General features: G+C 61.9%; 50 protein-coding genes and 4 pseudogenes (1 of these 54 running past the window's edge). 11 read left to right on the top strand and 43 right to left on the bottom strand.

Translation table 11 applies throughout. The features are described 5' to 3' along the window. On the top strand, nucleotides 1-1,255 hold the 3' portion of the coding sequence (locus tag NKI58_RS18400) for a mechanosensitive ion channel family protein (protein ID WP_352622866.1). It extends 263 nt beyond the left edge of the window; 1,255 of the gene's 1,518 nt are visible here — the last part of the coding sequence; the start codon falls outside the window, past its left edge; it ends in the stop codon at nucleotides 1,253-1,255. Nucleotides 1,256-1,281: 26 nt separating this feature from the next. Beyond that, a pseudogene (locus NKI58_RS35570) lies at nucleotides 1,282-2,007 on the top strand (pirin family protein). Between the two features lie 67 nt (nucleotides 2,008-2,074). On the opposite strand, the gene NKI58_RS18385 reads toward NKI58_RS35570, so the two are convergent. The 26 genes and pseudogenes from NKI58_RS18385 to bglB form a co-directional block, all read right to left on the bottom strand. Then, complete coding sequence (locus tag NKI58_RS18385; RefSeq protein ID WP_352592508.1) at nucleotides 2,075-2,506, bottom strand: DUF1810 domain-containing protein; 432 nt, start codon at nucleotides 2,504-2,506, stop codon at nucleotides 2,075-2,077. A gap of 41 nt (nucleotides 2,507-2,547) precedes the next feature. Beyond that, nucleotides 2,548-2,829: a GNAT family N-acetyltransferase gene (locus NKI58_RS18380; RefSeq protein WP_023674211.1), complete on the bottom strand. Its 282-nt coding sequence runs from the start codon at nucleotides 2,827-2,829 to the stop codon at nucleotides 2,548-2,550. A gap of 54 nt (nucleotides 2,830-2,883) precedes the next feature. After that, the gene (locus NKI58_RS18375; RefSeq protein WP_352786837.1) at nucleotides 2,884-3,282 is read right to left on the bottom strand and encodes a sensor histidine kinase; all 399 of its coding nucleotides are present in this window, start codon (nucleotides 3,280-3,282) and stop codon (nucleotides 2,884-2,886) included. Nucleotides 3,283-3,323: 41 nt separating this feature from the next. Beyond that, nucleotides 3,324-3,614, bottom strand: coding sequence for a hypothetical protein (locus NKI58_RS18370; protein WP_352786836.1), 291 nt, complete (start codon nucleotides 3,612-3,614; stop codon nucleotides 3,324-3,326). Nucleotides 3,615-3,742: 128 nt separating this feature from the next. Then, nucleotides 3,743-4,180, bottom strand: a complete 438-nt coding sequence (locus tag NKI58_RS18365) for a CBS domain-containing protein (RefSeq protein WP_352592502.1) — start codon at nucleotides 4,178-4,180, stop codon at nucleotides 3,743-3,745. 137 nt (nucleotides 4,181-4,317) lie between these two features. Further along, nucleotides 4,318-4,839, bottom strand: coding sequence for a carboxymuconolactone decarboxylase family protein (locus NKI58_RS18360; protein WP_352592499.1), 522 nt, complete (start codon nucleotides 4,837-4,839; stop codon nucleotides 4,318-4,320). 266 nt (nucleotides 4,840-5,105) lie between these two features. After that, entirely contained in the window at nucleotides 5,106-5,753 is a 648-nt protein-coding gene (locus NKI58_RS18355; protein WP_352455792.1) for an HD domain-containing protein, read from the bottom strand. A gap of 51 nt (nucleotides 5,754-5,804) precedes the next feature. After that, nucleotides 5,805-6,206 carry a cupin domain-containing protein gene (locus NKI58_RS18350; RefSeq protein ID WP_352455791.1) on the bottom strand — a complete coding sequence of 134 codons (402 nt, stop codon included), beginning with the start codon at nucleotides 6,204-6,206 and terminating at the stop codon, nucleotides 5,805-5,807. A 46-nt stretch (nucleotides 6,207-6,252) separates the two neighbouring features. Further along, nucleotides 6,253-7,011 carry an SDR family oxidoreductase gene (locus NKI58_RS18345; RefSeq protein WP_023674205.1) on the bottom strand — a complete coding sequence of 253 codons (759 nt, stop codon included), beginning with the start codon at nucleotides 7,009-7,011 and terminating at the stop codon, nucleotides 6,253-6,255. 67 nt (nucleotides 7,012-7,078) lie between these two features. Continuing rightward, entirely contained in the window at nucleotides 7,079-7,870 is a 792-nt protein-coding gene (locus tag NKI58_RS18340; protein ID WP_352592496.1) for an alpha/beta fold hydrolase, read from the bottom strand. Between the two features lie 436 nt (nucleotides 7,871-8,306). Then, nucleotides 8,307-9,067: pseudogene (locus NKI58_RS18335) on the bottom strand (glucose 1-dehydrogenase). Between the two features lie 91 nt (nucleotides 9,068-9,158). Continuing rightward, on the bottom strand, nucleotides 9,159-9,521 hold the full coding sequence (locus NKI58_RS18330; protein ID WP_352592493.1) for a hypothetical protein: 363 nt from the start codon (nucleotides 9,519-9,521) through the stop codon (nucleotides 9,159-9,161). A 50-nt stretch (nucleotides 9,522-9,571) separates the two neighbouring features. After that, nucleotides 9,572-10,552, bottom strand: a complete 981-nt coding sequence (locus tag NKI58_RS18325; protein WP_502897380.1) for an alpha/beta fold hydrolase — start codon at nucleotides 10,550-10,552, stop codon at nucleotides 9,572-9,574. Nucleotides 10,553-11,112: 560 nt separating this feature from the next. After that, the gene (locus tag NKI58_RS18320; protein WP_031211078.1) at nucleotides 11,113-11,796 is read right to left on the bottom strand and encodes a response regulator transcription factor; all 684 of its coding nucleotides are present in this window, start codon (nucleotides 11,794-11,796) and stop codon (nucleotides 11,113-11,115) included. After that, nucleotides 11,786-12,175: a response regulator gene (locus NKI58_RS18315; protein ID WP_023716983.1), complete on the bottom strand. Its 390-nt coding sequence runs from the start codon at nucleotides 12,173-12,175 to the stop codon at nucleotides 11,786-11,788. The genes NKI58_RS18320 and NKI58_RS18315 overlap by 11 nt, the downstream gene beginning before the upstream one ends. Before the next feature lie 2 nt (nucleotides 12,176-12,177). After that, nucleotides 12,178-12,819: a response regulator transcription factor gene (locus tag NKI58_RS18310; RefSeq protein ID WP_352622879.1), complete on the bottom strand. Its 642-nt coding sequence runs from the start codon at nucleotides 12,817-12,819 to the stop codon at nucleotides 12,178-12,180. Continuing rightward, nucleotides 12,819-15,653: a sensor histidine kinase gene (locus tag NKI58_RS18305; protein WP_352592675.1), complete on the bottom strand. Its 2,835-nt coding sequence runs from the start codon at nucleotides 15,651-15,653 to the stop codon at nucleotides 12,819-12,821. Before NKI58_RS18305 ends, NKI58_RS18310 begins: the two co-directional genes overlap by 1 nt. Before the next feature lie 374 nt (nucleotides 15,654-16,027). Continuing rightward, nucleotides 16,028-19,156 (bottom strand): PAS domain-containing protein, encoded by a 3,129-nt coding sequence (locus NKI58_RS18300; protein ID WP_352592487.1) that lies wholly within the window; start codon nucleotides 19,154-19,156, stop codon nucleotides 16,028-16,030. A gap of 307 nt (nucleotides 19,157-19,463) precedes the next feature. Further along, nucleotides 19,464-20,162 (bottom strand): MFS transporter, encoded by a 699-nt coding sequence (locus NKI58_RS18295; RefSeq protein WP_352592484.1) that lies wholly within the window; start codon nucleotides 20,160-20,162, stop codon nucleotides 19,464-19,466. A 248-nt stretch (nucleotides 20,163-20,410) separates the two neighbouring features. After that, a complete protein-coding gene (locus tag NKI58_RS18290) occupies nucleotides 20,411-21,499 on the bottom strand; it encodes an ABC transporter ATP-binding protein (protein ID WP_352592481.1) in 1,089 nt (362 codons plus the stop codon). Nucleotides 21,500-21,506: 7 nt separating this feature from the next. Continuing rightward, entirely contained in the window at nucleotides 21,507-22,559 is a 1,053-nt protein-coding gene (locus NKI58_RS18285; RefSeq protein WP_023674192.1) for a carbohydrate ABC transporter permease, read from the bottom strand. After that, a complete protein-coding gene (locus NKI58_RS18280; protein ID WP_502896943.1) occupies nucleotides 22,556-23,578 on the bottom strand; it encodes a carbohydrate ABC transporter permease in 1,023 nt (340 codons plus the stop codon). Before NKI58_RS18280 ends, NKI58_RS18285 begins: the two co-directional genes overlap by 4 nt. Beyond that, nucleotides 23,575-24,843, bottom strand: a complete 1,269-nt coding sequence (locus NKI58_RS18275; protein WP_352786834.1) for an ABC transporter substrate-binding protein — start codon at nucleotides 24,841-24,843, stop codon at nucleotides 23,575-23,577. Before NKI58_RS18275 ends, NKI58_RS18280 begins: the two co-directional genes overlap by 4 nt. 89 nt (nucleotides 24,844-24,932) lie before the next feature. Beyond that, entirely contained in the window at nucleotides 24,933-27,452 is a 2,520-nt protein-coding gene (locus tag NKI58_RS18270; RefSeq protein ID WP_502898829.1) for a hypothetical protein, read from the bottom strand. After that, nucleotides 27,449-28,282: a 5-dehydro-4-deoxy-D-glucuronate isomerase gene (gene kduI / locus NKI58_RS18265; protein WP_051406061.1), complete on the bottom strand. Its 834-nt coding sequence runs from the start codon at nucleotides 28,280-28,282 to the stop codon at nucleotides 27,449-27,451. Before kduI ends, NKI58_RS18270 begins: the two co-directional genes overlap by 4 nt. Beyond that, nucleotides 28,279-29,379 (bottom strand): beta-galactosidase BglB, encoded by a 1,101-nt coding sequence (gene bglB / locus NKI58_RS18260; protein ID WP_352592475.1) that lies wholly within the window; start codon nucleotides 29,377-29,379, stop codon nucleotides 28,279-28,281. Before bglB ends, kduI begins: the two co-directional genes overlap by 4 nt. A gap of 111 nt (nucleotides 29,380-29,490) precedes the next feature. Here bglB and NKI58_RS18255 point away from each other — a divergent pair, with 111 nt between their 5' ends. Then, a complete protein-coding gene (locus NKI58_RS18255) occupies nucleotides 29,491-30,558 on the top strand; it encodes a LacI family DNA-binding transcriptional regulator (protein ID WP_352455781.1) in 1,068 nt (355 codons plus the stop codon). Here the strand turns inward: NKI58_RS18255 and NKI58_RS18250 are convergent. Next, complete coding sequence (locus tag NKI58_RS18250; RefSeq protein ID WP_023674185.1) at nucleotides 30,543-31,025, bottom strand: flavin reductase family protein; 483 nt, start codon at nucleotides 31,023-31,025, stop codon at nucleotides 30,543-30,545. The two genes, NKI58_RS18255 and NKI58_RS18250, sit on opposite strands and share 16 nt — an antisense overlap. Further along, entirely contained in the window at nucleotides 31,025-32,182 is a 1,158-nt protein-coding gene (locus NKI58_RS18245) for an LLM class flavin-dependent oxidoreductase (protein WP_352592472.1), read from the bottom strand. Before NKI58_RS18245 ends, NKI58_RS18250 begins: the two co-directional genes overlap by 1 nt. 225 nt (nucleotides 32,183-32,407) lie before the next feature. Between NKI58_RS18245 and NKI58_RS18240 the strand changes: the two genes are divergently transcribed. Both NKI58_RS18240 and NKI58_RS18235 read left to right on the top strand, forming a co-directional pair. After that, the gene (locus tag NKI58_RS18240) at nucleotides 32,408-33,064 is read left to right on the top strand and encodes a GntR family transcriptional regulator (protein ID WP_352592469.1); all 657 of its coding nucleotides are present in this window, start codon (nucleotides 32,408-32,410) and stop codon (nucleotides 33,062-33,064) included. 60 nt (nucleotides 33,065-33,124) lie between these two features. Beyond that, nucleotides 33,125-34,198, top strand: a complete 1,074-nt coding sequence (locus tag NKI58_RS18235) for a Gfo/Idh/MocA family protein (RefSeq protein WP_502896945.1) — start codon at nucleotides 33,125-33,127, stop codon at nucleotides 34,196-34,198. Nucleotides 34,199-34,226: 28 nt separating this feature from the next. On the opposite strand, the gene NKI58_RS18230 is transcribed toward NKI58_RS18235, so the two are convergent. The 13 genes from NKI58_RS18230 to NKI58_RS18170 form a co-directional block, all read right to left on the bottom strand. Then, nucleotides 34,227-35,285, bottom strand: coding sequence for an ABC transporter ATP-binding protein (locus NKI58_RS18230; protein WP_352592463.1), 1,059 nt, complete (start codon nucleotides 35,283-35,285; stop codon nucleotides 34,227-34,229). 40 nt (nucleotides 35,286-35,325) lie between these two features. Then, entirely contained in the window at nucleotides 35,326-36,147 is an 822-nt protein-coding gene (locus NKI58_RS18225) for a carbohydrate ABC transporter permease (RefSeq protein WP_023674179.1), read from the bottom strand. After that, a complete protein-coding gene (locus NKI58_RS18220; protein ID WP_352592669.1) occupies nucleotides 36,148-37,050 on the bottom strand; it encodes a carbohydrate ABC transporter permease in 903 nt (300 codons plus the stop codon). Between the two features lie 35 nt (nucleotides 37,051-37,085). Then, nucleotides 37,086-38,423 carry an extracellular solute-binding protein gene (locus tag NKI58_RS18215; protein WP_023674177.1) on the bottom strand — a complete coding sequence of 446 codons (1,338 nt, stop codon included), beginning with the start codon at nucleotides 38,421-38,423 and terminating at the stop codon, nucleotides 37,086-37,088. Nucleotides 38,424-38,484: 61 nt separating this feature from the next. After that, the gene (locus tag NKI58_RS18210) at nucleotides 38,485-39,144 is read right to left on the bottom strand and encodes a GntR family transcriptional regulator (RefSeq protein WP_023674176.1); all 660 of its coding nucleotides are present in this window, start codon (nucleotides 39,142-39,144) and stop codon (nucleotides 38,485-38,487) included. Between the two features lie 39 nt (nucleotides 39,145-39,183). After that, nucleotides 39,184-40,068 carry a dihydrodipicolinate synthase family protein gene (locus NKI58_RS18205; protein ID WP_352592460.1) on the bottom strand — a complete coding sequence of 295 codons (885 nt, stop codon included), beginning with the start codon at nucleotides 40,066-40,068 and terminating at the stop codon, nucleotides 39,184-39,186. A gap of 204 nt (nucleotides 40,069-40,272) precedes the next feature. Beyond that, entirely contained in the window at nucleotides 40,273-42,069 is a 1,797-nt protein-coding gene (locus NKI58_RS18200) for an ABC transporter ATP-binding protein (RefSeq protein ID WP_352592458.1), read from the bottom strand. Then, a complete protein-coding gene (locus NKI58_RS18195; protein ID WP_352592455.1) occupies nucleotides 42,066-43,010 on the bottom strand; it encodes an acetamidase/formamidase family protein in 945 nt (314 codons plus the stop codon). The genes NKI58_RS18200 and NKI58_RS18195 overlap by 4 nt, the downstream gene beginning before the upstream one ends. Then, on the bottom strand, nucleotides 43,000-44,643 hold the full coding sequence (locus tag NKI58_RS18190) for an ABC transporter substrate-binding protein (protein ID WP_352622875.1): 1,644 nt from the start codon (nucleotides 44,641-44,643) through the stop codon (nucleotides 43,000-43,002). The genes NKI58_RS18195 and NKI58_RS18190 overlap by 11 nt, the downstream gene beginning before the upstream one ends. A 32-nt stretch (nucleotides 44,644-44,675) precedes the next feature. Beyond that, nucleotides 44,676-45,596, bottom strand: a complete 921-nt coding sequence (locus tag NKI58_RS18185) for an ABC transporter permease (RefSeq protein ID WP_352592449.1) — start codon at nucleotides 45,594-45,596, stop codon at nucleotides 44,676-44,678. Then, entirely contained in the window at nucleotides 45,593-46,459 is an 867-nt protein-coding gene (locus tag NKI58_RS18180) for an ABC transporter permease (RefSeq protein ID WP_198023515.1), read from the bottom strand. Before NKI58_RS18180 ends, NKI58_RS18185 begins: the two co-directional genes overlap by 4 nt. Before the next feature lie 19 nt (nucleotides 46,460-46,478). Then, nucleotides 46,479-47,081 (bottom strand): ANTAR domain-containing response regulator, encoded by a 603-nt coding sequence (locus NKI58_RS18175; protein WP_352455770.1) that lies wholly within the window; start codon nucleotides 47,079-47,081, stop codon nucleotides 46,479-46,481. Further along, a complete protein-coding gene (locus NKI58_RS18170; RefSeq protein ID WP_352592444.1) occupies nucleotides 47,078-48,205 on the bottom strand; it encodes a transporter substrate-binding protein in 1,128 nt (375 codons plus the stop codon). Before NKI58_RS18170 ends, NKI58_RS18175 begins: the two co-directional genes overlap by 4 nt. Nucleotides 48,206-48,726: 521 nt before the next feature. On the opposite strand from NKI58_RS18170, the gene NKI58_RS18165 reads away from it, so the two are divergent. The 3 genes and pseudogenes from NKI58_RS18165 to NKI58_RS18155 form a co-directional block, all read left to right on the top strand. Then, nucleotides 48,727-49,842, top strand: a complete 1,116-nt coding sequence (locus NKI58_RS18165) for a hypothetical protein (protein WP_352592441.1) — start codon at nucleotides 48,727-48,729, stop codon at nucleotides 49,840-49,842. Nucleotides 49,843-50,135: 293 nt separating this feature from the next. Next, nucleotides 50,136-51,893, top strand: a complete 1,758-nt coding sequence (locus NKI58_RS18160) for an adenylate/guanylate cyclase domain-containing protein (RefSeq protein WP_352786832.1) — start codon at nucleotides 50,136-50,138, stop codon at nucleotides 51,891-51,893. Nucleotides 51,894-52,288: 395 nt separating this feature from the next. Continuing rightward, nucleotides 52,289-53,065: pseudogene (locus tag NKI58_RS18155) on the top strand (adenylate/guanylate cyclase domain-containing protein); the annotation flags it as partial. Nucleotides 53,066-53,437: 372 nt separating this feature from the next. On the opposite strand, the gene NKI58_RS18150 reads toward NKI58_RS18155, so the two are convergent. Together NKI58_RS18150 and NKI58_RS18145 are read right to left on the bottom strand one after the other, a co-directional pair. Beyond that, nucleotides 53,438-54,664, bottom strand: a complete 1,227-nt coding sequence (locus NKI58_RS18150) for a pilus assembly protein TadG-related protein (protein ID WP_352786831.1) — start codon at nucleotides 54,662-54,664, stop codon at nucleotides 53,438-53,440. Between the two features lie 401 nt (nucleotides 54,665-55,065). Beyond that, nucleotides 55,066-55,638, bottom strand: coding sequence for a DUF1003 domain-containing protein (locus NKI58_RS18145; protein WP_352643567.1), 573 nt, complete (start codon nucleotides 55,636-55,638; stop codon nucleotides 55,066-55,068). A 286-nt stretch (nucleotides 55,639-55,924) separates the two neighbouring features. Between NKI58_RS18145 and NKI58_RS18140 the strand changes: the two genes are divergently transcribed. From NKI58_RS18140 to NKI58_RS18130, 3 genes and pseudogenes are all read left to right on the top strand, one after another. Beyond that, a complete protein-coding gene (locus tag NKI58_RS18140; RefSeq protein ID WP_352625708.1) occupies nucleotides 55,925-56,263 on the top strand; it encodes a cupin domain-containing protein in 339 nt (112 codons plus the stop codon). A 436-nt stretch (nucleotides 56,264-56,699) separates the two neighbouring features. Next, on the top strand, nucleotides 56,700-57,134 hold the full coding sequence (locus NKI58_RS18135; protein WP_352625709.1) for an SAM-dependent methyltransferase: 435 nt from the start codon (nucleotides 56,700-56,702) through the stop codon (nucleotides 57,132-57,134). Next, nucleotides 57,062-57,526, top strand: a pseudogene (locus NKI58_RS18130) (hypothetical protein); the annotation flags it as partial. The gene NKI58_RS18135 and the pseudogene NKI58_RS18130, both read left to right, overlap by 73 nt. Nucleotides 57,527-57,671 lie beyond the last annotated feature (145 nt).

Here is a 57,671-nt window from a genome sequence, read left to right as displayed (position 1 = left end):
ATTTGTCCGTATCTATCTCGTCTTCGAGCGAAAGCCGCGCGAGGCACGTCTCCTGCAGGACGTCGTGGTCGGTGTCGTCTACGCTGGAATGTTCCTGTCGATCCTGGCGTTTGTCTTTGCAGTGCCGGTCGGAACGCTCATTGCCACGTCGGGCGTGTTTGCCGTCATCCTGGGACTGGCGCTCCAGAATACGCTTGGTGACGTATTTTCGGCGATCGCGCTTAACCTCGGCCGCCCTTACGTGCTTGGAAACTGGATCATTCTAGGCGACGGAACCGAAGGCCGCGTTGTCGAGACCAACTGGCGGTCGACCCAACTTCTGACCCCGACCCACAATGTCGTGGCGCTGCCAAACAGCCTTCTCGCCAAGATCGGGGTAACAAATCTAAGCGGTCCGGACGAGAGCCATGGACTTGCCGTAACCGTCAAGGTGGCGCCAACGAAGACGCCGGCGATCATCGTAGAGCTCATGCGCACTGTCTTGCTGAGCTGCAATTCAATCCTCCAGGAGCCTTCGCCTTCGGTCACCATCAGAAGCCTGGATGCCGCAGCTATCGAGATCGAGTTGTTTTTTCGCGTCGCAAGTATCGACCAGCGAAGTGCCGCTCGGAACGAAATCTTCGATCTCATTTATCGCCATTCAAAGTCGACCGGCATGCTGCTGGCGGAGCCATTTTCGGGCTCGATTGCCATGACCAACCGGCCGGGCCACGAGATGGCGGCCTCCCATGGCTTCACCCCGATCGAACTCATCAATTCCATACCGGTATTCTCGGCGCTAACGGATACCGAGCAGGAGTCGCTCGCCAAAGCGGCCTCGGTTCGCACCTACCATAAGGGCGAAATCATCGCACGACAGGGAGAGATGCTGCCGTCGCTTATGATCGTACGGACGGGAGTCATCGTCCGGCAAATTGGCGAGGGCGATGATCAACTGCAGGAGATCGGCCGGCTTGCACCTGGCGATTTCTTCGGCGAGACCGGCTTGCTCGCCGGCATTGGCGAGATGTCAAGTTTGCGGGCAATGACCCCCATCACGGTTTACGAGATAGACCAGGAAAACTTTGCGCCGCTGCTGCACGACAGGCCCGAAATGGCCGAAGATCTTGCCGCGATCCTGTCGATGAGGGTGTCGGCTCTTAATGAAAGCGGCATCGCCGGACAGCACCACGCGGGCTCCAAATTCGCGCTCCTCAAAGCCATTCAGACAGTCTTTCGCGCCGCTCCGTTCAAGCGCGTTCGAGCACCTGGCTGATAAGGCATGCAGAAGGACAGAGATCCATGACCATCCGCCAAAGCGATATCACAGGCATCGATACACTCATCCAGCCGGCTATCCGTGATTTTGCGGACGGACTGAAGATAAGGCGCGTATTGCCGTCCTCGAATCGCCTGATGATCGGGCCCTTCATCCTGTTCGACCATTTCGGCCCCGCTATGTTCGACGCAGGTCACGGTTTCGATATGGGACCGCATCCGCAGATCGGCGTTGCGGCCGTGACCTACCTGATCGATGGCGAGATCGTCCATCGCGACAATTTGGGTAAAGTGCAGACCATCCGTCCTGGCGAGGCCAACTGGATGACGGCCGGGTCGGGCATCGTTCATTCCGAGCGCACGCCACCGGACGTTCTCCGACATGGTCTATGCCGAAATTGTGCTCACGAGCGGTGCGCGCTACCAGGTGAAACCCGAACACCGTGAGCGTGCGATCTACATCGTCGCCGGTGAGGTTGGAATTGTCGGCCAGCTCGGTACGTTTCATGAGCCGAATTAGTAGCTCTGGCGCGCGGCGTTGAGATTGTGCTCCAGGCGCCTGCCTTCCATGCGGCGAGACTGATGCTGATAGGAGGTGAGCCCCTGGCCGAGCCACGTCATATCTATTGTAACTTCGTCTCCTCTTCAGCCGAACGGATCGAGCAGGCAAAGGCGGATTGGCGCGAACGCCGCTTCCCCGGCGTGCCGGGAGAGCACGAGCTCATGCCTCTGCCGGATGGCAGCATGTGAGGGATAAGGCAGCGGATGGTGACCTCAGCGCCGCGACAGCTTGACGCCGGGTGGCGCAGGCAGACCACTACGACATCAAGTAGAGATCGTTCATCGTTTCCTCATCGAGCAAACCGTCGAACCAGACGTCGAAGATTGTCTCGAGGAGGAACTCGTCGTTGCTTGCTTCGGAAAACAGCGTCAGGGACGCGTGCAACTTCTTCGCATCAACGTCACCGAAGACAGCGCGAGCGCTTAGGCCGGAGAGCCGCTGCAGGGTGCCAACGCATTCCCGATAACGGCCTCCAAGGATCGGAAATGACAGATAGGCGCTGGCTTCGTCGAGCGATGTGATTGCATATGGCTCAGGCGCAGTACCGCTTCGCCTGGTGGCCAACCTTGGGAAGATGAACTCCATATAGGGAGTGCACATCATCCCTCGACGTAGAATGGCCAGCGCGTCGTCGTAGACCGGATCCTGTGCGCTGACGAACCTCTGCAAATCATACTCGTCAGGCATTTGGATAGATCCTTGGGAAACCCTCAACATTGGTGCCCTGACTAGCCGTCGACGACATCTGCATAGTCCGGGTGCTTGGCGAAAAAGCGGCTCATGAAGGGACATTTCAAGATCGCTTTACGGCCGGTTTTGCGGAGCAGTTCGAAGGTCCCTTGGGCCAATCGCGACGCGATCCCTTGTCCGGAAAATTCCGACGGGACTTCGGTGTGTATCAGCGCGACCTGCCCGCCCTCGAGCCGATAGTAGGCCGCCGCAAACATATCGCCGGCGATCGGCAACTCGAAACGGTGCTGTTGGACGTTTTCAACGACTTGTGCATCCATCTCTATCTCTCGATTGTATGTCACGTCTGTCACCGGGGGGAGATTGGCCGGCCGCTATCGCACCGCAGGCAACCGCAGAGTGACGGTCGTGCCTGCCCCGAGCGTGCTCTGAAGGTCGATGCTTCCGCCTGACTGCTCGACAAAGCGCTTCACCATCGGCAAACCGACGCCGCCGAGGCCTTCGCTTTTGGTGGTGAAGAACGGATCGAAGGCGCAGACCATTGTCTCGCTGGTCATCCCGATACCGTTATCCGCGACACGGATATCTACCTGACCGGCGGTAGAGCTTTCAGAGGCCAAGCCGGCATCGATCGAGATGAAACCGCCGTCAGGCATTGCATCGCGCGCGTTGAACAGAAGGTTCAGAACCGCATTTTGCAACCCAAAGCGATCGCATCTCACCAAAGGCAGGTCGGACCCAACCCGAAGCTCAAGACCGAAATTGGCATCCAAGGCGCTCCGCACGAGGGTTTCGATCTCAGCCAGGCAAGCATCTACGTTTGTGTATTCGATTTCCGCGTGTCTCGAGCCAGGCTGATGGTTTGCCGGACAAGGTCCCCAGCCCGTTCCAAAGCCGTTTTGGCGCCGGCAATTACAGGCCCAAGCGCCGGAGTCGCTTGGATGCTCGGATCGCGGGCCAGGTGGTTCAACGCCGACGAGGCGACCTGAATGAGATTGCCGAGGTCATGGACGATGCCGGCCGTCGACATTTGCACGGACATACCACTTCCAAGACCATCGGGCGGGCCGTCGAAGACATCTTCTTTTATGTCCGGACGAAACATTTCATAACCCCGTTGGCTCAGTCGACACCCATTTGCTTCAATACGCTATAATTTACGGCATTTATTGTCAATTATATCTAAGACGCCTCCGATACATACTTCTGTATATCCAAACGATAGACCAAGCTCTATTGATAGCCGATCCCGCTGATGTAGTTGGCAAGCAGCCGTTCCTGCAGTTCCTCTTGTTTGAAAAGCGCCTTCATCGCATCACGGATATCGAGGACGCCTAGCGGTTTCGAGTCAGCCCCTAGCACCGGCACATTCTGAAGGCCTTGCGCGGCCATGGTCTGCCAGACTGAATGAAGGTCGTCATCGGGACCACAGGACACGATGGACGTGCTCATCAATGCCGCAATCGGCGCTTCTGTTGGCCCTGAATTCGCCAGATGGCGGACAAGGTCGGACTTGCTCAGCACGCCTGCCGCCTCCCCACTGCCGTGGCACACCACGACCAGGCCTATTGCGGGCCCGGAAAGTGAGAGTGCTGCACTGCGGAGTGGAGCGTCGACATCAATCACCATGAGACGGGCCGATATTACTGGATGCAGACTGTCAATGCGCATGACGCCCTCCTGAGAGCGCCTCGCGGCCGCGGCCGGGAGGCTGAGATCGGTTCCAGTGTTGGTCGCCGAGCTCGGCGCCTTCGCCTGGCCGGTCAGAATGGCGCGCAAACAAGCGCCATTCTGACCCGTTCCAAAGATTAGCTCAGTGCTGCTTTGCTCAGGCCAAACTTCGCATCCCCCGAGCCCGGGACGGGTTTGAAGCCGATGTTCAGACGGTTCCAAGAATTGACCGCCATGACAACGAAGGTCAGATCGGAAATTTCCTTCTCGGAAAGCTGTGACCTGACCCGATCGTAGATCTCGTCGGGGACACCCTGCTCGGGCAGCTTGGTCAAGACTTCCGTCCATGCCAGGGCTGCACGCTCGCGAGGAACGAACAAGGTCGAATCCCGCCAGGCTGCCAGGTGGTAAAGGCGCAGTTCGCGCTCGCCATGAATCTTCGCCTGTTTGACGTGCATATCAAGGCAGAAGGTGCACCCGTTCACCTGCGCGGCTCGGACTGCAACAAGGTCGCGGATCGGTTCTTCGATCGACCCCTCTCGCGTCGCACCAAGAAATTCAATAAATTTCTTCAGAAGTTCCGGCGACTGCTCGGCATAACTCGCGCGTTGGGCGACGGCTTTTCCTTTCGGAGCGACCGGTGACGCTGCAATATTCATTACTTATCTCCTTGAGGTGTTTGCAATCCATTGCAGCGTAAGGATGACCGGTGAGACGAACTGTTGCTATCGTGCCGATGATATGTATTGCCACTCGATTGGGTTGGGGCGCCTAAACCGAAGTATAGGAGGTGGAAATTGGCACCTGACCGCTGCCCTCGGCAATTCGCTTTGGCGCAGGCATGCGACGGGCGCACAGCGTTTGGGTCACTTGAAGGGCGAGGCTGAACCGACCGGTGTCGATAGAACCTGGATCGAAACTGCGTTCACTCTTCGAAGGGAGCGTTCATCACAAGATCAACTGCCGAAGTCGCCTTGTAGCCTGAAACAAAGCGCTCGCCGAAGTCCCGGGCAAAGTTGTCGTAGGTGGTTTCCGGCCTGACCTCTGCGATATGGCAAAAGCATCGCGTCATCCGTCGCTTCATTTGGAGGCGTGGAAACTCACCGATGATCTTTGCAATCTCGGCTGACGAAATGAGGCTGTATTGCAAGCCGACGACATCGAGACAGATGCCGGCTGTGCAAAGCGCCACCTCAGCCTCCTTGTAGAGGCCGATTGACGGCGTCGAGTTGAGGGCGACGCTGTCCCAGATCAATTGGGCGCGCCGCTCGTCGAAGCCGCCCTCCCGAACGAAGGTGCGGGCAAGATCGGCGCCTTCCACTTCGAAACGGCGCGGCCCGGCGAAGTCCTCATTGAGCGTGACGTCATGCAACAGGGTTGCAACGGCAACAACCTCCGCGTCGTGCTGGATATTCTGAATCTGTCCGATCCGGGCCGCGAAAAGCCAGGATCGGACCACGTGGTTGAACAGGTAGGGTTCACATCGCTGGCGGGCATGTTCGATCGCTCGGCCAACAAGCGGAGTATCGGGGACCAAAATCCCCGCAAGTGTGCGGATGGCGATCGAATTCATGTCACTGACCGTCCCTTCGCGTACGCCCCGATGGTCCCGGGGGCTACGATTTCATTTCGCGTTCGTCGTAAGTTCCGTCTCGCTGGTGTCGACGACGAAAATAGCAAGCAGACGAGCGCCTTCCGTCTTGCTGGCGTTTTCGCTGACGGCATGACGGTCGCCAGGGAATTCCGAGAAACTCTCGCCGGCGCGATAAGTCTTCACCGGCCCGTCGTTGACCTGGCTTCGGATCGCCCCCTCCAGGACCGTGGCATAGATGAACGCGGATTTGGGATGGGTATGAGCCGGCGACGTACCCCCAGGCGCGTACTCGACGAGCACGGCTTTCATGCTCTTGCCGGGCACGTTTGGAAGAGCCTGGTCGTAGACAAGCTTTACGTTGGCGGCGTCATTGGCCATTGCTGCGGTGACGGAAGCGGAGGTGAGCGCGGCGCAGAGAAGTGTTTTGATCATGTCTGGTCTCCTTGTTGTGCGAATGGCGGGCCTATCCGATGATTACTTACTTCGGTGGTGTGTATCGGCTGAGCCAATCATCGAAACGCACGGCGCCGATGCGCGCGTTCTCGCCGGGCACCAGCGTTCGATCGTCGATTGCCACTTGGCCGTAGTAGAGCGCGCCGGGATCCGGGACGACTTTGCGCGGGTCGTTGGTGGCCTTCAGGAAGCGCTCGACAAGTTCGCTCATGCGGACACGCTCCGGGCCGGCAATTTCGATCATGCCGTTCAACGGCGCGGCAAGCGCGACGTCCGCCATCGCATCGGCAACATTATCAGCCGCCATGGGTTGGAAGTAGGCCGGCGACATATGAATGGTATCCCCGACGGCGCCCGTGTTTGCGATGGCGGCGGTGAATTCGAAGAATTGAGTGGCGTGAACGATGGTGTAGGGAATTCCGGACTCCCTGATCAGCTTTTCCTGAAGCAACTTGCCGCGGAAATAGCCCATGCCCTGCAGCCGGTCGGTACCGACGACCGACAGCGCCACGTGATGACGGACGCCGGCGGCCGTTTCGGCGGCAAAAAGATTACGCCCGGATGCCTCGAAGAACTCCAGGGCAGCCTTTTCCTCGAACGACGGCGAGTTCGCGAGGTCGACGACGACCTGCGCACCGGCAAGCGCGGCCGCCAGACCCTCTCCCGTAACGGTGTTGACGCCCGAATTCGGCGACGCCGCAAGCACGTCGTGTCCTTTGTTTCGCAGTCTCTCCACGGTCTTTGAACCGATCAGCCCGGTTCCGCCGATGACGACGATCTTCATGTCTGGTCTCCTGGTGTTGCGTGTCTATTTTTCGTTGCTCGATCGGATGCTGGGCGTTTCCGGCCTGCTACTGACTGACCGATGCAGCAGCATCCTCGATGAGTGACGTGACCTCGTCGGGATGCGAAACCATGAGCGCATGGGACGCACCCTCGATGACGACGGTCTTTACCGCATGCGCACGCTTGGCCATGAAGCTCATGACGGCTGCCGGGATGTTCCGGTCATCCGAGCCGTAGATCATGTAGGACGGCAGCGTCTTCCATGAGGCGACGCCCGAGGCTTCAGCCAGAGCCGCCTGCGCAACAGGGCGTTGAGTGGCAGCCATCAGCAAAGTCTGCTCTTGCGGAACGTCGGCGGCGAACTGGGCGCGGAACTTGGCCGGCTCGATGAAGAGGTCTTGTCCGCCGTCCGGCAACGCGACTGGAGCAAGCGCGCTCCCCAAGGTGCTGCCGGGAAACATGCTGGACAACGTAAGGCTCGATTCGCCGGTATCGGGCGCGAAACCTGCCACGTAGACCAATGCCTTCACATTGGGATTGCCATTGGCGGCCTCGGTGATGACAGGCCCGCCGTAGGAATGCCCCACCAGCACGACCGGCCCGGAAACCGACCGGACGATGGCTGAGACTGCTTTCGCATCGCTGGCAACGCCGCGGAGCGGATTAGCTGCGGCTATCGCTACATAACCGTCTTTGCTGAGCTTGGTGATGACTGCATCCCAGCTCGACGATTCCGCGAAGGCGCCGTGCACCAGTACGATCGTCGGCTTGGGCTGAGAATTCGCGGCCTGCGCCATCCCGCCGCCCGACGCGGCAAGCGCTGCGGTGAGGGCCAGGACTCGAGTTATGTTTCGCATTTGCTTTCTCCCGTGTGGCCTGTGGTGACCAATGCTCAGGAGAATGCGCCGACGCGGCCCGCCAACCTATTGTGCGGAAGGGTCTGTCATACAATGCCAAGGTGCAGGGTAGGTCACCAGGGAGATCAGGTGCCCTGCAGCATGATTGAGGTATCTATGCGGGGTGTGCATTGGCGGCGGTCGCCGGAACAGACACTGAGGGCGCGCGGCCAGAGAGTTGTGTTTGCAAGACGCCGCTGCCGCCGTGGCGAGAGCCTGGCGCGGTCGATCCGTTGAGCGCTGGTGAGCCGGCCGGATCGAACACGGCGGCAAAGCCTCCTCTCGTCAACGACATAGTTCCTGGCCTTCGGCCCGCATCGCCAAATGCCTTGGTATGGGTCAAACAGCCGGACCGGCGTTATTCGCCAGTCTATTGGCGCGACATCGCAGTCGTGGCTCAGAGCACTGCCATCCCGCCGTCGACCCGCAGATTGATGCCCGTGACGAAACTGCTCGCGTCCGAGGCAAGGAACAGGGCGGCTTTTGCCAGCTCTTCCGGCTGCCCCATCCGGCCCAGGGGTATTGCCTCCGCCATCGCCTTTTCAAACAGCCCGCGCTGCTCAAACGGTATGCCTAGCTTATCGAGAATAGCCGTATCCACCGGACCTGGGCTGAGCACGTTGACCCGGATGCCGCGAGACTTCAGTTCGATCGCCCAAGCGCGCGCAAAGGCATTTATGGCCGCCTTCGAGCCCGCGTAAACAGCATGACCGTCCAGAACCTTCTCGCTGGCCAGCGAGCCTGTGAGGATGATTGCGCCGCCATTCCGCATGATCGGAATCAGCTTCTGGACGCGAAGAAGACGCCTCGCGTATTGACGGCAAATTGCGCATCATATTCTGCCTCGGAGACGTCGGCCGAGTGCGTGATGGTGTTTATGCCGGCGTTCGCCATATAGATGTCGAGCGCCCCGAACCTCTGGCGGATCTGTTGCGCTACCTCGTCATGGTGCGACACGTCGGCCACATTTCCCTGAATGCCCAGCGCGCCTGCCCCGATCTGTGCGACCGCTTCCTCGACCGCCTGCCGCCGGCGGCCGGTAATGACGACTTGCGCGCCCTCGGCCGCAAAGATTTTTGCAGCCGATAGTCCGATCCCGCTGTTTCCGCCGGTGACCACCCCGAGAGTACGCCCATGTCGTTCCTGCCTTCGAAAAATAGTGCCGGTGCTGCTGCGATAGTCGCAACTGCTGGCCAAGAAAATTTCACGCCGAATTGAGACCGCCAAAATGAGCGGCAATCGCAAACGGCTACCGATTGATAAACTCCGGGCGCTTAGCCAGTTTGACGTCTTGCAGAGCGCTTTGGCCTTCAAGGCAGAACAAGCGCGCGGCGGCGACCCCCGACAGCGCGACGTAGTGTCGAACGCCGGCGATCGCCTCCGCGCTGCACAGGCGCAGTTGCCCGAGCGGCAGCCGTGGCGCAGCATATGTTTCGCGCCTCTGCCAGCGCTCCAGCTCGATGGCGCAGTGGTTCGGTTCCACAATCCGGGACATGAGCCGACAGAACCAGCATTCAGGCCACCGCTCGGCTATGCGAGCGCACAAGGTTTGACCTGGCGCGCCACCCGAAATGCGGTTCAGGGCGCGCGAAATATTGCCAAAGGTGGTCATCGGCGGCTCCAAGGAATTGCGGACAACATGCGGTCGTGACTGAGGGCGTGCTATCCTTTGATGAAGGCGAGCAGATCAGCATTGACCTGATCCTGGTGTGTGGCCGTGATCCCGTGGGGCGCGCCGGGGTAATAGATATCCTTTGCGCCTTTGATCAATCGGGCCGACTTGACTGCCGAGTCCTTGACGGGGACGATCTGATCGTCTTCGCCATGCAGGACGAGGGTTGGTACGTCGAACTTCTTGAGGTCCTCGGTAAAATCGGTCTCGGAGAACGCCTTGACGCTTTCGTACGCGTTCACGAGACCCGCCTGCATGCTCCAGAGCCAGAACTGATCCAGAGTCCCCTGGGAAACCTTGGCGTCCGGCCTGTTCGCGCCATAAAACAACGGTGCGAGGTCCCGGTAGTACTGCGAACGATCCTTGACGAGGCCAGCCCTTATGCCGTCGAATACCTCGATTGGCAGACCTTCCGGATTGGCCGGCGTTTTCACCATGATCGGCGGAACAGCGGCGATAAGAACAGCCTTGGCCACCCGCTTCGTCCCGTGCCGTCCGATATAGCGAGCAACCTCGCCTCCTCCGGTGGAATGGCCGACCAGCGTGGCGTCCCGGAGATCCAGCGCCTCGATCACGGCTGCAAGATCGTCCGCATAGCCGTTCATGTCGTTGCCGGACGTGGCCTGGCTCGATCGGCCATGGCCGCGCCGGTCATGCGCAACGACGCGAAAGCCGTTATGGGCAAGAAAGAGCATCTGGCCGTCCCAGGCGTCGGAATTCAGCGGCCAGCCGTGCGAGAACGTGACGACAGGACCCTTGCCCCAATCCTTGTAGTAGATTTCGGTGCCATCCTTGGTCGTGATGGTGCTCATCGTCTTGGTTCCTTTGATTGAGGGGGAAGAGGGAAGGTTTTGTTTTCGGCTCGTTGCCGAAGCAGCGCGGGGCAGTCCGGCGGCAACCGTAGAGATCAGGCCTGCCAACAAGACATCGCGGCGAGATCCGCCGACGGAGAAAAGTCCGTCTTTGTTCATCATGTCCATCCATGTGCTTTGAACATCCTGCTCACCATCACGACCGTCGAGTCGGCCTGTGCGGTCGCGTTCGGGGAGGAGCGAGCGAGGAGCGGTAGAAACGCGACGGTCGTGATGGCTTGCGAGGAACAGGATGCACCGATCCGGGCCGCGAACCTACTCTACGGAAGCATCTGTCATACGATGCCAAAGTGCAGGGCAGGCACGCCGAAGATAGGGCCGGGCTAAGGCAAGCTCTTATAGACACACGTCAATTTAGGCTTGGGTAGCGGCGCGGGGACCGACGCGGCACGGCCGGCGTCAGTTGCTGTTGCATGAAATGTTGCGAGTTTGTCGGTCAGACTGGCGCTGCCAAAGAGCGCCGCTCAGTGGTAACCGATGTTTGGCGCGGGCCTTGCCGCGAAACACCCAACAGGACCACCGATGTACATCAGGATCACCCGCAGCAGCACGAGCGTACCAACAGGCAGGAAGGCCTGGGCGCGCTGAGAAAGCACCTGAAATGGCCGGGCGGGCCGGGCGATCCTATTGGATGGGCATGGATCGGCTTGTGCCAAATTCTAGACCTCGCGCATCGGCGCGGGCAGCGTTTCCCACGCCCGGATCAGCTCACCGATGGAAGCGGCTTCCATCTTGCGCATGACATTGCCGCGGTGAAGCTTGACCGTCACTTCACTGATGCCGAGGTCGAAGGCGATCTGCTTGTTGAGGCGTCCGCGCGCCACTTCACGCAGGACCTCGCGCTCGCGCGGCGTCAGCGTCTCGACGCGCTCGATATTGCGCTTGACGATCACGGCATCCGCCCGCCGTTTGGCATCCACCGCAATGCCGGCGATCACAGCGTCAAGCAGCGTCTGATCCCGCACCGGTTTGGTGAGAAAGTCCACGGCGCCGGCCTTCATCGCCTGGACAGTCATCGGGATGTCGCCATGCCCGGTCAGGAAGATGATGGGTTTGGGGTTGCCGTTTTTCGCAAGATGGTGCTGCAGATCGAGACCGCTCGTGCCCGGCATGCGCACGTCGAGGATCAAGCAGCCGGGGCTCTCCAACACGTCGGCGTCAAGCAATTCACGGGTTGAGGTAAAGCACACCGGCAGGAAACCCGCCGACAGGATCAATTCAGACAGCGCCTCCCGAACAGAGGCATCATCATCGACAATAATGACCAGCGGCTGCTCGGCTTCAGCCCTTCGCTGCTGTGATGATGGCGTCGATCTCGGTAAGGGCAATTGGTCAACTCTCATGTTTAGCCTCCGTTTCTGGGTTGCGTAAAGCGTCGCCGATCGCCGCAAGCAGTGCCTGGCCATCGAACGGCTTGCGGAAAAGCCCGCCAATGCCCTTGGCGCGGTGCTGATCCACTATCTCGTGGCGGCCCGTGATCAGGAACACAGGCAGGTCCGGACGCGCCTTCTTGACCAAGTCACGAAGTTCAAAGCCGTCCATGCCGGGCATCCCGATGTCGGTGATAAGCATGTCCAATCCAGACAGGCCGCTGACCAGCAACGCCCCCGCCGACGAGAAGCTGCGGGCCACATACCCGGCGGACTCCAGAAGGTCCTCCAGCGACTCGAGCAGTCTTGGGTCATCGTCGACAATCGCCACGACAGGCCTCCGCTTGCTCACCCTCAGTTACCCCCTGCCCGGCGCGAGTGCGTGATCGGTATTCCCAATCGCTCGGCGATGCGCACTAGGTCGGCGAGCGACGCCGCGACCATCTTCTGCATGACGTTCCTTCTATGAATTTCCAGCGTAACTTCGCTGATCCCCAGTTCAGCGGCGGCCTGCTTGTTGAGCAAGCCGCTGACCACCAGCGGTAGCACCTCACGTTCGCGCGGCGTCAGCTCGAGATAACGTTGCTTCAACACACCCAGCTCGGCGCGCTCCGATCGCTGTACCCGATCCTGGGCAATCGCCGCATGGATTGCGGCCATGAGGTCTGCATCGCTGAAGGGCTTGGTCAGGAAATCCACGGCGCCGTGCTTGATCGCACGCACCGAGGACGGGATATCGCCATGTCCCGTCAGGAAAACGATCGGCGGATGATCGCCCTCGGCAATCTGCCGCTGCAGATCGAGGCCGTTAATATCCGGCAACTCGATATCGAGGATGAGGCAGGCAGGGACGTCCGGCTTGTCAGCGCGGATATAATCGCCCGCCGATCCGAACGCTACGGCACGCATGCCATGTGCGGCCAGCAGCTCACTGAGCGCCTCCCGGATGCGTTCATCGTCATCTACGATGAAGACAATTTGGCCGTCCGTCGTCATCACGCCGCTTTCGCTTCAATCGGCAACGTGAAGATAAACGTCGCTCCACGTGGTTCGTTCTTCTCGACCCATAAACGCCCGCTGTGCGACTCGATGATCGAACGGCAGATCGCCAGTCCCATGCCCATCCCTTGCTCTTTCGTGGTAAAGAACGGTTCGAATATCCGGTCGGGAAACTCGACGCCCCGGCCGCGATCTCTGACTTCGGTCCGGACAACATCCCCGATATGGCGCACGCGGATGCTGATAACTCCGTCATCCGCACCAGAGTCCATCGCCTCCATGCCGTTGCGGATGAGATTGACCAGAACCTGCTGGATTTGGACGCGATCGAACGCGACTAGCGGAATGTCGCTTCCGACATCAACGCTGATGCGAACGCCCCGCCGCATCGCTTCCTCGGTCACGAGGTCGCGTGCCTCTGCGATGACACTGCTGAGCGTCGCATTGGTCCTCGTCTCGGTGGATTGCTTGAACAGCGCGCGAATGCGGCCGACGACGTCCGCCGCCGAATTGGCGTCCCGGATTATGCGCTCGGCCGTAATCTTCGCGCGTTCGACGTTCGGAGGGGCGGCGGACAGCCAACGGTGGCATGCATGGGAATTGGCGACGATCGCGGCCAGCGGCTGATTCACCTCGTGCGCGATCGAAGCGGAAAGCTCGGCGAGACTTGCAGCCTGAGTGGCTTGCGCGAGTTTGTCGGAGGCTTGTCGCAGCGCTTCCTGGGCGCGCACCTCTTCGTCGATGTCGAGGGAAACCCCGTACCATTGCACAACCGCGCCGTCTTCATCACGCCGCGGCTCGACCCTGCACTCCGCCCAGCGATAGCCATCTGTTTCGCGCCAGCGAAACCGCATCGCGGAACCGCCGCCTGTTTCGAAACAGCTCAGCAACGTGCGCAGCACCTCGGGAGCATCTTCGGGATGAACCAGTTCTTGCAGCAATTCCTCGATGCGCGGCTCTCCGAGTGTTTCGAAATTGGCGATGACGGCGCGGAAATGGTCCTGGTATCGCTTGTTGAAGTAGACCGGCCCGCCGGTCGGCATCGCGCTCCAAATGCGGACCGGCACAGCGTCGATCATCTGCTGAAGCTGCAATTCGCTCCGCCGCAGCGCCTCTTCGGCTTGCATCTGATCGTCTATGTCGTGACAGAGGCCGTACCACTGCACGATCAGGCCAGCGTGATCGCGCATCGGCTCTGCCCGGCTCGACATCCAGTGATAGACGCCATCGGCGCGGCGCAGGCGATACCTCATGGAGAAGCGCTCGCCGGTAGCAAGGCAGTGACTGAGCGTATCGCCGAATGCTGCTGCGTCGTCCGGATGGACGGTGGCCGCTATCATCGCCGCCAGCCGGCCGATGCCCTGTTTGTCCAAATCCGTTACGTCAAGGCCGAGAAAGTCGACCATTCGCTTGTTGAAAAAGGTCGGCTCGCCGTCCGGCGTCAGGCGCCAAACGTGGCTCGGAACCATGTCGACAAGCTGCGAGAGCTCCCGCTCCCGGTCGCGTAATGCCTCCTGCGCGCGCACCTCATCGTCGATGTCGATGCTGGCCGTGTACCATTGCACGATCGCCCCACTCTGGTTCCGCAGCGGCTCGGCGCGGCCCTCCCTCCAGCGGTAGACACCGTCAGCGCGACGCAGGCGATACCTTATGGGATAGGGTTCGCCGGTGGCGAGGGAGCGGCTGAGCCATTCTCTCATCCTGGGTCCATCGTCGGGATGGACGGCTGCCGCGACTACGGTCGCCAGGCGGCTCGTGCCCGGCTTGTCCCAGCCCGCGATGTCGTTGAGGCCGATATAGTCTGTCGTGCGCTTGCTGAAGAAGGTTGGTTCGCCGTTGGGCGCCATACGGGCGATGTGAGCGGGGATCATTTCGACCAGCAACGAGAGTTCTCGCTCCCGCTCCCGCAAGGTCTCCACACTTTGGCGCAAAGTGAGCACCGCCGCCTGATGCTGCCTGGAAATGGCGGCCACGACGAGCGCCGAAAATGCCGAGATGGCCAGAAAAAGCTGCAGCATGATCTGGTTGTGCTTCTGGGACTCGGGATCGCCGGCAAATTGGCTGGCGCCGGATATCGTGAATACCGCCGTGATCAGAGCGAGAACGGTCAATGCTACGGCGGCGCCTCGGAACTCAAAGCGCACCGCGGCCCAAAGAAGAGGCGGCATGATGATGTAGGCGAAGGGCAGATAGCCGCTCAAGGAAAGGGCGGCGATACCAAGAAAGATCAGCCCCAGGACGCAAGCTTCCATCCATCGCGCTGCCGAGAGCTGCGCCTTGCCGCGCCAGTTCTGGAACACGACCAGCGCCAGTGGCGCTACGATCAGGACTCCCGTCGCGTCTCCGATCCACCACAGCGGCCAAGCCGTCGCAAAGGTTTGCGATTGTATGCCAAACCACGAAAGCGCCGCACTTCCCACCGTCGCGCTTGCAACTGGCGCAACTCCAGCGGCCAGTGCGACGAATGCGAGAACGTCCCGCAACGTTTCCAGCCGAACTGGGCGCTTGCAGGTCTGGTTCACAAGCCATGCGCCGGCCACCGCTTCAAGAGCGTTGCCGGCAAAGATCAGGAAGGCCGCGGGCAGCGGAGTGTGGAACCACAAGAAGTTGCTGAACAGTTCTGCCAGACAGCCCCCCAGCACCCACCACGGCCAGCTATACCTGGAGGCGAAGACAAGCGTAGCGATGAAAAGCCCGCTCGGAGGCCAAATGGAAATCCCTGTTCCAGGTATGATTGCGAGCGACTGGGCGAAGCCGCAGCCCAGGACATAGGCCGTAATAAAAAGCCCCAGATGCAAGAATTGGGGACGGTGCGACCAGACGCGCGACAACCCGCCTCTTTCAAGATCGCTAATCAGGTTGCCGCGAATCAGGCCCGGTTCATTCGTCGCGAAAGGTCGGCCACTTCCCGGTCCGGATCGGTCCAAGTCATGCGTTAACGCGAGCGTTGCGCTGGAATCGGTCTCGCCAAGTAAGTCGGGCGCTGTCGTCATCGGGTGCCCCTGACGGACAAACAAACTCTGGAGATTGTCGGCGCTTCGTGTGGCACTTGCTCTTGATAGCTGGACTGGGCTGACGGACTCACGTCGCCACCCTAATCCCGCCACGCCCCAACCGCACCTCATGGAAATCCATGCATTGCACGGGGCGGCGGCGCCCCTTCACCGAGAGCCGAAAAAACCAAGCGCTTACTGAGCGCCGCCAGTTATTGCGCAGCTTTCGCTTCAACCGGGAGGGTGAAGATGAATGTCGCCCCACGCGGCACGCTATTCTCCGCCCAAAGGCGTCCGCCGTGAGACTCGATGATCGAACGGGAGATCGCGAGCCCCATGCCCATTCCGTTCCCTTTCGTTGTAAAGAACGGCTCGAATATCTTGTTAGGACGTTCGATACCCGGGCCTCGGTCGCGGACCTCGGTCTGGATCGTGTCCTCTATCCGGCGCACGCGCATTCCGAGAACCTTGTCGCCCGCCGTGGTGTCCATCGCCTCCATGCCGTTGCGAATGAGATTGACCAGGACCTGCTGGATCTGGACGCGATCGAACGCAACCAGCGGAAGGTTGCTTTCGACGTCGATGTCCATCCGAACGCGACGCCGCATGGCTTCCTCGGCCATAAGGTCACGTGCTTCGGCAACGACGCTGGGGATCGGTGTGCTGGTTCTCATTTCAAGCGAAGGTCTGAACAAGGCACGGATGCGGCTGACGACATCCGCCGCCGAGTTGGCATCGCGGATGATACGCTCGGCCGTGATCTTCGCGCGCTCGACGTTCGGGGGCTCGGCGGACAGCCAACGGTGGCATGCGTTGGAGTTGGCGACGATGGCGGCCAGCGGCTGGTTCACCTCATGAGCGATGGATGCGGAGAGTTCGGCAAGGCTCGCCGCCTGGCTCGCACGCGCAAGTCTCTCTTGTGCCAGCCGAAGCTCCTCTTGTGTCCGCATCTCATTTTCGATGTCGAGGCAGATAACGTTCCACTGCACGATGGCGCCTTCAGCGTTGCGCATCGGCGCGGCGCGCGTCTCGACCCAGCGATATTCACCATCGAAGCGCCGCAGACGGTGCCGTCGCGCATACGGCTCGCCTGTGGACAGACAATCGGCATATCTCTCTTTGACACCTGTCAGGTCGTCGGGATGAACACCGGCGTCGAGTGTGCCAGCCAGCCGGGACTTTCCCGCTTCGTCCAATTCCTCAAGATTGTATCCGAGGAATTCGCGGAGCTGCTGGCTGCGATATATCGGTTCGCCATCCGGCGCGGCGCAATCGATCATTGCCGGCAGCGTTTCAACTAGCTGCCAGAGAGCCCGTTCTCTCTCGCGCAGCGCCTCTTCGACGCGCAGCTGATCGTCGATGTCGTGCGTAAGGCCGTACCATTGGACGATGCGTCCACCCTGGTCCCGCAGTGGCTCCGCACGGCCCTCCATCCAACGATAAACGCCATCGGCACGGCGCAGGCGATACTTCATGAAGAATCGCTCGCCGGTGGCAAAGCAGCTGTCGAGTGCTTCCCTCAGGCTGGCTGCATCGTCGGGATGGACGACGGTGGCAATGAAGGCCGCCAGCCGGCTCGTGTCCGGCTTTTCCGCGTCCGCTATGTCCAGGCCGAGAAAATCTATCAGGCGCTTGTTGAAGAAGGTCGGCTCACCGTTGGGAGACAGCCGCCAGAGGTAGCTCGGAACCATGTTGACGAGTTGCGAGAGCTCTCGTTCCCGGTCGTGCAACGCGGCTTGCGTTGTCACCAGGTCATGGATGTCGACGCTCACGCCGTACCATTGGAGAATGCTGCCATCTTCGTCGCGCAGCGGCTCGGCGCGAGTCTCGGTCCAGCGATAGCCGCCGTCGGCCCGCCTCTGGCGATATCTCTGAACGTAAGGCACGCCCGTTGCGAATGAATGGCGGATCGCCTGCCGTGCGGTGTCGATATCGTCTGGATGGATCACGCTCAGCGACGGCGAGCCGTCCGGGGCGGTGATGTCGTGGAGCGTGGCCCCGGTTACATCGGTGAACCGTTTGTTGACGTAGGAAGGCGTCCCTTCCCGTGTCGTACTCCAGATCAAAGCGGGCACGGTGTCGATCAGCTGCTGAAGGCGCCGCTCACTTTTGCGCAACGCCGCCTGCGCGCGCACCTCATCGTCGATGTCGAGAGAAACCCCGTACCACTGCACTACCGTTCCGTCGTCATCGCGTCGCGGCTCGACCCTACACTCAGCCCAGCGATAGGTGCCGTCTTTTTCGCGCCAGCGAAACCGCATCGCGGAGCCGCCGCCAGTTTCGAAACACCTCAACAACGTGCGCTGCACCTCGGGCGCATCTTCGGGATGAATCACCTCGTGCAGCAACGTTTCGATGCCCGGCTCGCCGAGCACATCAAAGTTCGCGATAACGGAGCGGAAATGGTCCTGGTATCGCTTGTTGAAGTAGACCGGCCCGCCGGTCGGCATCACACTCCAGATGCGGACCGGCACCGCGTCGATCATGTGCTGAAGTTGCTGCTCGCTCTGCCGCAACGCCGCTTCGGTGTGCATCTGATCGTCTATGTCGTGACAGAGGCCGTACCACTGGACGATGCGGCCAGCGTCATCGCGCATCGGCTCCGCCCGGCTCGACATCCAGCGATAGACGCCATCGGCACGGCGCAGGCGATAGCGCATCGCGAAGCTCGCACCGGTAGCGAAGCAACCACGGAGTGCATCGCCGAATGCTGCCGCGTCGTCCGGATGAACGGCGGCCTGTATCATCACCGCCAGCCGGCTCATGCCCGGTCGGTCCAGATCCGCTACATCGAGGCCGAGAAAGTCGACCATGCGCCCATTGAAGAAGATCGGCTCGCCGTCGGGATCGAGCCGCCAGATGTGACTCGGGACCATGTCCACGAGCTGCGAGAGTTCCCGCTCCCGGTCACGCAATGCTGACTCGGCCCGCTTCTGGTCCTCAATGTCTATTGTCGTGCCGTACCATTGAACGATGCGCCCCTGGCTATCGCGAAATGGTCGTCCTGAGCTTCGAAACCAGCGATAGACGCCATCGGCGCGCCGCAGGCGATGCTCGGTATCATAGGGATCGCCGGTTTCGAGGCAATGCCGCCATCTGGCGGCTACAGGATCATAATCGTCGGGATGGACGGCTCGACGCCAGCCGAACTCATCGTCGTCTTCGGAAGTGTTGAGACCCTCATGCGTGTTGCCGAGGAACGCCAGGGTGTTTGGGCTGAGATAGGTGAATCTTCCGGCGGCATCGGCTGCCCACGCGTGGCCGGGCATGCTCTCGATGATTTGCAGCGCAAGCGTTGCTTCGGGATCGATTTCGCCAAGTGAGTTGGACGCTGCTGTCATTGGCTTCTCCTGTCGGACAAAAAAGCCTGGGGACGGTCAGCGCTTGATATAGCACTTGTTTTCAATATCTGGACAGGCGAACTCACCGCCTAAATCTAGTTCCGCCATGCCTCGGCTGCATCTCATGGAAATCCATGCATTGCGCGGAGATATCGCCGCTACGGGGGGCCCTAACGATGGCCTCGCGCGAGGAGCGACGCGGATCGATGCATCAACACCTACCACTGGGAATACGAGCCGGACAGGTAAGACGCTCGGCTGCCTCTTCGTCGGCTGCAGAGTGAAGCCGGAAAAACCTCTGCATTCGTCATCCCTGTCTCGTCCGGTTAACACGGCTCATGAGATAATCTGGATGGCTCTCCCGACCAATACATCTGTTCCAAAGTATAGGGCGTGGACGCGGTTTTAGTTCTGCGGAGCGGCTTGGCGGCCGAGCAATTGTTTGGCGACAATGAGACAGAATGAGACAGGGCGCAGCGACCGCGAACAGCAGGACGAGCGCGAAGAAAGCTTCGTCGAACGAGATCGTGGCGACCTGCTTCTCAAGCGCGCGCTGCAGCAGCGGCAGGGCGGCCTTTGTCGCCGCAGTGCTGTCGACACTGTTCGCCAGAGCGTTCGCAGTTGCTTTCAAGCGCTGGTCTACGGCTGGATCTCCATTGACGAGGTGGGACGCCAGTATCGTCCGGTTGTGGACATTCTGGTGATCAATATACGTTTGCAAGAGGGCTGTGCCGGTCAGACCGCCCACCTGCTTGCCGAAGTTGAATAGCCCGATGCCAAACGGCAGCGCATTGGCGGCAAGGCCCTGCAGCGTAACCAGCGTCAGTGCCACGAACAGAAGGCCGAGGCCGAATCCTCGCAGCAGCAGAGCAAGGGTCAGGTCCGGTGATCCGCTACCGCTCGTCGAAGCGGACAGCAGCCACATCGCGCCTGCGAAGAGCAGAATGCCAAATGGCGCAAGCGTGATCGGGCGCATCCCGGTCCTTTGGATGACGAAGCCGGACAACAGAACCTGATCGGTAGTTCGTACTGAACCTCAGCACAGGTCGTATTATCAGTCAGCCGGATTCAGGCGCGCGAACGTGCCGGCGCGAACCTCCGTATTGCCGAAGACCCTGGCAGCAATGATCGCAGAGGGCGCCCTCTTGAAGCGTTCGGTTGTCTTAACGTTCACCTATTTTGACAAGCGCGCAACGCGTTCGCTGTGCGCAGTTGCGACGGTTCATGAAAAGCAACCCGCTATCTTGCCGCCGGCTAACGCGGTGCGACACGCAGCCCGGCGGCATCGAAGAGATGCATGCGCTCCGGCGGCAGAGCGAGGTTGATCGGCGGCCCTTGCGTTTCAACGCCCTGCTGCTTGAGAACGGCGATAAGTTTGCCGTCGCCGGCAATGGTGGCGTGGACAACGGTTTCCGGTCCCAACGCCTCGGCCAGCGTTACCCGCGCTTCCACCGATCCCTTGCTGCCATTCGAAAGTTGGATGTCGTGTGGCCGGATGCCAAGCGTCGCGTCGTCTCCCGGTTTCAGCGCGACCCCGTCGGCGGCGATCGAGGCCGACAGCCCGCCTGGACCTTCGACACGCACCTCGGCGCCGCTTGCCGAACGCACCTTCACCGGCAGCAGGTTCATCCGCGGCGCGCCGATGAAGCCGGCGACGAACAGGTTGGCCGGCGCGTTGTAGAGATCGAGCGGCCGGCCGACCTGTTCGATCCGCCCCGAGCGCATGACCACGATGCGGTCCGCCAGCGTCATCGCCTCGATCTGGTCATGGGTGACGTAGACCATCGTGGTTGCCAGCCGCCGGTGCAGGCCCGCCAGTTCAGCGCGCATGGTGATGCGCAGTTCGGCATCGAGGTTGGACAGCGGTTCATCGAGCAGAAAGGCGGTCGGATTGCGCACCACCGCACGGCCGATCGCCACGCGCTGCTTCTGGCCGCCCGACAATTGACCGGGCCGGCGGTCTAGATAGGGAGCAATTTCCAGCATGCGCGTCGCTTCCGTGATCCGCGCGTCGATCTCGGCCTTCGGCATACGAATGTTTTCAAGCCCGAAGGCGAGGTTCTGGCGCACGCTCATGTGCGGGTAGAGCGCGTAAGACTGGAACACCATCGCCAGACCGCGTTGCGCGGCCGAAACGTTGGTGACGTCGACCCCGTCGATCTCGACCTTGCCGTCGGTCGGCCGATCGAGCCCGGCAATCAACCGCAGCAGCGTGGACTTGCCGCAACCCGACGGGCCGACGAGGACCAGCATCTCGCCGTCACCGACGTCGAGGTTGATACCGTGCAAGATCTTCATCTTGCCGTAAGCGCGATCAATGTTGGTCAGCGTTATCCGTCCCATGACATCCTCACTTCAGCCCGGTGCCGGCAATGCCGGAAGTGATGTAACGCTGCAGGAAGACGAAGACGAGGACGACGGGGATCATCGTCACCACGGTCATCGCCAGGATGTAGTGCCACTGCACGTTTAGCTGGCCGGCATAGGTGTTGAGGCCGACCTGGAGTGTGTAGAGTTCCTTGCGCGACAGCACCACCAGCGGCCACAGAAAGTCGTTCCAGCGCCAGACGACCGAGAAGATCGCCAGCACGGCGAGCGCCGGTGCTGCAAGCGGCAATACGATGCGCCAGTAGATCTGCCATTCGGAAGCGTTGTCCATGCGCGCCGCATCGAGCAGCTCGTCGGGGATAGTCAGCATATATTGGCGCAGCAGGAAGACGCCGGTTGGCGTCGCCACGGTCGGCAAGATCACGCCCCACAGCGAATCGAGCAGTCCGACGGCGCCCACAACCGAATAGAGCGGCACCAGGATGACCGACAGCGGCACCATCAGCGTACCGACGATCACAAGCATCGTCAGATCGCGACCGCGGAACTTGTATTTCGACAAGGCGAAGGCGGCCATCGAATTGGTGAGCAGCGTGATCAGCGTTGCCATTGCCGTCACAAAAACCGAATTGCGCAGATAGCGCAGGAAGTCGAAATGGACGAAGGGCTCGGTGTAATTCTCCGTCGCGAAGCCGATTTCGCGCACCGGCTGCCGGTCGGCGATGTTGACCTTCACGATATCGTTCGGCGCCTGCGGATCCACCATTTGCGCCACGATGCCGATGCGCCGCACCTCGGCCAGCACCTTGGTCGAACCATCCGGCAACTTCACCCTGTAGAGGGTCAGCGGCTTGTCGTAGCCTTCGACCCTCGCGTGTTGGCTGACATAAGGCATTATGGTCGGCGGGAACTCGGCGAGCTGTGCCGGCGTCTTGAATGACGAACCCACCAGCCAGACGGCCGGGCCGAACATGATGACAACGCCGCCGAGCAGCCACAGCCAGCTCACGATATCCGTCCAGTGCCAGCCGCGACCGCCGCGCCGGCGGGTCAGGAATGTCATCACGCCGCTCATTCGCGGGCTCCTTTCCGCTCACCCCGGCGTCCAACCTGCAGCTGAACCAAGGTGAGCACGACCAGCACCAACCCCATCAGGATCGAAGCCGCCGAAGCCAGCCCCGGGTTGCGCAGCAGGGAGGCGAAGCCGATCTCATAGATGTACTGCGTGATATAGAGGGTCGAGGTTCCCGGCCCTCCACCCGTCAGCACATAGACTTCGTCGAAGATCTGCACAGCGCGGATCAGCGCCAGTACGATGACGACAAGCAGATTCGGCATCAGCAGCGGCAGCGTGATGCGCCAGAACACCCGCGCCGGCTTCGTGCCGTCCATCTCGGCCGCTTCGTAAAGGTCGCGCGGGATCGCCTGCAATCCGGCAAGCAAGATCAGCGTATAGAAGCCCATATGTGCCCAAACCGAAACGCTGACCGCGGCGGTGAAAGCCCAGAAACGGTCTGTCAGCCAATTGTGCGGCTCGCCGCCCAGATCATGGACGATCAGGTTGAGCAGGCCCTGGCGCTGCAGGATCCAACGCCAGATCAGGCCGGTGACGACGGGCGACAGCAGCACCGGAAAGAAGAACACCGCGCGCCAGAAGCTGCGCCCGACGATCTCGCGGTTGAGGATCAACGCTGTCGCCATCGACACGACCGTCATCAGCGCCACCTGCACGACGACGAACAGGCCGGTATTGTGCACGGCCTTCCAGAAGAGATCCTCGTGGCAAGTGGCAGTGTCCAGGTAGTTGCCGCAATCGAGCAGGCGCTGATATTGCTCGAGCCCAACATAGGTTCGGTCCTGCAGGAAGTAGGCCGTTCCCGACGTGGCCGAATAGAAAAAGTTGATGATCATCGGCACCAGGACGAAAATGCCGAAGATCGCCATGTTTGGGGCGAGGAAGAACGCGGCCATGCCGCCGGTGCCCGTCGCTCGCTGCCAGAACTTCAGCGGCACGTTGACGATCGACGCCAGCCACACGACCGGCGCCGCGAGGGCGGCGCCAATCCATGCCTTCAGTGTCGCGGCGGCGGTCACTTCGCCTCGGCAACCTTGTCGGCGATATCCTGGTCGATCCTGCCCCAGGCATCGTCGAGGCTGAGCTCGCCGGCCATCACCTGGCTGACGCGCGTCACCAGCGCGGCGAAGTAAGCGTTGGCCCACTTCCACGGCGGCAGCGCATCGGCCGCCGGCAGGGTTTCACCCGCCGCCTTGACGAACTTGTCGAGCGCCGGACCGACGTTCTTGTCGGCCGAGACCCATTTCAGCCCGCCCTTGTCTACGACGCCCTTGTGCGCGGGCAGAAACAGTGTGCGCTCGCTGAACTCTTTTACCACGTCTTCACGGGCTAGATAATCCATGACCTTGGCGACGTCCTTGGGATTCTTCGTGTATTTGATGGCGACCAGCGCCGCGCCGCCCTTCACGCCCGAACAGCCTGCGGTACCGCAAGGCGAGCCGGTCGCCACCCAGTCGAAACTATCGCCGATCTTGGTCGATAGATTGGCGACCTGCCAGCTGCCCGAATAATAAAACGGGATCTGGGCGTTGATGAAGTCGTCGGCGGCCGCGCGATAGGTCGAGCCTGCCGCCGAAACCCAGGTATCCTTCAGCATCAGGCCCTTGGCGGTCCAGTCGACGAGCCCGCCGACGAAAGCCTTGGTGCCGTCGTCCACTTTCGCCGGCATGCCATCGGGGCCGATATAGTTCGCTCCGAAGGAGACATTCGGGCCCGAAATGCGGTGACCGGAACGGTCGATGGCGAAGGCAGCCGGAAGCTGCTGGCTCTTCGCCACCTCGGCGGCGGCGTTGATCCAGTCGTCCCAGGTCGCCTTGTCACCGGGCAGCGGCACGCCGGCCTGTTCGAACAGCGTCTTGTTGGCGAAGCCGCCGGTGAGCGTGAGCTGGGTCATGAAACCCGGGATGGCGTTGGAGCCGTCGGGGCGCATCCAGTCCAGCGTGTCAGCGAAATTGTCCTCCCAATATTTCGGATCGGCCACCAGTGGCCTGAGATCGAGCCAGTGCTGGGCAAGCTCCTTGATGTTTGTGACGCGGGCGATGTCCGGACCCTGGCCGGCTTCGAGCTGGATGGGCAACTGCTCCTGGATCACCTTGTAGGCGACGTTGTCGAGCGTGACGTGGATGTCGGGATTGTCCTTCATGAAGCGGTTCAGAATGTCCTGGATGACATCGCCCTCGACACCGTCCGAATACCACATGATGCGCACGTCGCCGGCAAACGCGCTGGTCGATGCGAGCAGGCTGACCGATAGCGCGGCCAGCAAAGTGCGGGTCTTATTCATGCTTCGTCTCCTCCTTTAGCGGGGCGGCGCCCCGATGGTTCAAGCCTGCTACGCCCTCCTCCTCTTGAGCGTCGCAGCCGATCTCCTCCCTACTCTCTGTGCTTCATGCGCATCGCCTCACCGCGCACGGTCCAGTTGGCCGGATCGAGTGTACGTCCCTCAGCCACGATCCTTGCGTCGGCGAGGAAATGCACCGTGCCGTATTCCGGATCCTCGACGATCAACTCGCCGTCGGGACCCGACCGCACCGACAGGTCCCCAAAAACGGCAGTCCAGGCGTCGAGGGCCGGCCGATTGGCATTCCGGTCACCGAGGCGAATGATCCATGTCGTCCTGCGTCCCGCCGCCCGCAACTCGTTGCCGGCCGTCGGGCCGGCCACTACCTGCGTGAGCGGAACATCCGTCTTCAGCATGACGAAGGCGTCGCCCGATTGCGCGAACGCCCGATCGCCACCCACTTGCACGGCATCGAAGGCACGTACGGGAAACCAGGCGTGCGTGAAGTCGGGCTGTTCATCCGAGCAGGAGAAGCTGACGACGGCGAGGTCGCGGTATTGGTGAAGGCGGGGCAACGTGCCTGAGCCACCCCAATATGATGGTCTGCCATATCCCGACTGCAGCACTTCGCCGGGGTGGTTGATCCAGATCTGCGCATCCGGATTCTTGCCCAGCCGGGCGTGAATGACGGTCTCCTGATAACCCCATTGGTTCCAGCGGTAGCCAGCGGCGCTGCCCATCGCATGGTCGCGCGTCTTGTAGTGGTAGAGCCGCGCGAAGCGATTTTGTCCCTGCGCAAAAGTCCATTCCCACGCCGTATCGTCGGTGAGGGAAGCAATGGCTGCCAACCCGTCCGGAACGCTCAAATCGTGATCCCGCAGGCAGAGTGCCAGCTGCGGCAGCGCGTGAAAGCGCATGCCGTAGCTGCCCTTGCCCCAAAGCATGCGGCAGATGCCGGATAATTCCAGGGAACACGCGGCGCGCAGCGTGTGCTCATAGGAGCGGCCCTGCGCCCCGGTGAGGATGCCGCGATGCGCCGAGCGGGCGACGAGTTCAAGCAGGCGTATGATTGCCTTGCCGGCACGTTCGGCGATGTCCTTGTCCGGGGCCAGCGCGTAGAGCGCGCACAGGCCCTTGAGGTCGATCGGGAAATAAGGCGCCGAGTTGAACTCGGCCATCTCCCATGCCTCGAAATGGTCGAGCCAGGCGCGTACACGCGCTGCTCCAACCGCGGACTGTTCGCGGCCAAGGCGGCCCGACCGCACGAACCGCACATCAGGCAACAGGCCCCCGGCAATATAGGCGGCGGTGTGGAAGAGCAGCGCGTGGTTCTCGGAGAAGTACCACTGCACATCATTGCCGGGCTCGTCCATCCAGTAGCGATAGCCGAGGATGGCGTTGTCGACGCGCGCGCGCAGGCTCGCTTCCAGCCGATCGCCATAGGCCTTGCGGCACCACAGCAGCGGCACCAGGATGAAGTCGGCGCAATCGTGACAATCCTCGATCGCCGGCAGCGTGCCGGAGATCATGGCGTCGGTCTCGGCGCCCTGCTGTCCGATCGCCAGGCGCGCCAGCGCGCGCACCGTATCGGCCTCGGCGTGACCGGCGACCTCGCGCAGGGCTTCATCTATACGCGCGGTAAGCGTTTCCGGCGCATCGCCCTGACGGCGCGTGTGGCATATCTCGACGCCGAAGACACGCGATACGGCATGGTCTGCGACCGTCAGCGCCACCTTGAAATGGCGAAAGTCGGCCGGCAGCTGCTCGGTATCGGCGATCGGCAGCCGCGTCTGGCCCGCCGGCAGATCGAAGGCGAAGCGCACCGGCGTCTCGATCGACATGAAATCGCCTTCGATCTCGATCTCGACTTGCGCGTCGCGCGGCAGGGCCACCCCGGTGACGAGCGCCACCTCGCCGCCGTCATAGGCGGGACGGTCGAAATGCATGTCGTCAAGGGCTGCTTCTATCGCATCGGCAACGCCGCTCTCGACTTCGATCCGCAGTGCCACCGAAGCAGCCGGACCGGATAGATAATCGAGCTGGAAATAGTAGCGGGCGTCGCGCTCGGCGAGATCGTCGAACCACACGCGAATGTCGTTACGGCCGGCCCGCAGCGCGATCTTGAAGTGCTCGGCACTTTCCAGATTGCGGCCGTAGGGCGCCATCCAGCCGGCTTCCTCGCCATTGGCAAAGAGTGTGGCGCCGCCGCATGTGCGCAGCCGCACCAGCGCCTCGCCAGTCGAGGCAGCCTCGATGGTGGTCTCGGCCCAGGTTCCAAGCACCGTCGGCCGGAACCAGAAGCCCGATAGGTCGATGCGCGGCGAGGCGAAGGGCAGCCAGATGCGCTCGGCGCCGAATTCGGCGCTGACCTGTGGTCGCTTGCCGCGTCGTTCCGCTGCGAACTGCGTGCGGCACGGATATTCGTGGGGAATGAAATTCTTGTGCTTGGTCAGGAAGAAGAAGGGATCCATCTCGCCTTGCATGGGCTGGTCGGCCACGTCGTAGCGTTGCTCGGCGATAGACCCGAGCCGCCAATAGACGATTGGCTGCCCCGCCATGAGCGGCCGGCGCAGCGTAAAATCCGTCCGAACGCTTTGCGCGGCCTCGCTCATCGCAAATCCTTCACGGCAACTGGATCGACATCGGTGTAGGCCTGGTTCTCGCCGGTCATGCCCCAGACGAAGGCATAAGGGCCGGTGCCGGCACCCATATGGATAGACCAGGCAGGCGACAGGACGACGTCGCCGTCAGCGACCATCAGGTGGCGCGTCTTGTCTGGCCGGCCCATCAGATGGATTACACGGTCGGCCTCGGCGAGGTCGAAATAGCAATAAGCTTCCATGCGCCGCTCATGCAGATGCGGCGGCATGGTGTTCCACACACTGCCCGGCGCGAGGTCGGTGATCCCCATCAGCAAGAGGCAGGACGGGGCCACTTCGGGATGGATGTACATACGCAGCGTGCGCCTGTTCGCACGGGCCTCCTCGCCGAGCACAAGCGGCCTGGCTTCGCTGCTGACGATGAGACGGTGCGCAATATCGGCGCCAGCCGGCACCGAGTTCATGTAGAAGCGTGCCGGCCTCTCCGGATCGTCGCTCTCCAGCGTCACCTCACGCGCTCCGCGTCCGACATAGACGATGTCGCGGTTAGCCACGTGAAAGCGCCGGCCGTCCACCGCGACCGTGCCATTGCCGCCGAGATTGGCGATGCCCATCTCGCGCGCGTCAAAGAAGAGCGGGGTGCCGACTTCGGCCCCGTCGCCGAATGCCAGCGGGTTGGCCAGCGGCACCGCGCCACCGACGATCATGCGGTCGACATGGGTGTAGACGAATTCGATCGCGCCAGGCCGGAACAAGCCGTCGACGAGGAACTCGGCCCTCAGCCGGTCCGTGTCCATGCCGGCAATATCGCCCGGCGACGCGCCATAGAGCGTCCGCATCATGCCGCCTCCACCTTCGACTGCAGATGACGCGCCCCTTCGGTCAGGCACAGAATGGCCAGCGCCTGCCCGTAGCCCGTCGGATGGATGGGTATATCGCGATAGAACTGCAGGTCGGCGCCCATGCGTGTGCCATAGGACACGTTCGCCACCACACCTTTGTCATCGATGTTGGCTACCACGGCTTCCAAGGCGCGGAGGCCGGCGGCACGGCACTCTGTCGAGCCGATTCCGAGCCGCGCGGCCTTCATCAACCCGTAGCCGAAGCCGGCCGTGGCGGAAATCTCCTCGTAAGATGTCGGGTCGTCGAGCAGAGTGTGCCATGCGCCCGAACCTGCCTGCACCTCGAGCAGGGCGTTGATCTGCGTGTCCAGCACGCCGAGCAGATAGGCCCGGACCGAAGGTGCAATTTCGGCGAACTCCACCAGTTCCAGGATGCCGACGGTAATCCAGGCATTGCCTCTCGCCCAACGCGCGCGGGCGAAATTGTGCCGTCCCGCGAACGTCCAGCCGTGAAACCACAGCCCTGATGCCGGGTCAGCGAGATAACGGGCGTGGACCAGGAATTGCCTTTCTGCTTCCTCGACGAAGCGACGCTGGCCGGCAGCCTGGCCGTAGGATGCGAGGAACAGCGCCACCATGAACAGCGTGTCGTCCCACAATTCGTCGTCGTTGACCCGGTCCGAAACATCATGCTGGAAACCGCCTTCGGGCGTCCGTGGCAAGGCGGTGGCCACCCGCTCGGCCCATTCGCGCAGCACCGGCTCGAAGCGCGGCTGGCGCCGGCGCCGCCACAATTCGCTTAGCGCCAAAAGGGGCGCGGTGGTGTTGACGTTCATCGCAGGGAGACCGGCAGCGATGCGTCGGTCGTACCAGGCCTCGATCGTCTGCAGCAGCCGATCGTCGCCGGTCTGCGCCCACAGCCGAATCAGCCCGTAGAGCCCGACGCCTTGCGGCCATTCCCAGCTGTCGAAGCTGACATAGTCGCCCGGCGTGCCGTCGAGATTCGGCTCATGGAACCGCCCGTCATGACGCAAGCCGGTCATGCCGGCCACAAGGCTGGCAAGCACGGAATTCAGGCGTTCGGCCGATAGCGGCATCACTCCTCCCGTTTCTCCCGCTTCATCGGAACTGTTTCACAGCCATTTTTCTTGCGCAATCTGAAAATTTTTTGCATTAATCGGATGACTTTGCCGGAGGTGACGGAGCGGATGAATATCCAGGGCAAGCGCGGCCGCCCCAGCCGCCGCATTCGACTTGAAGAGATAGCGGCGCGTTGCGGCGTGTCGGTCAGCACCGCCTCCCGTGCGCTGAGCGGCGTCGGCGGCGTGAGGGACGAGCTTCGCACCAGGATCATCGAAACGGCGAAGTCGATGAACTATGCCATTCCCGCCTCGGTTGCCGGCCGCAAGGTCATCCTGGCCGCAAGCAGCGTGGCAATGGTGGACAGTGCCCGCAATCAGTTCACCTACCATGTCCTTGATGGACTCAACGAGCGCGCCCGGTTGCTGGGCGTCGAACTCGTGACCCGGCCGGTTTCGGCGCCCGAGGACGAAATCGCGCTGCTGCGTGAATCCGAGCGCGACGACAGCGTCGCCGGCTGCCTGTTTCTGACGCTGGACGATGACGATGTGCTGACGCTGACAGCCGGATTCGCCAAGCCGATCGTGCTCGTCAACGGCGACGATCCCTCGATGCGCCATTCGAGCGTGACGCCCTGCAATCGCTCTGCCGCCATGCTTGCGGCGCAGCATCTGATCGGCCTCGGCCACCGCCGCATCCTGTTCCTGATGCGGCGTGGCCGGCGCACGATCGAGCGGCGCTACGAAGGTTGGCGCGACGCGCTGATCACAGCCGGAATTGCCGGCTTCGACGACTTCGTGGTTGAGGTGCAGGACTGGCTGCCGGAACTTGCGAGCAGGGCCGTGACCGAGCGCATCGCGGCCCGTGGCCTCGATTTCACCGCCGTGCTGACGGCCGGCGACAGCTTGGCGTTTGGTGCCATCGCCGGCGTCCAGGAGGCCGGATATTCGGTGCCTGGCGATGTGTCCGTGGTCGGTATGGACGACTTGCCGCTCGCTGCCTTCTGCAACCCGCCGCTGACGGCGATGCACATTCCCATGCGCGAGATCGGATCGGCGGCGCTTAGCCTGCTGCTCGACGATATGGCCCATTCGGGGTCGCCGCCGCGTCGCGTCGAACTTGCCTGCAATCTCGTGGTGCGCCAGTCGACGGCACCAGCCCGAAGCGGCGCCGGCGGTCATCAACTGGCCTCTTGAGCGCGCGACTTGCCGCCAGCAAAGAGCAGCGGCAAACCCTCTTGCGTCTGCAGTTCAAGGACACGTCCAAGCAGGATCATATGGTCGCCAGCCGGGAAGCGGTCGGCGACGCTGCATTCGAACCGCGCCAGTGCGCGCGGCAGCAATGGCACGCCGTGCTCGCTCCACGACAGGTCAAGATCGGCAAAGTCCGTCCCCGACTTCGAAAAACGCCAGCACAGATCGATTTGATCTTCCGCCAGCACGTGAATGGCGTAGTGCGCGGAATTGGCGAAGGCTTCGAACCGGCGCGAGTGGCGGCCGATAGACCAGAGCACCAGCGGCGGATCGAGCGACACGGATGAGAAGCTGTTGGCAGTGATTGCGACCGGGCCGTCGGCCGTGCCGGTGGTGACGACCGTGACGCCGGTGGCGAAGCGCCCGAAGGCATTGCGCAAAAGGCGTGGATCGCACACGACATGCTCCATCAGCGACGCTCCCCCGTTCCCAATGGTGTCGCCGGGGTCCGTTCCGGCACACGGCCATAGGCGTGCGGGAGCGAGCATGTCTTGAGCTGGGGCAGCACCTTGGTGCCGAAATGACGCGCCTCGTGGAGATGCGGGTAGCCGGAAAAGATGAAGGCGCGGATCCCCATCTTCATATACGTCTCGATTTCCGACAGAACCTGATCGGCCGAGCCCACGAGCGCCGCGCCGCAACCAGAGCGCGCCCGCCCGACGCCCGTCCACAGATGCGGCTCGACATAGCCTTCGGCATCGGCGATCTGGCGGTTCCTGGCTTGGTGCGATACGCCGAGCGATCGGGCGTCGAGCGCGCGCTCGCGGATCGCCCTGCCCTGCTCGTCGTCCAGCTTCGAAACCAGCTCCCGGGCATATTCCTTTGCCTCGGCCTCGGTATCGCGCACGATCATGTGGACGCGCAGGCCGTAGTCGAGCGTCCGCCCATGGCGCTCGGCGCGTTCGTGGACGGCCTTCATGCGGCCGGCAAGTTCCTCCCTGGTTTCCGGCCACATCAGGTAGACATCGCACTGTTCGGCGCAAAGCTCGAGCGCGTCGGGCGAATAACCGCCGAAATAGAGCAGCGGGCCGCCATTTTGCTGATAGGGCTTCGCTGGCGCCGTCGAGAGTCCTTTGTAGCGATAGACCTCGCCCTCGAAATCGATGCTGTCCCTGGTCCAGGCCTGGCGCAGGATCTGCACAACCTCGCGCGAACGCTGATAACGGTAGGCGCTGTCGGCCGTCTCGCCCGGAAAGTCAGACGAAATGATGTTCACCGTCAGCCGGCCTTCCAGCATGTGATCCAGCGTCGCAATCGTGCGCGCCAGCATGATCGGCTGCATCTCGCCGCAGCGCACAGCGGCGAGCAGATTGATCTTCGAGGTGATCGGCGCGCAGCCGGCTACGAAGCTCAGCGTGTCTTGGCCGACCTGATAGGACGACGGACACAAGATGTTGCGGAAACCTAGTTCCTCGGACGTCTTCACGATCTCGGAGCAATGCGCCCAGCTCGAGCGCAACGCGCCGTGCGGCACACCGAGATAGCGATAGTCGTCCGAGCAGAGTGCGGCGAACCACGAGACTTCGGCTGCATCGAGATCCGGCGAGGTGATTGGGACGATGCTCATTGCCACTCTTCAAAAAAGAAGCCCGGGCCATTCTTCAAAGAGGTCCGGAGCTGCGAATAGGGCTTGCTTAGCATTCGTTTTGGTGTAGATCAATACTGGATCAATTTGAGCCAAACCCGAAACCGGGATGCGATTGGACACCGGATGCATTTGACAAGGGCGGACCCCGGCCACCGATCCAGCCAGATGCGCGGGCCCTTGCCTGTGCACTTGCAGACCAGCGAAATGCTGATCCGCGAAATCGCGGCCGGACGGCTGGCCGACGGGGCGCGGCTGCCGCCCGAGCGCGAGATGGCCGCGAGCCTCGGGATTGCCGTCGGCACGCTCAGGCGGGCGCTGGCAGATTTGACCGAAAAGGGCCTTCTCGACCGCATCCAGGGCTCGGGTAACTATGTGCGGGCGCGCGGCGACCTGCTCGGGGTCTATGCTTTCTTTCGCCTGGAGCGTATCGGCGGCGGCGGCCTGCCGAGCGCCGACGTGCTGTCCGTCGAGCGACTGCGCAAGCCCGCCGACATGCCGCAATTCGGCAGCGCCGGCGAAGCCCACCGTATACGCCGGCTGCGGCGGCTCGACGGCGAGCCGGCCGCGGTCGAGGAGATCTGGCTGGACGTCAGCCGCGCCGAGCGGCTCAAGCGCGAGGATTTGTCGGAATCCCTCTATCTCCACTACCGGCTCGCGCTCGGCTTTTCGATCGTTCGCGCCGAAGACCATGTTGCCGTCGCACCCGCGCCGGACTGGGCCCCGCTCGAATTCAGGCCACCGCCGGGGACGGTCGTGGGGTTCATAGAACGTATCGCCTGGGCTGGCGACGGCGCCAGCGCGGAATATTCCCGCAGCTGGTTCGATCCGGGCGCGGCGCGGTACGTCACGCGTTTCAGATAGGCCGGAGGAAGACGCAGCGTGACCAGATCATCGATCGGCTACGGCATCATCGGCTGCGGCATGATGGGCCGCGAGCATATCCGCAATATCGCTCTGTTGCCCGACGCGCATGTGGCCGCGATCGTCGAGCCGGACCCCGGCATGTTGGCGGCGTCGCTGGCGACGGCGTCGGGCGCGCGATCGGCGGCATCGATCGCCGAACTGCTGGCCATGGATGAGGTGGACTGCGTCTTGATCGCCAGCCCCAACCACCAGCACCTCGGTCAGATGGAGCAGATCGCCGCGCTTCGACCACTGCCGGTACTGGTGGAAAAGCCGCTCTTCACCGAGGGCGCCGACGAGGGGCTGATCGCGGCGTTGAAAGCTCGGCTTCCGCTCGTCTGGGTGGCTATGGAATATCGCTATATGCCCCCCGTCGCCCTATTCGTCGAGCAGGCGCGCCACGCCACCGGCGGCATCCGCATGCTGACGATCCGCGAGCACCGCTTCCCGTTTCTGGCCAAGGTCGGCGACTGGAACCGCTTCAACCGCAACACCGGCGGCACGTTCGTCGAGAAGTGCTGCCACTTCTTCGACCTGATGCGGCTGATCCTCGGATCGGACCCCGTCCGCGTGATGGCGAGCGCTGGACAGGCCGTAAACCATCTCGACGAACGCTATGGCGGTGAGAGGCCGGATATCCTTGACCATGGCTATGTGCTGGTTGATTTCGCGAGCGGCGCGCGCGCCATGCTGGAACTGTGCATGTTTGCCGAGGGCAGCCGCTACCAGGAGGAACTCTGCGCTGTCGGCGGCGACGGAAAGATCGAATGTCTGGTGCCCGGACCAGGCCGTTTCTGGCCGACCCACCTTGGCCCTGCGCCAGTGCCCCAGTTGATCGTTAGTCCGCGCAATCCGCCTGGACCACGACTGCTGGAGATTCCCGTCGACCCCCGGCTGCTCGAGGCAGGCGACCATAACGGTTCGACCTATTTCGAGCACGCCCGCTTCACCGCTGCGGTGCGCGGACAAGGCAAGGTGGAAGTGACCTTGCAAGACGGCTGGTGGGCCGTCGTCATGGGTGTTGCCGCCCAGAGATCGGCCCGCGAAGGCCGCGCCATCGAACTCGCCGGTGAATTCGCGTTGCCGACCTAGGCCGACGACGCATTACCGGACCACCGAGTCAGATGCGCCGACCGGTTGCTGCGTCGAACAGATGCGCACATGCGCGGTCGATCTCGATCCGCACCCCTTCGCCTTGCTTGAGCGCAAGCCTTTCTCGGAAGAGGCAGGAGATTTCTTCACCGGAGCAGTCGACGCTGGCGAAGATTTCCGAGCCTGTCGCCTCGAGAAGCGTGATCGTGCCCGGCACGCCCTGCCCGGTTGCCCGGATATGTTCCGGGCGAATGCCGTAGACGAGTTCGCGTCCTGCGGTATCCGCCGGCTGGGCGCCTTCCGGCAACGGCAGGACCAACCCGCCGGCGCTGCGGAACACGCCCTCCTCGATGCGGCCGGCGATGAAGTTCATGGCGGGCGAGCCGATGAAACCGGCAACGAAGAGGTTGGCCGGATGGTCGTAGAGGTCCAGCGGCGCGCCGATCTGCTCGACCAGGCCGTCATGCAGCACGACGATCTTGTCGGCCATCGTCATGGCCTCGATCTGGTCGTGCGTGACATAGATCGTCGTGGTACCCAGCCGCTGGTGCAGGGCCTTGATCTCGCCGCGCATCTGGACGCGCAATTTGGCATCGAGGTTGGAGAGCGGCTCGTCGAACAGGAAGACCTGTGGGTCGCGTACGATCGCGCGGCCCATGGCGACGCGCTGGCGCTGGCCGCCCGAAAGCTGGCGCGGATAGCGGTCAAGCAGCTTTTCCAGGCCGAGGATGCCGGCTGCCTTCCGGACCCGGCCAACGGTGTCGGCCGGATCGGCTCTCTTGATCTTGAGGGCAAAGCCCATATTGTCGGCCACAGTCATATGCGGATAGAGCGCATAATTCTGGAACACCATGGCGATGTTCCTGTCCCGTGCCCGCAGATTGTTGACCATACGCTCGCCGATGGCGATCTTCCCGCCGGAGATCGTCTCAAGGCCTGCGATCATGCGCAGCAGCGTCGATTTTCCGCATCCCGACGGGCCGACCAGGATGACGAATTCGCCGTCGGCGATGTCGACGCTGACGTCGTGAATGATCTTGGTGGCCCCGAAGGCCTTCTGCACGTTGTTGATTGTTACCGATGCCATTGGATCTTTCCTGGAAAAAGAGTGATGTCAGGACGCGCCCTCAGCCGCCCTTGACGGCGCCGGCGGTCAGCCCCGCGACGATCTGCCTTTGCGCGAACATGGTCAGGATCAGCACCGGCAACGTCACCACCAGCGCCGCCGCGGCGAGCGGCCCCCAGCTGACCTGCTCGTAGGACAGCATGTTGTAGACGGCGACCGGGAGTGTGCGCGTCTCACGGCTGGCGAGCACCACGCCGAAGACGAAATTGTTCCACGAGAAGATCACGGACAGGATGAAGGCGACGACGATGCCCGGCTTGGCGATGGGCAGGGCAACCAGCCGGAAAACCTGCCAGGAGCTGGCGCCGTCGATGTTGGCCGCCTCTTCCAGTTCCATCGGCGTGGTCTCGAAATAGCCGATCATCACCCACACCACGATCGGCACCGTCACCACCAGATGGATGATGATCTGCGGCCACAGCGTGCCGAGTATCCCGATCCATTGGAACAGCAGAAACAGCGGGATGAGATAGGATAGCCCAGGCGTCATGCGGGCGATCATGATGACGACCGCCGATCGTTCAGCCTTGAGCCGTGCGATGCCATAGCCGGCCGGTACGCCGATCAGCAGCGCCAGCAAGGTCGCCGTGCCGGTCACCAGAACCGAATTCCAGAGATAGAGCAGGAAATTGTTCTCCTCGAACACCTTTACATAGTTCGACCAGGCGAAGCGTTCGGGGATCAGGATCGGCGGATAGGCACCGTTGTCGATCTCGAATTTCAGCGACAGCGAGATCATCCAGAGGAAGAACAGGATCGCCGGCGAAACGAAAACCAGGGCAGCGAAAAACAGACCGATCTGGTTGAGCAGCCGTGAACTCATCTATTTGCCCTCCGTATCGATCCACTGCGAGCGTTGGCGCAGCATCAGCAGGACAAACGACAGGGCCACGATGACAATGAAGAACACCACGGCCATGGCCGAGCCGTAGCCGATATCGTAGTAGGAGAAGGCGGTGTTGTAGAGATAGATGTTGATGGTCTCCGACGCCGTTCCCGGCCCGCCCTGGGTCATCGCGTAGATGATGTCGAAGCTCTTCAGCGCATCGATGGTGCGGATGATGACCGCGATCATCAGGAACGGCGCGATCATCGGCAGAGTGAGATAGCGGAATTGCTGCCAGGCATTGGCGCCGTCGATCTCGGCGCTTTCGAAGGGCTCGCGCGGCACCGAGGCCAGCCCGCCAAGCACGATCAGCATGACCAGCGGCGTCCACTGCCAGGTCTCGACCCCAACCAGCGACGGGATGACCGTGTTGGCGTTGAATATCCATTCCTGAGCCGGGATGCCGACCAGCGACAGCAGGTAGTTGAGCACGCCAAGCTGAGGATGGAACATCATTGTCCAAACCAGTGCGACGGCAACGGGTGTCGCCATCATCGGCATGACGAAGACGCCGCGTAGCAAGCCGCGCAGCGGAAACCTGGCATCGAAGATCAGGGCGGCCAGAGTGCCCAGCAGCATCGGCGCTGCAACCGAGAGGAAAGTGTAGGTCAACGTATGAACAAGGGATTCCCAGAAACGTGGGTCGCTGGCCAGGCGGAGATAGTTTTCCATCCCGGCAAAGCTCCGCGACTGGCCGAGCGTCCAGCGATTGACGCTCATCCACAGGGTGAAAGCCCAGGGGAAAACGATGACGGCGCCGACGACGACGAGTGCGGGGACAACGAAAGGCCAGTAGTTGGGAGCCAGCCGGATCGTCTGGCTCCCGTCGATAACCGGCATCGTCACCCCGGTCTGTTCTGGGGTGGTGGCCGACATCAGCCCTGCTCGCTCCTGTCGAGAACCGGCTGGAACTGTTCGGTGGCCTTCTTCAGCTCCGCGGCTGGATCGGCGCCGGCAATCATGTTGGTCAACGCCACGCCATAAATGTCGCGGAATTCCGTGACGGGGATGATGACCGGCAGTGCCAGCCGACTGATATTGCCCGAGCCGACCACGGCATCAAGCCAGCTTGCCGGCATGGTGACGCCTTCACGCACCTTGGGATCCTCCAGCACGGATTTGCGGAACGGAACGCCGGCCCCGGCCTGCAACAGCCGTGCACCCATGGTTGGCGATACCGCCCACTGGCAGAACAGATAGGCAGCCTCCTTCTTCTCGCTGGCGGCGGTAACGCCAATCCCGTCGCCGAAGGTGCCCGAGGCATGCGCCTTGGGACCCTTGGGCATCACGCCGTAACCGACCTTGCCGACCACCCTCGATTTTTCCGGATTTTCCATCGGCGGGGCAAAGCCCACGCCGTCGAGCCACATGCCGATCTTGCCCTGCAGGAAGGCCGACTGTGCTTCGGCCCAGTTGAACCCGGTAACGCCCGGAGGGGCGGACTTGGTCATCAATCTTTGATAGAGCGCGGCCGCCTCGATCGCCTCGGGAGCCTCGGTGCGCAGCTTGCCCTTGTCATCTAGCGGCGTCATGTCGTAGCCGAGCATCAGCGACGTCCACACCGGCGTGTTTGCGTTCTTGAGCCCGCGGGCGACGAAGCCGTATGTATTGGTCGAGGGGTCGGTCAGCGCTTCGGCGGCTGCCACCAGTTGCTCGAAGGTCTCTGGGTATTTGAGGCCCTTGGCCTCGAACAGCTCCTTGTTCCAATACAGGATCCAGTAGTCCACCGAGAACGGTAGCGAGCGCAGCACGCCCTGGCCGTCCTTGGCAAACAGCATGCCGGCTTCGGCGAAGTCGCTTTCGACCAGCGCCGGGTCGGTGAGCGACGGATCGGCGAGATAGCCGGCGATGTCGGCCAGCCAGCCACCCTTCTCGAACTGGCGCTTCTGCACGTGGTAGCTCAGATGCACGACGTCGAAGCTCGGCTTGCCCGAGCTCAACTCGATCACCGTCTTCTGGCGCTGCTGCTGCTCGGGCGTTGCCTCGGCATTGACCTTGATGCCGGTCAGTTCCTCGAACTCGGCGAGATATTTCAGGATGGTGTCGCTGCGCGGGCTTTTCACCAGATTGACGTCAAGCGTCGTCCCGGCAAAGCGTTTCCAGTCAACGCCTGCGGCAAAGCCGGGGCGAAGCCCCACAAGGCCGGCAGCGGTTAGCGCCGCGGTTCCGGCAAGGAGTTGCCTCCTGGTTGGGTTGAACAGATTGGACGACATTTCTTCCTCCCGGTTGCTGTCGTTGTGGATGCGCCGCGAACCGCGGCGCGGCTATATTTCCTCAGATCTGGAGCGCCAGCCGGCGCGCATTGTCGATATGCAGACTGATCGCTTCAACCGCTTTTTGCGGATTGCGGCTCTCCATGGCTTCGATGACCGCCAAATGTTCGCGCATCACCGGCACCACACGACCGTCGATGCGGAAACGCTCCTGGTGGATCAGCCGGATTTTCACCGAGTTGACCAGATAGGCCTTGGCGATAATCTCGTTGCCGAGCGCATTGATGAAGGTGTCGTGCATCGCCCAGTCGATGTTCTGGGCCTTGGCTTCCATTTCCGGCGTCGGCGCCTGCCCGAGAGCTTGAGCCAGCATCTCTTCATGTTCGCGCCGCATGCGGGCAAGTTCGGCATCAGAAGCGCTGGTCGTGAATAGCGCCACTGCCTCGCGTTCCATGAACAACCGAAACTGAAACGCCTCGCGGATCAGATTGATATCGATATGCGCGATCTGCATGCCGCGCTGCGGGATGGTGGTCAGCAATCCCTCGGCCTCGAGGCGCGGGACGATCTCACGAATGGCACCCAGCGGCAGCCCGGTGAAAGCGACCAGTTCGCGCTGTGACACGAACTGCCCCGGCCGCAGATCGCGGGCCAGCAAATGCCGCGTGAAGCTGGCATAGGCCTTCTCCCGGAGAGTGATCGGTTCGCTGCCGTCTTCCACTTCAGCTCGCTTCCTTGTCGGTCAGCCCGGCCTTGTCGGTCAGGCCGCCTCTGTCGCAAACAGCCTGTCGTAGGCAGCGGCAAGCTGCCGCTGTCCCTGCGGATCGATCGCCTCTAGGGGCGGGCGGACCGCCAGCCAGCGCTCGTCGCCGGTCTTGCGCGCGACCATGACCTTCACCGCCGGCGTGACCGGGTATTTGAGCAATTCGAGCACGAAGTCTTCGACGCGTGGGTCGTCGCCCCCGTTTTCGACCATTGCCCGGATTTCGCCGGTAACAAAATTAGCCATGCCGGAAATCGCGCCCTGTCCGCCACGGCGCACGCTTCTCGCCAGATGCCGTTCGTCGCCGATGAGGATCACCAGATCGCCGTGCGCCTCAAGCAGCGCCTCACTGTAGCTCCAGTCCCCGCCGGAATCCTTCACCCCGGCCACCACAGCGGGAAAAGCGGCGCGCAGCCGGCCGATCAGCCCAAGCGGGAGCGGCACCATGGTGACTGAGGGGATGTTATAGAGCAGCACGTCGCGCGCCAGCGGACCGAGTGCGGTGAAGACGGCGGAAAACCATCCGAACAGCCCGTCCTCGCCGACATTCTTGAAGTAGCTCGGCGGAGCGAGCAGAATGTTGCGAACGCCGCGCTGCAAAGCGTGCCGGGCCTGATCGGCGGCATCTTCGGCTGCATCGACCAGCACTCCGGCGACGAGCTGATGTGGCGGAATACCGGCCGCCAGCATGGCCTCGGTGACGATCCGTCGCTCGTCGGTGCCGACCGAGGCTCCTTCGCCGGTGGTGCCGAACAGCGTCGCGCTGCTGCAGCCGGCGCCAAGGCAGGCTCGGGCATGCGCGATCATCGGCGCGAGCGCTATCTGCCCCGACGGGTCGAAGGGTGTGGTCAGGGCAACCGAAAGACCAAAGCGGGAAGCCAATGCGATCTCCGTTGAAATCCATGTGGACGTAGCGTTAGCACGCTAACATGTCAGATGTAAACGGGTGATCTTGCCAACTCGGCATCGCCGAACGGCGCTGCCGCGGCAGCGCCATCGCCGATCATTTTCCGCCGCTCGAACATCACATATGCAGCTGTCCCCGAGCCTCTGCGGGATTGGCTGGACGAGGCAGCCTAAGCTCGGTCAAGTGGCGACGAGGTGGCCGTCGCCAACATCTTCGAGCTTGAGTTTCCGGGGCTCGTCACCGATGCGTCGCACAGCGCTTGGAATTTCGCTGTCCAAACGGGCGAACCTGGCGCGGCGCCGGCCTGGATCGGGAACCGGAACGGCTTCGATCAGCCGCTTTGTGTAAGGATGGCGCGGGTTGGAGAAGATCTGGTCGCGGGTGCCCATCTCGACGATCTGCCCCAGATACATTACCGCCACGCGATCGGAGATGTTCTCGACCACCGCCATGTCGTGCGAGATGAAGAGATATGCGACGCCGAATTCGCGCTGCAGCTCCTTCAGCAATCTTAGCACGCGCGCCTGCACCGACACGTCGAGAGCAGAGACGCTCTCGTCGGCAATGATCAGCTTTGGTCGCAGCGCCAGCGCCCGTGCAATGCAGATTCGCTGGCGCTGCCCGCCGGAGAATTCGTGGGGATAGCGCTCCATCTGGTCAGCGGAGAGGCCGACGCGTTCGAACAGGGCGGCGATCTGGGCATGCCGTTGCTCTCTGTCGCCGAGGCCGTGGATCAGCAGAGGCTCGGCGACGAGATCGCCGACCCGCATGCGCGGGTCGAGGGACGCGAAGGGATCCTGAAAGATCATCTGCACATTGCGGCGGACAGCCTTGCGCTCCTTGCGGCTGAGCGCCGACAGGTCGTGGCCGCCGATTGAAATGCTGCCGGTGAAAGGCACTAGTCCGGCGATCGCCTTGGCCGTCGTCGACTTGCCGCAGCCCGATTCGCCGACCAGCGACAGGGTTTCGTGCGGCGCGATCGAGAAACTCACGCCTTCGACCGCGTGCACCCTGCGGTCAACGCGGCCGAAGAAGCCGCCGTGCAGGTCGAAGCGGACGTGAAGATCGCTGACAGATACAAGCTCGGCCGGCATGTTGGCGGCATCTTGTCGGCCTTCGGCCGTCCGTCCGCCGCCGATACGCGGCACGGCGGCCAGAAGCTCGCGTGTATAGTCGGCCTGCGGGCGATTGAAGATGTCAGCCGCCCTGCCCTGCTCGATCATCCGGCCATCGCGCATGATGATGACGCGGTCCGCCATCTCGGCGACGACGCCCATGTCGTGCGTGATCAGGATGACGCTGGTGCCGTGCTCGCGCTGGAGGTCGCGCAGCAGCTCCAGCACCTCGCCCTGAACCGTAACATCGAGGGCGGTCGTCGGCTCATCGGCGATCAGCACGTCCGGGTTCAGGGCCAGAGCCATGGCAATCATCACGCGCTGGCGCATGCCGCCTGACAGTTCGTGCGGATAGTGCTCGAGCCGCCGTTCGGCATCCGGAATTCGGACTGCCTTCAGCGCCTCGAGCGCCCTCAGCCGCGAGTTGGAGCGCGACAGCGAGGTGTGTGCCTCGATCGCCTCCGTGAGCTGCCGCCCAATGGACAGAACCGGATTGAGCGATGTCATCGGTTCCTGAAAGATCATGGCAATACGGTCGCCGCGGATGCGGCGCATGCCGCTCTCGCTGAGAGCCGCGAGATCCTGATTGCCGAGCCGGATGGAGCCTGATCCGATGCGTGCCGCCGGCTGCGGCAGCAAGCCCATGATGGCCAGCGCCGTCATCGACTTGCCGGAACCGGACTCGCCGGCGATGCAAAGCGTTTCGCCGCGCATCAGGCCGAATGTCAGGTCGGAAACGACGTCGCGCTCGCCCTCCTCGCCGCGCACGGCGACGCTCAGACCTGAGACGCTGAGTACCGGTCTGACAGAGCCACTCTCCGCGGCGGCCTGCCCGGATCGTTTGATGTCCTCCACCTTCATTCAAAGACGCAGCGGGGGAAGTAGAACGAAACCACCCAGTTGGGCATGTCGACGATCTCGCTGATGCGCAGGTCACCGCAAACCGAGACGAGCATATAGGCATCTACCGGATCCATGCCGTAGCGGCCGGAGAGCAGGTCGATCATCTGGGAAACGGCGCTCCTGGCGCCGTCCATCAGATCCGGCCCGATACCGGTTGTCACCTCGTAGCCCTTGGCGTCGAGATGCCGCGACACCGGACCGGGCGTTGTGAAACGCGGCGTCCGCAGCCGTGCATCCTTGACCAGATCGAGCGTCAGCACGGCGTTCATGGGGCTCTCGATCGCCGTGCCGCAGACCTCGCCATCGCCTTGCGCGGCGTGCGTGTCGCCGACCGAGAACAACGCGCCCGCGACCTCCACAGGGAGGTAGAGAACCGTGCCGGCGGCGAGATCACGGATGTCCAGATTGCCGCCCACGCGCCGCGGCGGGACCACCGAATGCAGACCCGGCTCAGCCGGGGCATTGCCGATGGTGCCGGCGAAGGGCTTGAGCGGCACCCGGCCGCTCTTGCCGAACAGCGCCGGTTCGAGCGAGGCGGCGTCGTACTTCCAGATATTCAGTGCCGGTTGAGAGAAGTCATCCGCCAACAGACCGAATCCCGGGATGTTCGCCGTCCAGCCGAAGCCTGACGGCTTGAACGCCTCGATGGTGATTTTCAGGGCATCGCCCGGTTCTGCCCCGTCGACATAGATTGGCCCAGTGACCGGGTTCACCTTGGCAAAGTCGAGCAAAGCAACGTCGTCGACGGTGCTCTCCATCGTCAGCTGCCCGCCGGACGAGTCCAGGCACTGGAACTCGATCGTCGACCCTGGCGCCACCCGTTCGGTCGGGACAAAGGAATTGTCCCAGCCGAAATGATGGTGGCGCCCGTGGATGGTGTAGTCGCAGTTATTGCACATCGGTCACATACACATTGTCGTAGTTGATCGGGATGTGGACCGGGTCGACATAGAGGTTGTCGGCGCCACCCATGCGGGTTGATTTCATGGTGAACCGCTGCTCGTTGAAGACCGGTGCCCAGGGCGCGTCTTCCATGATCTTGCCGTAGATCTCGCTCCACATCTTGGCGCGGTCGCCAGCCTTGGCCGGGTCGACGATGGAGTCGGCTTCGGCCGCCTTGGCGTCGAGCTCCTTGTTGCAATACCACGACCAGTTCCAGCCGCCCGGGACGGCACCAGCGCAGCCGAGGATCGGGCCGTAGAAGTTCGACGGATCGGGGAAGTCGGCGATCCAGGCCATGCCGCCGGACCAGATCATCGGCGCACCGGCCTTGTCGCCGCCGGCGGCGATGACGTTGGCCTGCGCGAGCGATTGGATGCCGGCCTTGATGCCGACCGCCGCCAGATCCTGCTGAATGGCCTGCGCGATGCGCGGGTTGGGATCGGTGTTCATGGCAAACAGCTGCGTGTCAAATCCGTCGGGATGCCCGGCCTCGGCAAGCAAGGCCTTGGCCTTGGCCACGTCATAGGGATAGCCCTTGAATGCCTTGTCATAGCCGGGCATCGACGGCGGCAACGGCTGATTGGCCGGCACCGCACGGTTGTTGATCAGCTGGACGATGCGGTCCTTGTTGATCGCCATGTTGACCGCCTGCCGCACCTTCACGTTGTCGAAGGGCGCCATGGTGGTATTCATGGTGATATAGCCGGTGTGCAACTGGCCGCCCTCGACGACACGGGCCTTCTGCTCGGGATCGGCCATCACCTCCTGGAATTTCGCCGGCGGAATGCCGTCGCCGGGAACGTCGATCTCGCCTTTCTGGAGCCGCAGCAGCGCCACGATCGGCTCCTGGCCGATCTCAAAGGTGATCTTGTCGAGATGCGGCAGACCCTTGTGCCAGTAATCCGGGTTGCGCTCGAAGACCACGCGCTGGCCGAGCGTCCATTCGGCGAGCTTGAAGGCGCCGGTTCCGACCGGATGTTTGCCGAAGTCCGCACCGTATTTTTCGACTTCTTCCTTCGGCACGACATGCGAGAAGTTGATCGCCATGACATGCAGGAAGGTGGCGTCGGGCCGGGTCAGCTCGAACTTGATCGTGTAGGGATCGACGACGGTTATGCCCGCCAGGCTTTCCGCCTTGCCGGCAGCGACGTCGTCATAGCCTTTGATCGAGCCGAAGAAGCCGGCGCCCGGGCTCTGTGTCTTTGGATTGGTGACCCGATCGAGCGAATATTTCACGTCGTCGGCGGTCATCTCGCGGCCATTGTGGAACTTCACTCCGTGGCGCAGCTTGAAGGTGAAGGTCTTGCCGTCGGGCGCAATCTCGTAGCTCTCGGCAAGGTCGGGCCGCAGGTTGGTGGTGCCCGGCTCGTAGTCCATCAGCCCGTCGAACAGGCTCTTGATCATCGACCAGTTCTGCCAGTCATAGCCGATGGCCGGATCGAGCGTGGCGACGTCGTCCTTGTAGGTGATGGTGATCGCGCCGCCCTGCTTGGCATTCGGATCGACGGCGTCTTCGGCGCGTACGCTTGTCATGCCAAGCACCAGCGCAAGCGCCGATGCCGCCACGGTCGATATCAGATATTTTCTCATGTCATGTTCCCTTTCTCTGGTTTTCTTGGTTTTCATCTGAGCTTGATGCGTGGATCGATGAACGGTGCGACAGTGTCGGCCAGGAGATTGCCGAGCACGATGGCAAAGGCCGAAACCAGGGTGACCCCCATGATGATCGGAATATCGATGCGCTGAATGGCCTGCCAGGCTAGCTGGCCGATGCCTGGCCAGCCGAACACGCTTTCGACAACCACGATGCCGCCCATGAAGATGCCGATGTCGATGCCGATCATGGCGATGACCGGCAGGATGGCGTTGGGCAGCGCGTGCCGGAAGATAATGGCGCTGCGTGTAAGACCCTTGGCACGCGCGGTACGCACGTAATCCTGGCGCAGCACGTCGATCATCGACGAGCGCATCATGCGGGCGTACCAGCCGGCACCGAGAATTCCCATGGTCAGCGATGGCAGCACCAGATGACGCCAGGTGCCGTAACCGCCGATCGGGAACCAGCCGAGCCGCACCGCGAACACATAAAGCAGCAGCAGGCCGACGACGAATTGCGGCGCCGAGACGCCGACGAAGGAGGCGACCATCAGCGACTGGTCAGTGGCGGTGCCACGCTTGACGGCGGCGATGAGGCCCATCGTCAGCCCGATCACGACTTCGCAGGCAATTGCGCCGAGCATCAGCAGCAGGCTTGCCGGCAGCCGCGAGACGATAAGCTCCGTGACCTCCGAGCGCTGGATGTAGGAGCGCCCCAGATCGCCGCTGAGCAGACTGATCAGATAGTGCCAGTACTGGACGACGAAGGGCTGATCGAGGCCGAGCTGCCGGCGGATGTTTTCGACCGTCTCGGGCGTGGCGCTGCGGCCGGCGATCTGGCGGACGGGATCGGCGGGCAGCAGATAGAGCAACGCAAAGGTGATCAGGGAGACGCCGAGCAAGATGAGCACGGACTGGACAACGCGGCGGCCGAGATAGGCGATCATGCCCGCCCCCTTTGCGTCGGATCGAGGATGTCGCGCAGCGCATCGCCGACCAGGTTAAAGGCTAGCGCCAGCGCCAGGATCGCCGCACCCGGAAAGAAAACCAGCCAGGGCGCTGCCTGAAAATAGGTTTGGTTTTCGAAGATGATGTTGCCCCAGGAAGCAGTCGGCGGTTGCACGCCGATGCCGAGATAGCTGAGCGTCGCTTCAAGAAGCACCGTCGTCGAGATGCCGAGCGTGCCCCAGACGATGATCGTCGGCAAAAGGTGCGGCAGGATATGACGAAACAGGATGCGCGGGGCGCTTGCGCCGATGGTGCGCTCGGCATCGATGAACTCGCGCTCGGAGAGCGAACTTGTCTCGGTGTAGATGACGCGGGCGGTCTGCACCCAGTTCACCAATGCGATCACCATGGCGACGATCCATAGGCTCGGCTGGAGCACCGCCGCCAGGCAGATGGCGAGCAGCAGCGCCGGGAAAGCCATCATCAAATCGGTGAAACGCATAAGCGCGCTGCCGATCCAGCCGCGGAAATAGCCGGCCGTGATGCCGACCAACGTGCCGATCAGAAGCGCCACGCCATTGGCGACGATGCCGATGATCAGCGACGTGCGCGCGCCGAAAAGGAGACGGGTCAGCAGGTCGCGGCCAAGCAGGTCGGTGCCCAGCCAGAATTGGGCCCCCGGCGGCAGTGGTGCGCCTTCAAGCGTGAGCCCGTCGAACATCTGCTCGTTTGGATCGTAGCCTGTCAGCCACGGTGCAAGAATGGCGCCGGCCAAGACAACGGCAATAATCCCGAGGCCGAGTAAAGCGAGAGGCCGTTTTAGCAGACGTCGCCAGACGCCGGCGCGAGGCTTGGCTGGCATACGCCCGGCGGCCGAAAGCTCAGGCGCGATCGGATTGGTCATCGTCGCCTTCTTCTTGTGTCATCGCCACGATCCTGCGCGCGGCTTCCTCGACACTGATTTGCCAGCTCATCGCCAGCGAGCGGAGCTGCGCATAGGCACGGCCGTCCTCGGCGCCCTTCGACAAGACCTCCACCGCGCGTACGATGGTCTGGCGCTCCGCGACCCGCTGACGAAGCGAGGCAATCTCGCTGGCCAGAAGCTTGCGCGCCTCGAAACTCTGCCTTGCGATCAAAAGCGCGCTATAGACGCCGGCATTGCCGACCGGTTTCAGCAACTGCGCATCGGCCTTGTGCGACAATGCCCATTCGACGCGCCCCGGCGCCTCGGAGCCGATCAGTGCTATTAGCGGCATCGGTGCCTCGCCCGGCTTCCACGGAAATTGTTCGTCAAAGCCGAGATCGACGTCGAAGAAGACGAAGTCCGCCGCCAAGGCTTCGGCCGGCAGTTCCGGCCAAAAGCCAATCGCCTCAAGGCCGATGGCCGACAATTGCCTTGTGATCGCCTGCACGGTCGGATGTGGACGATGCAGGACAAAAGCCCTAGCGCCTCCAAGGTTCGGGATACGCGCCATCTTGCTCACGACACCACCCGCAGGCGTGGCCGCCCGAACGTCTCCGTCCGGTCATAGCGGGAAAGGTAGGGATCGGGTGCCACGCCCTTCGTCAGCGTGACCGTTTTGAACGATGTTCCATCGATACGTCCGATTAGCACCGGCAAGGTAGCATGCTGGGTTTGCGGGTCGATGGCGATGTCGCCCAGTGGCGTTCGAAATGACGTTTCGGTAAAGACCTTGGGAAGGTCCGTCCATTGTGCACCGGGGTTGCGGGTGAGGATCTCGGCGAGCATGCGCACCGAGGCATAAGCCGCCGCCTCGAACGATGAGGCCGGCATGACGGAAGGCACTGGAGCCGCACGGCGATCCGCCCCCGAGATGTCGTGAAAATAGGGCCCAACGGAAAGGTGGCCATCGCCTGCCCCGTTGAGCGCCGGCAATTCGCATTCCGTGAGATTGCAGGACAGGATCGGGCAACGCTCCGGCCTGAAATGCGGGTCGCGCCGGCCAAGCTCCGCATACGCAGCGATGAAGGCATAAGAAGAAGGGCCGATGAGATTATTCAGAATGAAATCAGGTCTCGTCGCCTGTATCTCCGCGATCAGCCGCGCAACATCGACCTCGCCGAGCGGCAGATAGCGTTCGCCCAGCACCTTGCCGCCAGCGTCCGCAATCAGGTCGCGCGCCACGCGGTTGGTCTCCCAACCCCAGATGTAGTTGGAACCGAGCAGGAAGCCGTCGGCGGCGAAACGAGGCACGACATAGGCAAGCAGCGGTACGAGATGCTGATTGGGGCAGGCGTGTGTGTAGACGACATGCTCGTTGGCTTCGAAGCCCTCGTACGGGCAGGCGTACCACAGCGTGCCGCCTGCCCTCTCCAGGATTGGAATGACCTCCTTGCGGCTCCACGAGGTGACGCAGCCAATGATGTGACGCGCGCCGCTGTTGGCGAGAATGTCCGCGCAGCCGCTTGCATAGCGATCGATGTTGCCCTGCGGGTCGCGCTCGATCGGGATGAATTCGAATGGGATAGCGGGATCGGCGTTGACGTCGGCCATGGCGTTCATCGCACCCGCACGGCAGGATTCGGACACCAGCTGGTAGTTGCCGGACCGCGAATAGAGAATGCCGATCTCGATATGCCGTTTCAAGCAATGCCTCAAAATGACAATGCCCCGCAGCCACCGCCGCCAGGCGAGAGCATACGAGGCATTCTTGCCGCCCGGCGGTCAGAGCCGGTATTTGTCCTCACCGTATTACGCCCGCGCTCCCAGTCAAGAGCCGCCACGCGAAACTTTGGCCAGCCGAAACGGTTCGGCGCGGAGCACGCAACTCATGCCGCTGGTCGTGTAGAGTCCGCCAGGAACCAAAATTGCTGATGTCCAGGATGGGGCCGGACAAACCCGGTTCGCTACCATTCAAAGCAACGACTTTAATATCGGTTTACCTGAATCTGCTAGCAGCAATGACGCCGGTTTTTCGTCGGTCAAGCAAAGGGTTCCACCTTGCCGCAGCAATTCAGCACTCCGTTCTGTCACCGGGGCGATCGCAACTGGCCGAGGTTGCACGGCTTCATGGGCGTCGAGTTGGAACGCGCGCCCGATGTTCTCGTGCCTCGCGTCGCCTTGGCCCGAAAGCTCGGTGGATGGGACTTTGGTGGCGGGAGCCGGGCTTGAGCGTCATTCGCGCCTTGCAAGGCGCCGACCTCCCGGCAGTTGCGAACATGTTTCAGCGCGTGCTGTTGAAGGAGAGGACCGAAGCGCCGGCCTCTCTCGTGGAATACATGAAACGGTTTTATCTGGATGCGCCCGGTTGCGCAGACAACCTCCGGTCGCTTGTCCATGTCAACGACGCCGGTCGCGTCTCCGGATTTGTCGGCGTCCACGTCCTGCCGATGACGTTCAACGGCCGACAACTACGCGCGGCCATCTGTAGCTCGCTCATGGTCGAGGACCATGAGCACGACCCGCTGGCCGGCGCCCGCTTGCTGAAAGCTTACCTGGATGGTCCGCAGGACATCTCCTTCAGCGAGACGGCCAACGATATTTCCGTGAAATTGTGGACCCGGCTGCGCGGCGTGGTCCTGCCGCAATACAGCCTTGACTGGGTCCGCGTGATGCGCCCCGCGGCCTTCATGCTCAGCCTTTCCGCCAATCGCATGGCGCTTGCGCGAATGCTCAATCCGCTGGCGCGTACAGTCGACCGATTTTACTGCAGAAGGATGACGTCCAGCGAACGACGCTGGTCGGGTGTGGCGGTGGACGGGGCAGGCCACGGAGCATTTCGTACATCCGAAATCGACAGCCACGCATTTGCCAGGCTCATCGAACCGTTTACCGCTCAATTCGCCCTGCGCCCGGAATGGACGGAAGACCAACTCGACCACATCCTGACCGATGCGGCACAAAAACCGGATCTGGGCGAGCTTGTCTACGTTTGTGTGACGTCGCCAGTCGGCACCAATGTCGGCGCTTTCGCCTATTACGCACGAAAGTATGAAATTGGTCGCGTGCTGCAAATCTTCGCCCTCCCCGGCCAGGCGGGCCCGGTGATTGACTGCCTGATCGATCACGCCGCCACGCGCGGCGTCAGCGGCCTGCGCGGACGCATTCAACCTGCACTTCTGGAGGCGATGCTTGGACGACGCATTGCTTTCCTGACCGTTGCCTCAACGGTGGTACATTCACGTGATCCAGAGCTTTTGGACGCGATGAAGAACTCGCAAGTCTTTCTGAACGGGCTTGCGGGCGAGCAGTGGAGCCGGCTGATCGGTAGCCGCTTCAGCTGAGGCGGGATGCGTTCAAGTTCAATCCCGATCTATCTATTTGTTTTAGCCGCGTTCCACTTGGCTGCAAAATGCTTGGGTCAAAACCCAATCACTCTGAACGACCGAGTTCGACCCTTTGCCGTCATCCAGTTGGGAGCGTCGCATGACGCGATCTGACCCTTGTCCGACATTCGGGCTCTCATGCAGCAGGTACACAGACCCGAAAGCTGTCTTTCAAGGGCGGCGGCAATGGCATCAACCTGCGACCTGCTGTAAGCTTGGAAAGCGGGTAACAATCCGCGAAGGATTGAGGGATGGAACGTCATCTCGCAGCCGTCCTGATTGCCGATGTCGTCGGCTATGGCCGCTTGAGCCAGATCGACGACGAGGGTACGCGTGCGCTTTTCCGAACCGACCTGAACGAAGTATTCGAGCCAAGGATCGCTGCGCACCATGGTCGCCTGGTGAAAACCATGGGAGATGGGATGCTGGTCGAGTTCCACAGTGTGGTCGACGCCCTACGCTGCGCGGTCGAAATCCAGCAACGGAAGGCGGAGGTGAACGTTCTCACGCAGCCAGAACGGCGGCTTGATTTCCGCATCGGCATCAATCTGGGCGATGTTATGGTTGAGGGTGACGACATCCACGGCGATGCGGTGAACATCGCCGATCGGCTGCAAGGGCTGGCGGAACCTGGAGGAATCGCGATTTCCGCCACCGCCTGCGACCATGTGAGGGGAAAGGTGCCGATCGGCTTTGCCTCACTCGGCGTGCAGAAAATGAAAAGTATCGCCGAACCTGTTCGCGTGTACCGTGTCTTGATCGACCCCGCTACTGCGGGCAAGATCGTCGGTGCCAAACCAGGCCTTTCTGCCGGCGACAACAGTAAGCCGCCGGTAATTGCGGTTTTGCCGTTCGAAAACCTGAGCGCCGACGACGGCTGGAGGCGGCTGGCAGACGGCCTGTCGGCCGACATGGTCGGCGACCTAGCGCGCTATCCCGACCTTGCGGTCATTTCGCGCCAGACCATGCAGTCCTATCGGGGACGGGCGAGCGACACACGCTCGGTTGGACGGGAACTGAACGCCGATTACCTGCTGGAAGGCACCCTCCAGGCGATCGGACAGCGTGTCCGCGTCGCGGTGCAGCTGGTCGACACCCGGACCGGAGCCAACCTTTGGTCGGCGCGGTTCGACGAGTCGACCGATGATTTTTTTCTCATGCAGGACAGCATCACACAGAACGTCATCAATGCCCTGGCAGGCACTTTCGGCAAGCTCGCCAATCTCGGGCGTGAGGTGGCTCGGCGGAAGCCTCCCTCGAGCCTGGGTGCTTACGACTGCTATCTACTCGGGGTGGAACTGCACGACAGATTCACGACCGATGCGAGGGCAGAAGCCATACGCATGCTGTCCCGCGCCGTGGAACTCGACCCCGGCTTCGCGCGGGCCTGGATGACGTTGGGATTGGCACATGCGGTCGATGCCTTCAATGCCTTCACGCCAGATTCAGCCGCTTCGGTCGAGCGCTGGCGAGAATGCGTGGAAAAGGCTCTGGCGCTCGACCCTACCGATCCGATGACGCGCCTTTACATGGGCGCTCTCCGCGCCATTGGCGGCGATATCAGCGGGGCCGCAGAGGAATACGACCGGGTGCTGGCCCTGGCACCCAATGACGCCGATGTGCTGTCGATGCTTGCCTCAAGCCGAGCTCTCGTGTGTGGAAATCCGGAAGAAGGCTGTGCTCTTGCCGAACGGGCGCTTCGCCTCAATCCGCAGGCTCCGAGTTGGTACTACGCGCAGCTCGCCCGGGCGCGGTTCGTCGCCGGTCGCTATGCCGACAGTCTGTCGTCGCTGCGCCAAAGTCCGCCGGATATTCCCGTCACTCTGATGTTCCGTGCCCTGTGTCACGCGCTGCTCGAAGAGCCGGCGCAGGCGCAGTCGATCGCCAGGCGGATTGCCGTCGAGTTTCCAAGGTTCACCGTCGAGAACTTCATCCGAACCTATCCCGTCACCAATCCTCTGGCCCTCGCTGCGATTAAGGAAGGGGCTCGTCGCGCAGGTATAGCGTAGAGCCGAAAACGGTGCCGAGCTGAGGAGGGGGACGCGCTTCCTGGATATGCCACTTGGTAAGCCGGGCCCCGCTTCCGGCACAGGCTGAAGGTCTGCTTCGTAGCGCTAACTCGGCGCTGGCGTGACCCCTGCTAAGCTTCCGCTCCTGGCGCGTCCCTGGTTCAAACACCTGAGCCGCAGAACGCCAGAAACGAGCGTCGAAAGGCTGGCTGGGGTGGTGGAGAGCGGAAATTCCGATCCGTCCCTTCAACGGGAAAACGCGCCACACAAGCGGAGGTTTGCGCGCACTGCAATGAACGCTGGATGTCAACCAAGGCCAGCTTCAAGCCGAATAGACTTGGAAGCAAGACGCCAGTAAAGTTTGACCAATGGGTGCAAGGAAGGCGCCCTTGCATATGGCCAACGAATCCATCCGACGCCGGCTTGCTGCCATTTTGGCCGCTGACGTGGTCGGCTACAGCCGGCTCATGGAGCGCGACGAAACGGCTACGCACACGCAGCTCATGGCGCGGTGGAAGGATGTGCTGGAGCCGCTTGTCAAACGCCATCAGGGCCGTGTCTTCAAGCGGACCGGCGACGGCGTGTTCGTCGAGTTCGGCAGCGCCGTCAACGCCGTCGAATGCGCCACCGCCCTTCAGCAGGCCATGGCCGCCGCCAACGAAAACGTGCCGCCGGACCGCGTCATCGTGCTTCGCGTCGGCGTCAACCTCGGCGACGTGATGGTCGACGACAGCGATCTCTACGGCGACGGGGTCAATGTGGCCGCCCGCCTCGAGACGCTCGCCGATCTTGGGGGCGTGGCGATTTCGGATGGCGTTCGCGAACATCTGCACGGCCGCATCGGGGTCGATTTCGTCGACAGCGGCCATCACGAGGTCAAGAACATCGAGCGCCCGGTGCATATCTGGACCTGGTCGCCGAACCGCGCGGACGGTGCCGTCAAGGCTGCCGTCGAAGCCCAGCCGCGGCTTCCGGCAAAGCCGTCGATAGCCGTCCTGCCCTTCGACAACATGTCCGGCGACCCGGAGCAGGGCTATTTCGCCGACGGCATCACGGAGGACATCATCACCGATCTCTCAAAGGTCTCGGGCCTTTTCGTGATCGCCCGGAATTCCTCTTTCGCCTACAAGGGCAAGGCGCCGGATATCCGCAAGGTGACTCGGGGGCGGGGATCAGGTGTGCCCGGTGCACGGATCGTGGAAAATCATATGCGCGTCGGCGGCGTCGGGTCTACCAACCGGCAGCCCTAGAGAAATACATTGCCCCATTTCGCCGCCTGTTTCCTCTTAGGACCCCTGCCCATCCAATTGCCGGGCGCGTAGGTAACGCGGCTACTTCACCACTCCGAAATCACATGACACGCAGCCGCCGTCTGCACCCGGACCATTGCGCAGCCAGGTCAAACTTAGGTCCCCATGATCGAGCGAGGCTGAGGGGCGCACCTCAATTCGGGCCGCGGGTCAGTCGCTCGATCCGTCCAACACGGAAGCAAGCGAACCTCAAATGCAGTCTGTCTCACAACACTGCGCTGGCTATAGCCAAGTTCATTTCATCAGTCTCGTTGCAGAATTCGTTGTCAATAAGGCACTTGCGCCAGCAAGATAAATTGAGCCATTGCCGTTCATCTCGATCCGGTTGACCACAAAGATGCGAGGCTTACTGTCGGTCGACAATGCACCGCCACCTGTAAGAAAAAGCTTTTGTGACGGCAGATAGACTATACCGCCTAGATCTGTATCGCCACCGCCAATGAGCGTGGAGGTTCTCTCCACGCCTTGGGGTTTTTGAGCTAGCGCGATCCCCATCCACGGGCCGCTGGTCGGCGCCGTCAGGCGTAGCTTGGCGCCGGCCTGCATTGTGGTGGTGGCCTGATCGTCGAGTAGAACGATGGTGGTACCGTCAGCTGCATCGAGAACGGCGCCGGAGGAGAGCGAAAGCCCTCCCGTCCTGATAACATACGTTCCCGCGGCAAGATTGACCACCGCTCCGACCGATAGAGTGAGCCCTCCACAAAAAGTGCCGGGAACGAGATTTGCGGTGGCGTTTTTGATCACCAGGTTATTGTAGGTGCAGACATTGTCTGTTGGCCAGACCAGTCGGGAGATAATGGGATCTGCCAGCTCTTTCTGATTGAAAACCGGTTGAGGGTTGAAGCCGGCAGACGGCCCGGAGGGGCCGACGACTGACGTCACCAATGTCCTGATGGACGATGAGCCATTCGTGGCTAGCGCAGACCCCGATCTTGAATTCACCTGCGCAACGCATTTCTGGCCATTTATCGACGAAGACCCCGAATTCGACCATGCGTTCGAGGCGGACCGATCTAACACGAGAAGACAGACTGGGTATCGCGGATAGGCAATCGCGGTTGCGCTTCGGCTAATATCAAGTTTATCGACGCCAAGGATTGCCGAGAAGGCCAATTCCTGCGGTTGGTGCAATACAACCGTCACGATTGTGGGATTGGTTGATCCAACCGTGTGGTGGGCGTCACCACTATAGGGACTTCGCGTGGCCACAAAGGTTGGGCTGGCGAAAGTATCAACGTTCTCCTGACGCTGTTCCGACGTCATATCGCTGCTGTTCGCGCTTGCCACGGCCAACTGAAGGGCCGTGGAGTCGGCTCCCTCCTGCAACTGTTGGGCAGTTCGGCTCACGCGCGCAAAGTCTATCGCCACTCCGACGCCCAAAAGCACGACTGGCAAGACCAACGCAAACACCACGGCGAGGTTGCCGCGTTCTGAACGCCAAAATCGTTTGGTCACCCGCATGGAAGCCCCCTTCATTTAGCTGGGACTAACCTAGAGGCAGCATATTGAGGGTCCGTTTCGCGAGCCGGTAAAGTTGTCTCGATCGCAAATCAGCTTGCGGGGAGCAGCTGAATCAGCGTCTCAAATTCACCACGATGACGCCGCCGAGCGCCAGTGCGCCGCCGTCTGGCGCCGGTCTGGCGATCGTCAAGGCCGGCAATGTCGAGCGCATTGTTAAAGCTGCCCGGAGTCTTTCGTGCCGGTCGCATCTGGATTGATGGCGATTTCGCCCTCAAAGCAAGCGCTCTGTGGATGGCCACACATCGAGCCGTTTTTCGCGGTGTGATCCTGCGGTGCGGGGATGACGGGCAGCCGTGCAGGCAGGAGTTGGCCAACCACGCTAGCCACTAAGCCGCTAATGCTCAGCCGAGCGTTGGCTGATCTCCTGCCTCCACGATCTTGTCGAGAACTGCTTCGGGCGCCACATCGCGCTTCAGTTCCTTCAATTCCTCGTCTGCTTCCGTCTGGATGTCTAAACGCTTGGCAATCTCCTCGACCATCTTGATCAGCTTGGTCGTCTCGTGTTCGTTGAGCAGGCTAACCTGGAGATCGAGATCAGCCCGCGCGTCATCTTCAGCGGCCATTCGGTTCTGGTTGATAAGCACAAAGGTGGAGAGAAATATTGCCTCCACGGACGCGAGCATGGCCAAGATGACTAAAGAAGGATCCCAAGCCTGAACGGTCGGAGCGATACCAGTGTTAAAGGCGATCCAGCCGCCAAAGAAAACGAGATGGATGTAGACGAAGATCATGCTGCCGGCAAATCTGCTGATTGCGGCGGCGGCCCTTTCCTCAAGAGAAGCTGCTTTCGCCTCTCGCCTTCTACGCTCGACGAGAGCGTCAATGTTGCGGGCCAACGCCGGAGCTAGCCCTTCCGCGGCCGGCGCAGTCGGAGTGCCGCGAGCCATATCGTTCGAGGTGAAGCTGGGGTGCATAGGTCGCTCCTAATCTTTACACCTAACAATGCATTTTGAATTTTGCTCCATGACCCCAAGGCGACGGCTAGATCGCATGTATCGACAGGTACTTTTTCGCGGGAGGTAGAGTCGAACGCGTAAAGGCGGGCCTGACCTGATGCGTTATGATTGGCCCATTGGAGAAACTGGGCGCCGCATCCAAGCACCGATCGCCTGCATGAAGGTGTAGGGCCGGAGATTGCCCGCGTGGCATTTCTCAGCGCCGCCAAGGAAGCGAAAATCTTGAACGCCTGACATCTCCCGAATGCACGTTGCCATCCTGGGCTGTGTTCGCGTGTCGGCGCGCCGATGCCTGGCGTCGTCTCGGCGCTCTCGGTCGCATTCGCGCGCCGGTCCGCCGGTGCACGTACACCACAATGAGGACGAGGTAATCCATGTGATCGAAGGAGAATACGAATTCTGGCTCGATGGTCAGTTCATGGTAGTGCCTGCGGGCACGTCGATCTTCTTACCCCGCGGCGTGCCACACACGTTCCGCGTCGTGAGTGCCGGGCCAGGGCGCAACCTCACGATCCTAACACCTGGCGGGCTGGAGGAATTCTTCGTCGAGGCGGCCGCTCGCGAATTGCGCACTCCTGATTAAATAACGGAAGTGGCGGAACTTGCAGGCTGCTATGGGATCGAGTTCCGTGCACCGGCCAAGTGGGCCGACTAAGTTCGAAGTTCCTACAAGAAGCCGCATGGCGAGGTGGCGCGGTGTTCCAGCACATCGCCTCGTCATGGCGGTTCTGAACGGGCGCCCCGATGTTCCGTGGGAATTGGAATCGGTTGTCATAATCGTCTCAATATGTTTGAGCGACTAACGTCGGCGTTGGGCAGGAAAGAATGCGCAGCTTCGACCTCCAACGCCGTGCCGGCAAGGTCTGCTTTCCAAAAGCTGTGTCCACCGCCGAAATTAGGCGAAAGCGGCAATAGATGTGCCGGGCGCGGGGTCGGGACGGTTCAATTCACAGCCGCTGATCTTGACGCCGTCCGACCTTATGCGAAGCTGATATGGTCATTCGATCTGGGGGCAGTGAATGTCGTCATCGCATTATACGCATGGATCAAGTGAAGCCGAGCAGCAACGGCTGACGGCTTTAAACAAGCGTCTTAATCAACGATGTCTCGACGCTGCACAGCTGGTTGTTGGCGAGCGGGTGGTCGATTTCGGTGCTGGGTTAGGGCAGTTTTCGAGAATGATGGCGCGGGCCACCGGTGTTCCGGTTTTGGCTTTGGAGCGAAGCCCGGAGCAGATAGCGGAGGCGCTACGACAGGCCGACGCCGATGGGGATTTGGCATTTCTGGAGATGAGGCGGGGTGACGTGCTTGCTCCACTTCTTACCGACAACGAGCCGACAACGAGCTTGGACAGTTCGACGTTGCTCATGCGCGGTTCGTTCTCGAGCACCTACCTGACCCGTTGCTGCTTGTTCGCAACATGGCCGGCGCAGTGCGACCGGGCGGACGGGTGATATTGTCAGATGACGACTATGATGGGCTGCGGCTCTGGCCCGAGCCACCGGGATTTGCCTCACTATGGCATGCCTATCAGCGAACCTACGACCGACACGGCAATGATCCAATCATCGGACGTCGCCTTGTTCAATTGTTGCATCAGGCCGACTTGCGTCCACGACGTATCACATTTGTCTTTTTTGGCGCATGCGCCGGCGAGCCTGACTTTGAGGCAGTTGTCCGGAACATTGCGAGCATCATCGATGAAGCGATGGACGATATCGTCGCTATCGGATTGCCTCGCCAATCCGTCACTGCGACGCTCGACGCCCTGATTGATTGGAGCAAGGAGCCGGACTCGGCCGTCTGGTTTGGAATGTCTTGGGCTGAAGCCGTTCGACCGGGCTAGTCGATGGGCTCTTGTGGTTCGTTTTGCCGTAACCAAGAGGTAGATTTCTGAACAGCGCGTCGTCATGGTCCGGTAGCGCTCGCTGCCATTGCGGCGGTAGTCCTTGACGCGGAATGTGACGCCCGCCTCGTCGAGCGCGATCAAC

It is taken from the genome of Mesorhizobium sp. M0522 (assembly GCF_040321085.1).
Taxonomy (GTDB): domain Bacteria; phylum Pseudomonadota; class Alphaproteobacteria; order Rhizobiales; family Rhizobiaceae; genus Mesorhizobium.
The sequence above is the reverse complement of the archived record's forward strand: the minus strand, read 5'-3'. Positions and strand labels throughout refer to the sequence as shown.

What these genes read in the sequence shown, in the direction of transcription:
- NKI58_RS18150 (WP_352786831.1), bottom strand. Translation starts at nt 54,664, where the DNA reads ATGCGGGTGACCAAACGATTTTGGCGTTCAGAACGCGGCAACCTCGCC.
- NKI58_RS18350 (WP_352455791.1), bottom strand. Translation starts at nt 6,206, where the DNA reads ATGATCAAAACACTTCTCTGCGCCGCGCTCACCTCCGCTTCCGTCACC.
- NKI58_RS18250 (WP_023674185.1), bottom strand. Translation starts at nt 31,025, where the DNA reads ATGGAGCATGTCGTGTGCGATCCACGCCTTTTGCGCAATGCCTTCGGG.
- NKI58_RS18290 (WP_352592481.1), bottom strand. Translation starts at nt 21,499, where the DNA reads ATGGGACGGATAACGCTGACCAACATTGATCGCGCTTACGGCAAGATG.
- NKI58_RS18235 (WP_502896945.1), top strand. Translation starts at nt 33,125, where the DNA reads ATGATGGGCCGCGAGCATATCCGCAATATCGCTCTGTTGCCCGACGCG.
- NKI58_RS18145 (WP_352643567.1), bottom strand. Translation starts at nt 55,638, where the DNA reads ATGCACCCCAGCTTCACCTCGAACGATATGGCTCGCGGCACTCCGACT.
- NKI58_RS18200 (WP_352592458.1), bottom strand. Translation starts at nt 42,069, where the DNA reads ATGAAGGTGGAGGACATCAAACGATCCGGGCAGGCCGCCGCGGAGAGT.
- NKI58_RS18340 (WP_352592496.1), bottom strand. Translation starts at nt 7,870, where the DNA reads ATGCGAAACATAACTCGAGTCCTGGCCCTCACCGCAGCGCTTGCCGCG.
- NKI58_RS18185 (WP_352592449.1), bottom strand. Translation starts at nt 45,596, where the DNA reads ATGATCGCCTATCTCGGCCGCCGCGTTGTCCAGTCCGTGCTCATCTTG.
- NKI58_RS18360 (WP_352592499.1), bottom strand. Translation starts at nt 4,839, where the DNA reads ATGAATATTGCAGCGTCACCGGTCGCTCCGAAAGGAAAAGCCGTCGCC.
- NKI58_RS18345 (WP_023674205.1), bottom strand. Translation starts at nt 7,011, where the DNA reads ATGAAGATCGTCGTCATCGGCGGAACCGGGCTGATCGGTTCAAAGACC.
- NKI58_RS18355 (WP_352455792.1), bottom strand. Translation starts at nt 5,753, where the DNA reads ATGAATTCGATCGCCATCCGCACACTTGCGGGGATTTTGGTCCCCGAT.
- NKI58_RS18240 (WP_352592469.1), top strand. Translation starts at nt 32,408, where the DNA reads ATGCTGATCCGCGAAATCGCGGCCGGACGGCTGGCCGACGGGGCGCGG.
- NKI58_RS18255 (WP_352455781.1), top strand. Translation starts at nt 29,491, where the DNA reads ATGAATATCCAGGGCAAGCGCGGCCGCCCCAGCCGCCGCATTCGACTT.
- NKI58_RS18180 (WP_198023515.1), bottom strand. Translation starts at nt 46,459, where the DNA reads ATGCCAGCCAAGCCTCGCGCCGGCGTCTGGCGACGTCTGCTAAAACGG.
- NKI58_RS18220 (WP_352592669.1), bottom strand. Translation starts at nt 37,050, where the DNA reads ATGCCGGTTATCGACGGGAGCCAGACGATCCGGCTGGCTCCCAACTAC.
- NKI58_RS18365 (WP_352592502.1), bottom strand. Translation starts at nt 4,180, where the DNA reads ATGCGCATTGACAGTCTGCATCCAGTAATATCGGCCCGTCTCATGGTG.
- NKI58_RS18380 (WP_023674211.1), bottom strand. Translation starts at nt 2,829, where the DNA reads ATGGATGCACAAGTCGTTGAAAACGTCCAACAGCACCGTTTCGAGTTG.
- bglB (WP_352592475.1), bottom strand. Translation starts at nt 29,379, where the DNA reads ATGCCGCTATCGGCCGAACGCCTGAATTCCGTGCTTGCCAGCCTTGTG.
- NKI58_RS18330 (WP_352592493.1), bottom strand. Translation starts at nt 9,521, where the DNA reads ATGACCACCTTTGGCAATATTTCGCGCGCCCTGAACCGCATTTCGGGT.
- NKI58_RS18135 (WP_352625709.1), top strand. Translation starts at nt 56,700, where the DNA reads ATGTCGTCATCGCATTATACGCATGGATCAAGTGAAGCCGAGCAGCAA.
- NKI58_RS18300 (WP_352592487.1), bottom strand. Translation starts at nt 19,156, where the DNA reads ATGACAGCAGCGTCCAACTCACTTGGCGAAATCGATCCCGAAGCAACG.
- NKI58_RS18325 (WP_502897380.1), bottom strand. Translation starts at nt 10,552, where the DNA reads ATGAACAAAGACGGACTTTTCTCCGTCGGCGGATCTCGCCGCGATGTC.
- NKI58_RS18190 (WP_352622875.1), bottom strand. Translation starts at nt 44,643, where the DNA reads ATGAGAAAATATCTGATATCGACCGTGGCGGCATCGGCGCTTGCGCTG.
- NKI58_RS18270 (WP_502898829.1), bottom strand. Translation starts at nt 27,452, where the DNA reads ATGAGCGAGGCCGCGCAAAGCGTTCGGACGGATTTTACGCTGCGCCGG.
- NKI58_RS18370 (WP_352786836.1), bottom strand. Translation starts at nt 3,614, where the DNA reads ATGTTTCGTCCGGACATAAAAGAAGATGTCTTCGACGGCCCGCCCGAT.
- kduI (WP_051406061.1), bottom strand. Translation starts at nt 28,282, where the DNA reads ATGATGCGGACGCTCTATGGCGCGTCGCCGGGCGATATTGCCGGCATG.
- NKI58_RS18310 (WP_352622879.1), bottom strand. Translation starts at nt 12,819, where the DNA reads ATGACGACGGACGGCCAAATTGTCTTCATCGTAGATGACGATGAACGC.
- NKI58_RS18320 (WP_031211078.1), bottom strand. Translation starts at nt 11,796, where the DNA reads ATGAGAGTTGACCAATTGCCCTTACCGAGATCGACGCCATCATCACAG.
- NKI58_RS18285 (WP_023674192.1), bottom strand. Translation starts at nt 22,559, where the DNA reads ATGAGCGGCGTGATGACATTCCTGACCCGCCGGCGCGGCGGTCGCGGC.
- NKI58_RS18385 (WP_352592508.1), bottom strand. Translation starts at nt 2,506, where the DNA reads ATGCCTGACGAGTATGATTTGCAGAGGTTCGTCAGCGCACAGGATCCG.
- NKI58_RS18160 (WP_352786832.1), top strand. Translation starts at nt 50,136, where the DNA reads ATGGAACGTCATCTCGCAGCCGTCCTGATTGCCGATGTCGTCGGCTAT.
- NKI58_RS18225 (WP_023674179.1), bottom strand. Translation starts at nt 36,147, where the DNA reads ATGAGTTCACGGCTGCTCAACCAGATCGGTCTGTTTTTCGCTGCCCTG.
- NKI58_RS18230 (WP_352592463.1), bottom strand. Translation starts at nt 35,285, where the DNA reads ATGGCATCGGTAACAATCAACAACGTGCAGAAGGCCTTCGGGGCCACC.
- NKI58_RS18245 (WP_352592472.1), bottom strand. Translation starts at nt 32,182, where the DNA reads ATGAGCATCGTCCCAATCACCTCGCCGGATCTCGATGCAGCCGAAGTC.
- NKI58_RS18215 (WP_023674177.1), bottom strand. Translation starts at nt 38,423, where the DNA reads ATGTCGTCCAATCTGTTCAACCCAACCAGGAGGCAACTCCTTGCCGGA.
- NKI58_RS18195 (WP_352592455.1), bottom strand. Translation starts at nt 43,010, where the DNA reads ATGTGCAATAACTGCGACTACACCATCCACGGGCGCCACCATCATTTC.
- NKI58_RS18275 (WP_352786834.1), bottom strand. Translation starts at nt 24,843, where the DNA reads ATGAATAAGACCCGCACTTTGCTGGCCGCGCTATCGGTCAGCCTGCTC.
- NKI58_RS18140 (WP_352625708.1), top strand. Translation starts at nt 55,925, where the DNA reads ATGCACGTTGCCATCCTGGGCTGTGTTCGCGTGTCGGCGCGCCGATGC.